59 protein-coding genes (1 of these 59 only partly in view) are annotated in these 57671 nt (G+C 37.8%); 49 read left to right on the forward strand and 10 right to left on the reverse strand.

Annotation, left to right across the window (positions count from 1 at the left end):
* Window positions 1-16 precede the first annotated feature (16 nt).
* Window positions 17-418, forward strand: a complete 402-nt coding sequence (locus tag V5290_RS08440) for a CBS domain-containing protein (protein ID WP_333384021.1) — start codon at window positions 17-19, stop codon at window positions 416-418.
* A gap of 200 nt (window positions 419-618) precedes the next feature.
* Complete coding sequence (gene cysG, locus V5290_RS08445; RefSeq protein WP_333384024.1) at window positions 619-2037, forward strand: siroheme synthase CysG; 1419 nt, start codon at window positions 619-621, stop codon at window positions 2035-2037.
* 143 nt (window positions 2038-2180) lie between these two features.
* Here the strand turns inward: cysG and glgA are convergent, their stop codons facing one another.
* The 4 genes from glgA to rsmC all read right to left on the reverse strand — a co-directional run bounded on the left by glgA (window position 2181) and on the right by rsmC (window position 7538).
* Window positions 2181-3656 (reverse strand): glycogen synthase GlgA, encoded by a 1476-nt coding sequence (gene glgA / locus V5290_RS08450; protein WP_333384027.1) that lies wholly within the window; start codon window positions 3654-3656, stop codon window positions 2181-2183.
* Window positions 3657-3697: 41 nt separating this feature from the next.
* Window positions 3698-4927, reverse strand: coding sequence for a glucose-1-phosphate adenylyltransferase (glgC, locus tag V5290_RS08455; protein WP_333384029.1), 1230 nt, complete (start codon window positions 4925-4927; stop codon window positions 3698-3700).
* A 55-nt stretch (window positions 4928-4982) separates the two neighbouring features.
* On the reverse strand, window positions 4983-6209 hold the full coding sequence (glgC, locus tag V5290_RS08460) for a glucose-1-phosphate adenylyltransferase (protein WP_333384032.1): 1227 nt from the start codon (window positions 6207-6209) through the stop codon (window positions 4983-4985).
* 279 nt (window positions 6210-6488) lie between these two features.
* Complete coding sequence (gene rsmC, locus V5290_RS08465; RefSeq protein ID WP_333384035.1) at window positions 6489-7538, reverse strand: 16S rRNA (guanine(1207)-N(2))-methyltransferase RsmC; 1050 nt, start codon at window positions 7536-7538, stop codon at window positions 6489-6491.
* Between the two features lie 150 nt (window positions 7539-7688).
* Here rsmC and V5290_RS08470 point away from each other — a divergent pair, with 150 nt between their 5' ends.
* Window positions 7689-9614 carry an EAL domain-containing protein gene (locus V5290_RS08470; RefSeq protein ID WP_333384038.1) on the forward strand — a complete coding sequence of 642 codons (1926 nt, stop codon included), beginning with the start codon at window positions 7689-7691 and terminating at the stop codon, window positions 9612-9614.
* Between the two features lie 28 nt (window positions 9615-9642).
* Here the strand turns inward: V5290_RS08470 and V5290_RS08475 are convergent, their stop codons facing one another.
* A complete protein-coding gene (locus V5290_RS08475) occupies window positions 9643-10584 on the reverse strand; it encodes a 1-aminocyclopropane-1-carboxylate deaminase/D-cysteine desulfhydrase (RefSeq protein ID WP_333384041.1) in 942 nt (313 codons plus the stop codon).
* 395 nt (window positions 10585-10979) lie between these two features.
* On the opposite strand from V5290_RS08475, the gene V5290_RS08480 reads away from it, so the two are divergent.
* The 4 genes from V5290_RS08480 to V5290_RS08495 all read left to right on the forward strand — a co-directional run bounded on the left by V5290_RS08480 (window position 10980) and on the right by V5290_RS08495 (window position 16117).
* The gene (locus tag V5290_RS08480) at window positions 10980-12050 is read left to right on the forward strand and encodes a TRAP transporter substrate-binding protein (RefSeq protein ID WP_333384043.1); all 1071 of its coding nucleotides are present in this window, start codon (window positions 10980-10982) and stop codon (window positions 12048-12050) included.
* An 87-nt stretch (window positions 12051-12137) separates the two neighbouring features.
* Window positions 12138-12641, forward strand: coding sequence for a TRAP transporter small permease subunit (locus V5290_RS08485; RefSeq protein ID WP_333384047.1), 504 nt, complete (start codon window positions 12138-12140; stop codon window positions 12639-12641).
* A 10-nt stretch (window positions 12642-12651) separates the two neighbouring features.
* Complete coding sequence (locus V5290_RS08490) at window positions 12652-13944, forward strand: TRAP transporter large permease subunit (RefSeq protein ID WP_333384050.1); 1293 nt, start codon at window positions 12652-12654, stop codon at window positions 13942-13944.
* Window positions 13945-14287: 343 nt separating this feature from the next.
* Entirely contained in the window at window positions 14288-16117 is a 1830-nt protein-coding gene (locus V5290_RS08495) for a monovalent cation:proton antiporter-2 (CPA2) family protein (RefSeq protein ID WP_333384053.1), read from the forward strand.
* A 181-nt stretch (window positions 16118-16298) separates the two neighbouring features.
* On the opposite strand, the gene lipA is transcribed toward V5290_RS08495, so the two are convergent.
* From lipA to V5290_RS08515, 4 genes are all read right to left on the reverse strand, one after another.
* Window positions 16299-17267 (reverse strand): lipoyl synthase, encoded by a 969-nt coding sequence (gene lipA / locus V5290_RS08500; RefSeq protein ID WP_333384056.1) that lies wholly within the window; start codon window positions 17265-17267, stop codon window positions 16299-16301.
* The gene (gene lipB, locus V5290_RS08505) at window positions 17257-17910 is read right to left on the reverse strand and encodes a lipoyl(octanoyl) transferase LipB (protein WP_333384059.1); all 654 of its coding nucleotides are present in this window, start codon (window positions 17908-17910) and stop codon (window positions 17257-17259) included. The genes lipA and lipB overlap by 11 nt, the downstream gene beginning before the upstream one ends.
* A gap of 9 nt (window positions 17911-17919) precedes the next feature.
* Complete coding sequence (ybeD, locus tag V5290_RS08510; protein ID WP_333384061.1) at window positions 17920-18189, reverse strand: DUF493 family protein YbeD; 270 nt, start codon at window positions 18187-18189, stop codon at window positions 17920-17922.
* A 106-nt stretch (window positions 18190-18295) separates the two neighbouring features.
* Window positions 18296-19453, reverse strand: a complete 1158-nt coding sequence (locus tag V5290_RS08515; protein WP_333384064.1) for a D-alanyl-D-alanine carboxypeptidase family protein — start codon at window positions 19451-19453, stop codon at window positions 18296-18298.
* A 435-nt stretch (window positions 19454-19888) separates the two neighbouring features.
* On the opposite strand from V5290_RS08515, the gene V5290_RS08520 reads away from it, so the two are divergent.
* The 18 genes from V5290_RS08520 to flhB all read left to right on the forward strand — a co-directional run bounded on the left by V5290_RS08520 (window position 19889) and on the right by flhB (window position 35836).
* Entirely contained in the window at window positions 19889-20227 is a 339-nt protein-coding gene (locus tag V5290_RS08520; RefSeq protein WP_290039113.1) for a P-II family nitrogen regulator, read from the forward strand.
* A gap of 33 nt (window positions 20228-20260) precedes the next feature.
* Window positions 20261-21478 carry an ammonium transporter gene (locus V5290_RS08525; RefSeq protein ID WP_333384068.1) on the forward strand — a complete coding sequence of 406 codons (1218 nt, stop codon included), beginning with the start codon at window positions 20261-20263 and terminating at the stop codon, window positions 21476-21478.
* A 184-nt stretch (window positions 21479-21662) separates the two neighbouring features.
* Window positions 21663-22241 (forward strand): hypothetical protein, encoded by a 579-nt coding sequence (locus V5290_RS08530; protein WP_333384070.1) that lies wholly within the window; start codon window positions 21663-21665, stop codon window positions 22239-22241.
* Window positions 22242-22433: 192 nt separating this feature from the next.
* Window positions 22434-22760 carry a flagellar hook-basal body complex protein FliE gene (gene fliE / locus V5290_RS08535; protein ID WP_333384073.1) on the forward strand — a complete coding sequence of 109 codons (327 nt, stop codon included), beginning with the start codon at window positions 22434-22436 and terminating at the stop codon, window positions 22758-22760.
* Between the two features lie 41 nt (window positions 22761-22801).
* Window positions 22802-24511 carry a flagellar basal-body MS-ring/collar protein FliF gene (gene fliF, locus V5290_RS08540; RefSeq protein ID WP_333384076.1) on the forward strand — a complete coding sequence of 570 codons (1710 nt, stop codon included), beginning with the start codon at window positions 22802-22804 and terminating at the stop codon, window positions 24509-24511.
* On the forward strand, window positions 24504-25553 hold the full coding sequence (fliG, locus tag V5290_RS08545) for a flagellar motor switch protein FliG (protein WP_333384080.1): 1050 nt from the start codon (window positions 24504-24506) through the stop codon (window positions 25551-25553). The genes fliF and fliG overlap by 8 nt, the downstream gene beginning before the upstream one ends.
* 47 nt (window positions 25554-25600) lie before the next feature.
* On the forward strand, window positions 25601-26605 hold the full coding sequence (gene fliH, locus V5290_RS08550) for a flagellar assembly protein FliH (RefSeq protein ID WP_333384083.1): 1005 nt from the start codon (window positions 25601-25603) through the stop codon (window positions 26603-26605).
* Complete coding sequence (gene fliI / locus V5290_RS08555) at window positions 26598-27929, forward strand: flagellar protein export ATPase FliI (protein ID WP_333384086.1); 1332 nt, start codon at window positions 26598-26600, stop codon at window positions 27927-27929. The genes fliH and fliI overlap by 8 nt, the downstream gene beginning before the upstream one ends.
* An 11-nt stretch (window positions 27930-27940) precedes the next feature.
* Entirely contained in the window at window positions 27941-28399 is a 459-nt protein-coding gene (gene fliJ / locus V5290_RS08560; RefSeq protein WP_333384088.1) for a flagellar export protein FliJ, read from the forward strand.
* 71 nt (window positions 28400-28470) lie between these two features.
* Window positions 28471-30372 (forward strand): flagellar hook-length control protein FliK, encoded by a 1902-nt coding sequence (locus V5290_RS08565; RefSeq protein ID WP_333384092.1) that lies wholly within the window; start codon window positions 28471-28473, stop codon window positions 30370-30372.
* Window positions 30373-30478: 106 nt separating this feature from the next.
* Window positions 30479-30982 carry a flagellar basal body-associated FliL family protein gene (locus tag V5290_RS08570; protein WP_333384094.1) on the forward strand — a complete coding sequence of 168 codons (504 nt, stop codon included), beginning with the start codon at window positions 30479-30481 and terminating at the stop codon, window positions 30980-30982.
* Window positions 30983-30998: 16 nt separating this feature from the next.
* Window positions 30999-32015 carry a flagellar motor switch protein FliM gene (gene fliM, locus V5290_RS08575; RefSeq protein WP_333384097.1) on the forward strand — a complete coding sequence of 339 codons (1017 nt, stop codon included), beginning with the start codon at window positions 30999-31001 and terminating at the stop codon, window positions 32013-32015.
* 36 nt (window positions 32016-32051) lie between these two features.
* Window positions 32052-32438: a flagellar motor switch protein FliN gene (fliN, locus tag V5290_RS08580; RefSeq protein ID WP_333384100.1), complete on the forward strand. Its 387-nt coding sequence runs from the start codon at window positions 32052-32054 to the stop codon at window positions 32436-32438.
* Window positions 32435-32860, forward strand: a complete 426-nt coding sequence (fliO, locus tag V5290_RS08585; RefSeq protein WP_333384102.1) for a flagellar biosynthetic protein FliO — start codon at window positions 32435-32437, stop codon at window positions 32858-32860. Before fliN ends, fliO begins: the two co-directional genes overlap by 4 nt.
* Complete coding sequence (gene fliP / locus V5290_RS08590; RefSeq protein ID WP_333384104.1) at window positions 32853-33596, forward strand: flagellar type III secretion system pore protein FliP; 744 nt, start codon at window positions 32853-32855, stop codon at window positions 33594-33596. Before fliO ends, fliP begins: the two co-directional genes overlap by 8 nt.
* Window positions 33597-33604: 8 nt before the next feature.
* Window positions 33605-33874, forward strand: a complete 270-nt coding sequence (gene fliQ / locus V5290_RS08595) for a flagellar biosynthesis protein FliQ (RefSeq protein ID WP_113817545.1) — start codon at window positions 33605-33607, stop codon at window positions 33872-33874.
* Window positions 33874-34665 (forward strand): flagellar biosynthetic protein FliR, encoded by a 792-nt coding sequence (fliR, locus tag V5290_RS08600; protein WP_333384109.1) that lies wholly within the window; start codon window positions 33874-33876, stop codon window positions 34663-34665. The genes fliQ and fliR overlap by 1 nt, the downstream gene beginning before the upstream one ends.
* Before the next feature lie 31 nt (window positions 34666-34696).
* Window positions 34697-35836 (forward strand): flagellar biosynthesis protein FlhB, encoded by a 1140-nt coding sequence (flhB, locus tag V5290_RS08605; protein ID WP_333384111.1) that lies wholly within the window; start codon window positions 34697-34699, stop codon window positions 35834-35836.
* Window positions 35837-36068: 232 nt separating this feature from the next.
* Here the strand turns inward: flhB and V5290_RS08610 are convergent, their stop codons facing one another.
* Window positions 36069-36206, reverse strand: coding sequence for a hypothetical protein (locus V5290_RS08610; RefSeq protein WP_333384114.1), 138 nt, complete (start codon window positions 36204-36206; stop codon window positions 36069-36071).
* Between V5290_RS08610 and flhA the strand changes: the two genes are divergently transcribed.
* The 24 genes from flhA to V5290_RS08730 all read left to right on the forward strand — a co-directional run.
* Entirely contained in the window at window positions 36142-38196 is a 2055-nt protein-coding gene (gene flhA, locus V5290_RS08615; protein ID WP_333384566.1) for a flagellar biosynthesis protein FlhA, read from the forward strand. The two genes, V5290_RS08610 and flhA, sit on opposite strands and share 65 nt — an antisense overlap.
* A 12-nt stretch (window positions 38197-38208) precedes the next feature.
* A complete protein-coding gene (flhF, locus tag V5290_RS08620; protein ID WP_333384117.1) occupies window positions 38209-39660 on the forward strand; it encodes a flagellar biosynthesis protein FlhF in 1452 nt (483 codons plus the stop codon).
* Window positions 39661-39719: 59 nt separating this feature from the next.
* Window positions 39720-40592 (forward strand): MinD/ParA family protein, encoded by an 873-nt coding sequence (locus V5290_RS08625; RefSeq protein ID WP_333384120.1) that lies wholly within the window; start codon window positions 39720-39722, stop codon window positions 40590-40592.
* Between the two features lie 41 nt (window positions 40593-40633).
* Window positions 40634-41344 carry an RNA polymerase sigma factor FliA gene (locus V5290_RS08630; RefSeq protein WP_333384122.1) on the forward strand — a complete coding sequence of 237 codons (711 nt, stop codon included), beginning with the start codon at window positions 40634-40636 and terminating at the stop codon, window positions 41342-41344.
* 142 nt (window positions 41345-41486) lie between these two features.
* Window positions 41487-41870 carry a chemotaxis response regulator CheY gene (gene cheY / locus V5290_RS08635; RefSeq protein WP_290038958.1) on the forward strand — a complete coding sequence of 128 codons (384 nt, stop codon included), beginning with the start codon at window positions 41487-41489 and terminating at the stop codon, window positions 41868-41870.
* 15 nt (window positions 41871-41885) lie between these two features.
* The gene (locus V5290_RS08640) at window positions 41886-42650 is read left to right on the forward strand and encodes a protein phosphatase CheZ (RefSeq protein WP_333384126.1); all 765 of its coding nucleotides are present in this window, start codon (window positions 41886-41888) and stop codon (window positions 42648-42650) included.
* A 12-nt stretch (window positions 42651-42662) separates the two neighbouring features.
* Entirely contained in the window at window positions 42663-44936 is a 2274-nt protein-coding gene (locus V5290_RS08645; protein ID WP_333384129.1) for a chemotaxis protein CheA, read from the forward strand.
* A gap of 11 nt (window positions 44937-44947) precedes the next feature.
* A complete protein-coding gene (locus tag V5290_RS08650) occupies window positions 44948-46087 on the forward strand; it encodes a chemotaxis response regulator protein-glutamate methylesterase (protein WP_333384132.1) in 1140 nt (379 codons plus the stop codon).
* Window positions 46080-46832 (forward strand): flagellar motor protein, encoded by a 753-nt coding sequence (locus V5290_RS08655; RefSeq protein ID WP_333384135.1) that lies wholly within the window; start codon window positions 46080-46082, stop codon window positions 46830-46832. The genes V5290_RS08650 and V5290_RS08655 overlap by 8 nt, the downstream gene beginning before the upstream one ends.
* Entirely contained in the window at window positions 46832-47788 is a 957-nt protein-coding gene (locus V5290_RS08660) for a flagellar motor protein MotB (protein WP_333384138.1), read from the forward strand. Before V5290_RS08655 ends, V5290_RS08660 begins: the two co-directional genes overlap by 1 nt.
* A gap of 2 nt (window positions 47789-47790) precedes the next feature.
* Window positions 47791-48564, forward strand: a complete 774-nt coding sequence (locus V5290_RS08665) for a ParA family protein (RefSeq protein ID WP_333384141.1) — start codon at window positions 47791-47793, stop codon at window positions 48562-48564.
* The gene (locus V5290_RS08670; RefSeq protein WP_333384144.1) at window positions 48565-49230 is read left to right on the forward strand and encodes a chemotaxis protein CheW; all 666 of its coding nucleotides are present in this window, start codon (window positions 48565-48567) and stop codon (window positions 49228-49230) included.
* Between the two features lie 43 nt (window positions 49231-49273).
* A complete protein-coding gene (locus V5290_RS08675; protein ID WP_290038966.1) occupies window positions 49274-49762 on the forward strand; it encodes a chemotaxis protein CheW in 489 nt (162 codons plus the stop codon).
* Window positions 49763-49788: 26 nt separating this feature from the next.
* Entirely contained in the window at window positions 49789-50181 is a 393-nt protein-coding gene (locus V5290_RS08680) for a DUF2802 domain-containing protein (protein ID WP_333384147.1), read from the forward strand.
* 462 nt (window positions 50182-50643) lie between these two features.
* Window positions 50644-51282 carry a cytochrome c biogenesis heme-transporting ATPase CcmA gene (gene ccmA, locus V5290_RS08685; protein ID WP_333384150.1) on the forward strand — a complete coding sequence of 213 codons (639 nt, stop codon included), beginning with the start codon at window positions 50644-50646 and terminating at the stop codon, window positions 51280-51282.
* Window positions 51275-51943, forward strand: coding sequence for a heme exporter protein CcmB (gene ccmB, locus V5290_RS08690; protein ID WP_333384152.1), 669 nt, complete (start codon window positions 51275-51277; stop codon window positions 51941-51943). Before ccmA ends, ccmB begins: the two co-directional genes overlap by 8 nt.
* Before the next feature lie 25 nt (window positions 51944-51968).
* Complete coding sequence (locus V5290_RS08695) at window positions 51969-52715, forward strand: heme ABC transporter permease (RefSeq protein WP_333384154.1); 747 nt, start codon at window positions 51969-51971, stop codon at window positions 52713-52715.
* 1 nt (window position 52716) lies between these two features.
* Window positions 52717-52923 carry a heme exporter protein CcmD gene (gene ccmD / locus V5290_RS08700; RefSeq protein ID WP_333384156.1) on the forward strand — a complete coding sequence of 69 codons (207 nt, stop codon included), beginning with the start codon at window positions 52717-52719 and terminating at the stop codon, window positions 52921-52923.
* On the forward strand, window positions 52920-53384 hold the full coding sequence (ccmE, locus tag V5290_RS08705) for a cytochrome c maturation protein CcmE (RefSeq protein WP_333384159.1): 465 nt from the start codon (window positions 52920-52922) through the stop codon (window positions 53382-53384). The genes ccmD and ccmE overlap by 4 nt, the downstream gene beginning before the upstream one ends.
* 12 nt (window positions 53385-53396) lie before the next feature.
* A complete protein-coding gene (locus V5290_RS08710; RefSeq protein WP_333384160.1) occupies window positions 53397-55364 on the forward strand; it encodes a heme lyase CcmF/NrfE family subunit in 1968 nt (655 codons plus the stop codon).
* A complete protein-coding gene (locus V5290_RS08715; protein WP_333384163.1) occupies window positions 55357-55899 on the forward strand; it encodes a DsbE family thiol:disulfide interchange protein in 543 nt (180 codons plus the stop codon). The genes V5290_RS08710 and V5290_RS08715 overlap by 8 nt, the downstream gene beginning before the upstream one ends.
* A complete protein-coding gene (locus tag V5290_RS08720) occupies window positions 55896-56387 on the forward strand; it encodes a cytochrome c-type biogenesis protein (protein WP_333384166.1) in 492 nt (163 codons plus the stop codon). Before V5290_RS08715 ends, V5290_RS08720 begins: the two co-directional genes overlap by 4 nt.
* Entirely contained in the window at window positions 56384-57628 is a 1245-nt protein-coding gene (gene ccmI, locus V5290_RS08725) for a c-type cytochrome biogenesis protein CcmI (protein WP_333384168.1), read from the forward strand. Before V5290_RS08720 ends, ccmI begins: the two co-directional genes overlap by 4 nt.
* A 19-nt stretch (window positions 57629-57647) precedes the next feature.
* A protein-coding gene (locus V5290_RS08730; protein ID WP_333384170.1) for a VacJ family lipoprotein crosses the window boundary here: on the forward strand, window positions 57648-57671 show its start. The gene runs 753 nt beyond the window's last position; only the first 24 of its 777 coding nucleotides appear in the window; it begins with the start codon at window positions 57648-57650; its stop codon lies beyond the right edge, outside the window.

The raw sequence follows: 57671 nt of genomic DNA on the forward strand, positions 1-57671 counted from the left end.
TTTATAGGGAGTGGATATGAAAGTTGTAGAAGCAATGACATCAAGAGTGGTCACCGTTACCATGGATGACCGTATTCCTGTTCTTCAAAACATCCTTTCACAGGCTGGCTTTCATCATTTATTAGTAGTGGAAGAAGGTAAGTTGCAAGGTGTGATAAGCGATAGAGATGTATTAAGAGTCTTAAGTCCTTTTTTAGATACCGAAGCAGAGCTAGTGCGTGACCTCAATACCGCTCAACGTCCTGCACATCAAGTAATGACCCGTTCACCAGTTACAGTGACACCAGATACATTAGTTAAAGAGGCATTAGACTTAATGTTGACACACGATATTAGCTGCTTACCTGTATTAGACCGAGATGAAATTTTAGGGATATTTACGATTCATGATGGAGTGAGAGCTTTAATGCGTGAGTAATGCGATTATTGAAGCAATAAATATTGACTGAAAGATCTGAATAAATAGTTATTACGTATTTTATTACAAAACAAACAGTTAAATAAGCAAGGAATGTTTATTTATATATGTAAATATCATAAATAATGTATTTTAAGTATTTTATATTACATCTGTTATTCTTTATAGTGTCGACCTCGACTTGTTAACCTGAGATATATATGGACTATCTTCCTATTTTTACCAAATTACAGAATCGTCATTGTCTTGTTGTTGGCGGTGGTGATATTGCTGCACGTAAAGTGCACCTCTTATTAAAAGCGAATGCAACAATTACTGTTTGTGCACCAGATATTTGTGATTCGTTGTTAGAAAAAGCTAAAAACAACCAATTATCAGTGATTCAGGCACCGTTCTCAGATGAACTAATGGATGGTAAATGGTTAGTAGTCGCTGCAACTAATCAACATAATATTAACGAACATGTCGCACAACTTGCAGAACAAAAACAAATTTTGGTTAACGTAGTCGATGAACCTCAATTGTGTAGCTTTATCATGCCATCTATTGTGGATCGTTCACCTATCGTTGTTGCCATCTCTAGTGGTGGTAAAGCACCAGTATTAGCTCGTTTAATACGTGAGCGTCTAGAAAGTTTGTTACCGATGCATTTGGGGCGATTAGCACAGATATCAGGTGAGTTTAGGCACCGAGTTAAGCAAGTCATTACTAAAGAGTCTCTACGTCGCCGCTACTGGGAAAAGTTGTTTGGTAATGGTGATTTGGCAAGTTTGCTGCAGAAAGGGCAAATTGAAAAAGCACAACAATTCATGGAAGATAACCTTACCGATGAAGTTGCTCAGGGTGATGTTGCATTAGTTGGAGCTGGCCCTGGTGACCCGTCTCTACTGACTCTTAAAGCATTACAATTAATGCAGCAGGCTGATATCGTTTTATATGATCGATTAGTCTCAAAAGAGATCTTAGATCTAGTGCGTCGTGATGCTGACTTGATCTCAGTCGGTAAAGCCGCTGGTAAGCATGAAGTTGAGCAATCACGTACTAATCAAATGCTAGTAGAATTTGCACAACAAGGTAAGAAAGTTGTACGCCTTAAAGGCGGAGATTCTTTCATTTTTGGTCGTGGTGGTGAAGAATTAGAAGAGTTAGTTGAAGCTGGTGTTGCCTTTCAAGTTGTTCCTGGGATCACCTCTGCTTCAGGTTGCAGTACCTATGCGGGTATTCCATTAACTCACCGAGATTATGCACAATCCGTTACCTTTGTAACAGGGCACAGAAAACAAGATGGTAAATCGTTGGATTGGAAGTCTTTAGCGACACCACATCAAACCTTAGTCGTATATATGGGCTTATTACGTGCTCAAGAGATACAGACTAATTTATTAATCAATGGACGCGATGAAAATACTCCCGTGGCTTTAATTAATAAGGGAACAACCAGCGAGCAACAAGTTATTACTGGTACGTTATCTGAATTATCTAGTCTTGGCGGTGGTTTAGAAGGCCCTACGATTATGATCATAGGTGAAGTCGTTAGCCTTTCAACTAAGCTTAATTGGTTCCAAGCTGATAGTAATAAAAAGTTATCTCGAGACCCATTCTTAGTTAACTTATCTTAATTTTCTTAAAGCTATAACCATATAAAAAAACCTGATTAAATCAGGTTTTTTTATATCTATTCTTCATCGAAAGTTTAAATTAAACCGTAAACTCAGCCTTTTTTCTACGCAAAATTTAGATCGTTTATTTAAGATAATTGGTATTACTCCCACTGCGGTCTAATGTGTAAGGCACTATGATATAAACGTTCATAATGTTTTGCAGAATCAGACCAATAAAAATGTGAACGCATTGCTTGCGTTTTTAAACGTAACATCTCTTCTGGGTGCTCAATATAAAGCAACAAAGCTCGTCTTAAAATGTTGAGTAGTTCATTCGCACTGGGTTCATAAAACATAAAGCCATTAGCGTTATCTGGGTCTTGATCATAATCGATTACCGTATCTTTTAAGCCACCTACGGCGCGGACAATAGGCAATGTACCGTACGCTAAGCTGTATAGTTGATTTAAACCACAAGGCTCGAAAATTGATGGCATTAAGAAGAAGTCTGAGCCTGCTTCAATAAGGTGTGATAACTCATTGCTGTAACCATTAATAAACTTAAAGTTGTCTGAATAATGTGCGGCTAGTGCGGTCAAATGCCCTGTAATTGCTGGGTCACCTGAGCCGACAATGACTAGCTGTACGTTATGTCTTAGAAAGCGTTCTAAAATTGGGATGATTAATGCAAACCCTTTCTGGTCGGTTAAGCGACATACCATTCCAAAAATAGGTGTATCATTAACCTGTAAACCCACCTCTTGTTGCAATGCTTTTTTGCATTTTTCTTTGCCAGATAAGTCATTACTATCAAAGTGGTAAGGTATTAGTTTATCTGTTTCTGGACTCCAATCGTTGTAGTCACAGCCATTTAAAATGCCTTCAAAATCGTGAATACGTTCAATGAAGTGGTCTGACATACCATGTGAGCCTAAAGTCGTTAATAACTCACTGGCGTAGTTTGGGCTGACCGTGTTGATTTTGTCAGCATAAATGACACCAACTTTTAAAAAATTTATATAGCTATAACTTTCTAAAACACGATCGTCCATACAAGAACTTACTTCTGGAATGAGGTTCAATTGAGATTTTTCGAATATACCCTGATAGGCAGAGTTATGGCTTGTAAGGACGGTTTTGGTATCGGTAAAATGAGTATTGCTATGAAACCGTGCTTTTAACAGGTAAGGAACCAAACCTGTATGCCAGTCATTACAATGAACAATATCCGGAGAAAAATCTTCTGCAATGGATGTTAATAAGGCAGCGATACCAAAAAAAGCAAAACGCTCTCCATTATCAGCATAAGCATTGTTTTCTTCGCCATATAAACCTGAACGATCAAAATAATGTGCATTATCAATAGCTAATACTTTTATGCCATCTAAAGAGAGTTCTTGCACTGCGAATGGAATATCTGGTCTTGCATTATCTGTTTTTAAATGCAGTTGGTGTATTTGTTGTGCGCTCTCTCGGTGCTCGATAGTACGATAAAATGGGGTGATGATAACAACTTCATGGCCCATATTACGAAGCTCTAATGGTAATGCTTTAGCTACATCTGCAAGGCCACCTGTTTTTGAGAATCCTTCCACTTCAGAAGAGATGAATAGGATTTTTAGTTTTTTAGAATCCATTGTAAACGCCTTTATTCGAGCATAAATATGCTGCTTATGGGTTAACTATTAAAGCCAATTCTAGCCCCTTTGGGGATAACGACTATTCCTTCATCTGAAACAGTGAAGCGCTTTCTATCATTGTCTAGGTCTATACCAATCTTAACACCGTCTGCAATTTCTACATCTTTATCAATAATAGTTTTGGTTATTTCACAGTTTTTGCCTATTTTAGTATCGCCTAATAACACCGATTGATAAACGTTTGTCCCCTCGTCAAGGAAGCAGTTAAATCCTAATACTGATTTTTCAACGGTGGCACCAATTATCAGCGCGCCATCAGAAATCAAAGATTTACGTATCGAGCAGGTGTTATCATCGTGATTTTGAAAGTTAGCGGCAGGCAGGGCAGGGTAATAAGTGTGCATTGGCCAAGCTCTATTATAAAAAGAGATGAGCGGCGTTGCTTTAATCAGATCCATATTCGCTTCCCAGTAAGACTCAATAGTACCTACATCGCGCCAATAAGATTCGCCATCTTCGTTGGGTATTTTATTGGTTGTAAAATCATAAACAAAAACCTCTTCTGTTTTTAATAGGTGAGGAATAATATCTTTACCAAAGTCATGGCTTGAGTGTTCATTTTCAGCATCTCTGATTAACTCTTTTTGTAGTGCGACTGAGTTAAAAATATAATTGCCCATCGAGGCGAGTACGTGATCAGGATCGCCCGGGATTGTTTTAGCATCTTCTACTGCAGGTTTCTCTGCAAAGCCGATCATCCTTCCGTTAACATCTACTTCGATAATACCGAAGTGATAGGCTTGTTCTTTGGGTAAGCGAATAGCGGATACTGTTAGGGTTGCCTTTTTCTTTTTATGAAATTCTATTTTTTGGCGGATATCCATTTTATAAATATGATCACTACCGAAAATGCAGACAATCTCGGCTTCATCTGCTTCAATAAATTGGATATTTTGATAGATAGCATCAGCGGTGCCCGTGTACCAATGTTTTCCTTTATTCATTTGAGCTGGAATCGCATCAATAAAGGTGTCGGTGAAGCTATTTAATTCCCATGCTTTACGTAAATGGTCATTCAGTGATTGAGATTTAAACTGTGTTAATACATAAATACGTAAGAGGTCAGAATTTACAAAATTATTTAATACACAATCAATAAGTCGATAACTACCGCCAAAAGGCACTGAAGGTTTAGTGCGTGATTGAGTGAGAGGGTAAAGACGAGAACCTTCACCGCCAGCTAAAATCATAGAGAGAACTTTTGCCATGAGTAAACCTTATATAAGTAATAAAAATAGCAAGATATATTATGTTAATTAATGCTTACGCAAAGCCTATACGACTGCCTTTACCAATTACTACAATGCCTTTTTCAGAAACAGTGAACTGTTTACGATCTTCTTCTAGATCTTCACCAATAACTGTATAAGGCGCGACTTCGACATTTTTATCTAAAATAACGTTAGTTAATCGAGCGCCTTTACCTATTTTTGCATTGCCTAAAAATACACATCCTTTGATTTTAACATCAGTACATAAATGACTTCTAAAACCAAGAATTGAGTTTTCTATTTCAGCACCATTAATATAAGACCCTGCGCCAATATGTGATTTAAATACGCTGCTTTCAGATGACCCTTGATCTCGAAAAGTGGCTGGAGGCAAGGGAGGGTGATAGGTATGTAATGGCCAGTTTTTGTTGTACAAAGAGATAGGCTGGTCATCATTTAATAGATCCATATGAGCTTCCCAGTAGGAGTCAATTGTACCTACATCACGCCAATAAGCATTTTCTGGCTCACCTGGAATTTGATTATCGTTAAAGTTATAAACAAACACTTTACCCTGTGGGAATAGTTTCGGGATAATGTCTTTACCAAAGTCATGGCTAGAAGTTTCATTGAATGCGTCTTTTTCTAATTCACTCAGCAAAGTATCGGTTTTAAAAATATAATTACCCATGGACGCTAATACATGGTCAGGATCACCAGGAATAGTTTTAGCCTCTTCATTGGAGGGCTTTTCTTCAAAGCCTATCATATGCCCAGCATTATCTATTTCAATAATGCCAAAGTGATGAGCTTGACTCTTTTGAACGCGAATAGCTGCAACAGTTAACTCTCCTCCCATTTTTTTGTGGTAGTCGACCATCTGTTGCACATCCATTTTATAAATATGATCACTGCCAAAAATACATACGTTGTCAGCTTTGCTTTTTTCAATGAATCGATAGTTTTGGTAAATGGCATCAGCGGTACCTGAATACCAGTTTTTATTAACGCGTTGCTGAGCTGGGATAGCTTCAATAAAACGATCTGATATACCTGATAAACGCCATGCTCGGCGGAGGTGGATGTTGAGAGATTGAGATTTAAATTGGGTAAGTACGTAGATTTTCATTAAGTCTGCATTAACGAAGTTATTTAATGCAAAATCAACTAACCTATAATTGCCGCCAAAAGGAACTGCTGGTTTACTTCGGTTTTGAGTTAATGGAAAAAGCCGAGAGCCTTCACCCCCAGCAAGTATCATAGCTAAAATATCAGCCATAGAACCTCCATGTATCTAAATTTTTAAAAAGTTATGCCTATTATCAAACTTATTAATAGCGTTCTCTTTAATGGTAGAGCAGCTGTCTGCTCTCAAACTTAGCGTTACTAATAAAGCACTGTTTACATTAATTTATGCCACCGCTAAATAACATATTTCTAACCATTAAGAGCATACCGTTAATATAATTAATACTGGAATGGCATAGCGCCTATTTCTTAATCTATTCAATTTTTGATACTAACAACATAACACTAAGGTAACAGAGTTACATGATAATTATTTGAGGCAACTCAATACTTTAAATTTATTATTTTGAGCATCTTCGCTAAATGTCTTATAAACCTGCATTAAAAGTGGTTCATATCGCAAAAATTTATTCGCTACTATAGTCAGCTTACCTTTTCTCTTTAAAAACTTAGCTGATTCATTGATAAACCCTTCTGCCGCATCATAGTTAGTCTTTTGACCTGAATGGAAAGGCGGGTTGGAAAGTAGTAAATCGTATTCTTTATTCACTTTTGAAAAGACATCTGATGCAAAAACATTAGCTTGTAAATTATTTTCAGCTAATGTTAACTTTGCACTCTCTAAAGCATAAACGTTTACATCAATTAAATCTAATGCTAATTGAGTATGCTTTTTTAGGAGGTAACAAGATAAGACGCCAGCACCACATCCAAAGTCTAAACCTTCACCGTGTAATCCATCTGGTAAATTATTGAGTAGTAATTCACTGCCTTTATCTAACTCACCAAAACTAAATACCCCTGGCAAAGAGCGTATGGTTAAGGTCACATCATTAATATTGAGTTGGTAATCTTTGATCCATTTTTGTTGATTAAATACGGCGACAGGCTTACTTAATTCTGCATAAATAATGCTACAATGTCGTGCAGAATCAATAGGATTACTATATTCTGAATAGGGTTTTAATAGGTTGGCGACACTCTTGATACCACATTTTTTTTCGCCAACAAGAACAATCCCAGCATTATGTTTTAAATGCGGCGTCAAGTTCGCCAATAAGTATTCAATTTCTGTTTTTGCTTTAGGGATATAGATTAATAGTAAGTCAAATTTTTGCTGAGCTTCATTACCTTGGTAATTGGCAGTAAAGTGAACATCTGAATTGCTTAGTTGATCTTTTAATTGTTCGTAATAACGGTAATCATTAAAACAAAATGTGCTTGATGATGCTATTGTTTGTAGGTGGATAGGATAATGATCATCGATATTGCCTGCGACTAATATTGATTTACCGGCAAATAAAGATTCGTTACGCTGTAAAACTTGGCTTGGATTTGAAAAAGTTGAGTGAAGTGCCATGAAAATTTCCTATTACAGCTTATTATTAGAAGCCTAAATGATGATGAAAATGCCATTATACCAATGGAAGTGGATAGTTGGCTCAGTATTATATTGTTATTTTAACTATTACTCACCTTTACCTTTAAAATAGTTTGTCACAAGGATGTTATGAAGTTCACTAATAAGTTTACGTTTATTACTAGTGCTATTGTGTTGACGTGTATTAGCTTGGTCTTAGTAGGAGGCTTGTTTAGTTTACGTTCACTTTCATTAAAGTATCATCAGCAAAGAATCGATAGCATTATCGAGGTGATTGAAAAGCAATTAGACAAGCAAACCACAGTGACCCAGTTCGATCACTGGTTGCCCGATCTACTCGATGCATCTGGTATTGTCCGTTTAGAAGTTAAACGTGATGACGTTACTGTTTATCAGAATTACTTTGAAAGTCGCGAATATTATCCAATGCGCTTACTACTTAGTTATTCTTACACGTTAGAAAAATACCCCAACGTACATCTTATTTTACATACCCGTCAGCCATTCTCAGAGTTGAAATTTACTTTTTGGCCTTTAGTTGGTATTGGTACCGCCATATTTTTGTCTTTGAGTTTATTATATTTTGCATTACGTTGGATTAAACGATCCTTCTATGGTGCTGAGCTATTAGAGCGACGCGCACGTTATTTATTGCAAAATAACCCAACGGCTCGTTTTGCGCAAAAAGGTGAGTGGCCTAAAGCTGCCAGCAAAGCGTTAGATGTGTTATCTGAACGGTTAGAAAATAGCCGTAAAGAACGAAGCGTATTTGATATTCATATTCGTGGAAAGGCTTTTTTAGATGAAGCAACGGGAATTGGAAACCGCCTGGCATTTGATAATCGACTCGATACCGTGGTAATGGACGAAAGCTTTGCTTCAAGTAGTTTGATATTAGTTAGTTTAACTGAATTAAGTACCCTTAAATATCGTTTTGGTAGTGCTGAAAGTGAAAAAATAATCGCACAAATGGTCGACCTGTTGAATCATTTTTGCCGCCGTTTTGATGATAGCTTTTACGGTAGAGCGAATAAATCTGAATTTGTTATCTTATTACCGCAGATGGATTACGATGAAACTAAAGTGGTCGCAAAACAACTCACTCGATCTCTGTTCCAATTACAATTACCCGACCCTGATATGATCGAAAACTTTTTCCACGTTGGAGTCGTTAACTTTCCCTATGGTAGTAAAACTGAGCTTATTATCGATGATGTTAACCGTGCTGTATTAGTTGCTGAACATCAGAAAATGAGTGGATGGCATATCTCTGAAGAAAACCTAAAACATACTGTTATTGCTAAAGGCACTGTTCGTTGGCGCACTTTATTATCAGATGTGTTAGAGAAAAAATCGCTGTTGTTATATCAGCAACATGTGATGGAGCGAGATGCTGTCGGGATTGTTTACTCTGAGTTATGGCCACGTATTCTAGGTGATGACCAAGAAGTTATTTCTGCAGGTACTTTTATGCCAATGGCAGAGAAGTGTGGACTACAGGCGCAGATAGACAGACAAATGTTAGAAAAGGTCCTGGCGCTGTTAGTGCAAAGAGGAGAGGCATCTACACCAATTTCTGTGAATGTGTGTTCTCATTTATTGATGAATAAAGAAAACTATAAGTGGTTCTTATTCGAACTTATGCAGAAGCCTAAAAAACTGCGTAATAATCTAGTGATTGAGATTTCGGAACATTTGATTGATAAACATTATTATCCTTTACGTACAGCGATTGTTCCATTACAAAAAATAGGTTGTCAGGTAGCGATTGATAATGTGGGTAAATACGTTATTAATACTCAATATATTTTAGATTTTAATATCGATTACTTAAAATTACACAGCAGTTTAGTAAGAGATATTCATCTTAGAAGTACTAATCAAGTAGCAGTGCAAAGTTTGCTGGCTAGCTGTTTAAATAGTGATGCAAAAGTGATTGCAGTTGGAGTTGAAAACCAACAGGAGTGGAAGTGCTTACTTCGCTTGGGGGTCTATGCAGGGCAAGGAAACTTATTTACTTCGCCTAAACGAATGCGAGTTATAGATATTCGTTAATGCTATATTTAAATACGCTGTTAATAAATTAAAATTTATCAAGTAACCTCAATCCTGCTAAGCCTTGTAAGCCTCCAGTATGCAAGGCTACTATATTGCTTCCTCTAGGAAAGTAATCTTGTTCGATTAACTGCCATAAAGCATAAAACATTTTTCCCGTATATATAGGCTCTACAGGAATTCTAGTGTCATTAGTAAATTGGTGACAAAAATCAGTCAATAGTTTAGTTACCTTTCCATACCCTCCTTGATGGTGCTGAGTATGTAAGTGCCAACTAACTTCATGCTCTTCACCAACCCATTGTTTGATATTATGTTTCAGATATAAAGCGTCTTTTAGGACTGCAATACCATGCACTTGCGTTGTTGGGCTGTACTTAAATGCACCATTAATTAAACCGGCTAATGTGCCGGCACTTCCCGTTGCCGTAAATACATGATCAATCGTCTTTGAATGTTGTTCGACCAATTCAATCATAATTTCTTCTACACCTGGAATCGCTAAGGCATTACTGCCACCTTCAGGGATCAGATAAGCTTCTGGATATTGTTCCTTTAATGTTGATAAATATTCTGTTTGGTCTTTTAAACGATATGTTTTTCGGTCGACAAATTGCAATGTCATTCCCCATTGCTGGGCCTGAGATAAAGTTGGGTTATTAGCATAATGAGCTTCACCTCTAATGATACCTGTCGATTTAAATTTAAAATGATGACAGGCAGCAGCTAATGCATGGATATGGTTAGAGAAAGCACCGCCAAAGCTGAGTATATGTTTTTTTTGTTGAGCTTCAGCATCTAATAAATTGTATTTTAACTTACGCCATTTATTTCCGGCTATTTCTGGATGTAATAAATCGTCACGCTTTACCGATAAATGGATCCCTTTTTCTGTCAACAATTGATGCGTAATTACTTGTAAAGGACTTGCATTTATTTGCTGATATATAGTGCTGCCATGAATACTCATTATTTTTCTACCTTCTAAAGCTGCTATATCAATTTAATCGTCTGCCATTAAGTTAATCAAAATGTTATTGCCTTAATGGCTATTCTTTTACAAAACTATAACGAGATGTCTATTTCGATAAAAAATAAGTAAATAACAGGACCTTAGATTAAAGAATGCATTTATAAATTGTCTTTTTATTGCGCAAGCACTGCTTTTTCTGAAAAAAAACAAGCCCCCTGTGATATATGCATCAAATTGGTGATTAAACAGATCCATATCTTTCAGAGTCATGTCAGTCTGTTAACAAGTTCATAACACTTAGAGTGAGATGGATAGGTGAAATATGTGTATTTTGAATTTCACCTTATTGTTTTAAAACAAGACGTTTAATCTAATTTTACATGGAGTTTAACATGCTGAAGTCTTTATATAAAAAAACCTTAGTCGCTGCAGTTGTGATGGTCACAAGTGTAAATGTGTTTGCAGCAGATAAAGTTTATCGTTTGAAACTTGCTGAATCATGGGGGCCTAATTTTCCCGTTTTTGGTGATTCAGTTAAAAATATGGTCAAGATGGCTGAAGAGATGTCAAATGGCCGTTTGAAAATTCGTGTTGATTCGGCAAATAAGCATAAGTCTGCCTTCGGTGTCTTTGATATGGTGAAAAGTGGCCAGTATGATATGGGGCATTCTGCAAGTTATTACTATAAAGGCAAAGTGCCAAACACTCTATATTTTACTACTATGCCTTTTGGAATGACAGCTATGGAGCAATACGCTTGGTTCCAATATGGAGGTGGTCAGGAGCTGATGGATGAAGTGTATGCCCCTCATAACTTAGTTGCCTTTCCAGGAGGGAATACTGGTGTACAAATGGGTGGTTGGTTCCGAAAAGAGATCAATAACCTCGATGACTTAAAAAATCTAAAAATGCGTATCCCAGGTTTTGCTGGTGAAGTACTAGCAAAATTAGGCGCAACGCCAGTAAATATCCCACCAGGTGAGTTATACACTGCTCTAGAACGTAATACTATTGATGCATTGGAGTGGGTTGGTCCTTCATTAGATCTTCGTATGGGGTTTCATAAAATAGCGCCTTTCTATTACATGGGCTGGCATGAACCTGCTACAGAGTTAATGTTTATTATTAACAAAAAGAAACTAGATTCATTACCTGCTGATCTACAAGCAATTTTAAAAGTTGCTATGCATAAAGCGTCTTACGATATGTATGTACAATCGTACGCTTCAAGTGCTGAAAACTGGGCTGAAATGACATCTGAATTCCCTGATATCAAGGTGAAAACCTTCCCCGCTGAAGTTTTAACTGCAATGAAGAAAGCTAACGATGAAATTCTTTCTGAAAAAGCTGCAAGTGATGAAATGGCCGCTAAAATCATCAAATCTCAACAAGACTATTTAAAACTAGTACGAGTATGGACGGATATTTCAGAGTTTGGTTATATTCAAAGCACTAAAGAATAGTTGTTTGATTATTAAAAGTGGCACTATTGATTGTGTCGCTTTTAGTTTTTTGCTTATCCACTCTTTATCTACAAGGAATATTATTAGATGGAAAGCCTGCAAAATGTATTTGATCGTTTCTCTGATATTGTTGGAAAGATTGCAGCCACATTAATGATTTTATTATTGATTAATGTTTTTTACGATGTGGTTGCACGTTATTTTTTTAAATCCAGTTCAATCGGACTACAAGAGTTAGAATGGCATTTATTTGCGTCGATGTTTTTATTGGGCATTGCCTATACCCTCAAGGAAGAAGGGCATGTACGAGTTGATATTATTTATGAAAGTTTAAGCAGCAAAGGAAAAGCATGGATTAATTTTCTTGGTTGTTTATTTTTCTTACTTCCATTTTGTGCATTGGTTATATGGTATGGCTACAGCTTCGCTTTAGAATCTTATAACTTGCAAGAAACCAGTGGTGATCCTGGTGGTTTATCTCATCGTTGGATCATTAAATCAATGATTCCTTTCTCTGCATTAGCGTTAGCATTAAGTGGTTTTGGTGTGCTTATAAAAAGCTTGCGCAGCATAGTCAATCACAACATTTAAAGGGAATTTTATGATTGGTATTATTATGTTTGGGGTGGCGTTATTGCTGCTATTAACAGGTTTTCCTGTGGCCTTTGTGTTTGCTGGCGTTGCCTTAATCTTTGGTATTTTTGCAGAGGGCGTAGAGTTATTTGCTTTTATGCCTTATCGCATCATGAGCATCATGGAAAACTCAATCATGATGGCTGTTCCGATGTTTATCTTTATGGGGAATATTCTACAAAAAACTAAATTAGCAGAGCAGTTGTTAGAAGCTATGGGGCAATTGTTTGGACGTGTGCGAGGTGGAGTTGCAGTTTCAACTATCTTAGTTGGATGTCTGTTAGCTGCTTCGACAGGCGTAGTTGGTGCTTCTGTTGTGGCGATGGGAGTTATCTCTTTACCTGTTATGTTGAAGTATAACTACGATAAGAAATTAGCTACTGGTGTTATTTGTGCTTCAGGAACATTAGGACAAATTATTCCTCCTTCTATTATTCTTATTATACTTGGGGATGTGATGGGAGTGCCGGTTGGGGACCTGTTTAGAGCAGCTGTCTTCCCTGGTGCAATATTAGTTGGTGCGTTTATTTTATATGTTTTAGTTTACGCTTACTTTAAACCTGAGTCTGCGCCAGCTTTACCTGAATCGGCTTTAGATGGTACAAGTGGAATAACTCCTTATTGGATAGCTTTTAAAGCAATAGCGCCGCCATTAACACTTATTTTTGCTGTGTTGGGATCTATTTTTTATGGAATTGCAACGCCGACAGAGTCTTCAGCTATTGGTGGGGTAGGCGCTATTATCTTAGCCATAATCTATAGACAATGTTCGTGGAAAGTTATTTGGGAATCTTCTATTGAAACTCTCAAAGTGACTTCAATGGTATTTGCAATCTTTATTGGTGCAACGGCATTTTCTATGGTGTTCTCTTACACTGGTGGTGAAGAGATTATTGAAGAGATCATGTTTAGTTTACCGGGTGAAAAATGGGGCTTCTTGATTATCTCTATGCTGGTTATTTTGGTATTAGGATTCTTCATCGACTTTGTTGAAATATCGTTTATTGTGGTGCCAATGTTATACCCTATTGCGGAAATGATGGGAATTGATTTAACTTGGTTTGCGATATTAATTGCGATGAATTTACAAACTTCCTTTTTAACACCCCCCTTTGGTTTCAGCCTCTTTTACTTAAAAGGTGTCGCTCCTCCACAGGTAAAAACAATGGATATCTATAAAGGAGTTATTCCTTTCATTGGATTGCAGTTATTAGTATTAGCTTCAATCGTGATATTCCCAGGTTTTTATGGGTTTGAATAATTAACCATTATTAGTTTATGCATGTCACTTAAAGCCTCTTCAATAGAGGCTTTTGTGTATTTGATAGAAAATTTAAGATTGCAGCAATATTGAAAATAAGGGATATTTATAAAGTCTTATCGATTAAACGAGTAATCATATCAATCATAATAAATAGCTTATCTATTTTACTTGTTAAAATTGTTTACTTCTTCGTTGTAAATTTAGTAAAGAGAACAGCCATTTACGTTAATTTACGTATTAAATTAAACTGTTTTTACTGCGTAAAATTTAGATGACATAGTCAATGTAATCGGTATCTTTTTATCTCAATCTTTTATTTTATTATTACTTAAGGACCCTAATGTTAGAAATTGTTGTCATTTATCTTGCTGCAGCACTTGCCGCTGTTCCTATTGCTAAACGCCTTGGGTTAGGCTCTGTTTTAGGTTATTTATTAGCTGGAATTCTAATAGGGCCGTTTGCACTTGGTTTAGTGGGAGACCAATCTGAAGTTTTGCATTTTGCAGAGTTTGGGGTGGTTATGATGCTTTTTTTAATTGGCTTAGAGCTTCAGCCTAGCCGTTTGTGGAAATTACGTCATTCAATCGTGTTGCAAGGTGGTTTGCAAGTTGGCTTAAGTACCTTATTAATTTGGGGGGCTTGTTACTTATTATTTGATATGCGCTGGCAAACTGCATTGGCGTTAGGGCTAATGCTCGCTTTATCATCAACAGCGATTGTCTTACAAACGTTGACAGAAAAAGGCTGGATTAAGCAACCAGCTGGACAAAACACTTTCTCAATTTTACTTTTCCAGGACATAGCCGTAATTCCTATTTTAGCATTACTGCCATTATTAGCTTTTAGTGATGTAAGTTCTGATATTGAGACTAATGGTAGTTTAATTGAAGATTTTCCTGCATGGGGACAGGTAGGAGTCTCTTTATTAGTTATTAGCGGTATCTACTTTGTTGGTAAGTACGTTTCTACTCCTTTGTTTCGCTATATTGCTGAGACACGTTTAAGGGAAATCTTCACTGTTTTTACACTCTTTTTAGTGGTCTCTATTGCCTTAATCATGCAAAAGATCGGCTTGTCTCCTGCATTAGGGACTTTCTTAGCTGGCGTTGTCTTAGCTGAAAGTGAGTTCAGACATGAGTTAGAAACAGACATAGAGCCTTTTAAGGGGCTCTTATTAGGCTTATTCTTTATTGCTGTAGGCGCATCCATTGATTTCCAACTGTTATCTGAACAGTTTGTACTAATTATGGGGTTAGTTATTGGTTTAATTGTACTTAAAGGTATTGTTTTATATGGGATTGCATTGCTGTTTAAACTCAAGTCCAAACAAAAGATCTTATTCACATTAGCTTTGGCACAGGGAGGTGAGTTTGCATTTGTACTCATTTCATTGACCGGTACATTGAATATACTTACTCCTGAAGAATCTAAAATAACAACTTTAGTCGTCGCTATTTCTATGTTGTTTGCGCCGGTTTTATTGATGATATACGAACATGTACTACTAAAAGATAAGTATACGAGTTCGTACGATGATCCTGAACAATTAGAATCAACTGATCATGTGATTATTGTCGGTTATGGACGTTTTGGACAAGTAGTAGGGCGTTTATTAACTGCCCAAGGTTATCACCTATCTATTTTAGACCACAGCCCAGCACAGATTGATTTAGTGCGTCGTTTTGGAATCAAGGTGTTTTATGGTGATGCAGCGCGTGGAGACCTGTTAAAGTCAGCTGGAGCAGATGAAGCTAAGCTATTAGTGGTTGCGGTAGATGAAGCTGAAAAGTCTTTACAGATAATTGATATCGCACAAAAATATTTCCCTAACTTAAAAATAGTTGTGCGTGCTATCGATAGAACACATGCTTATCGTATTCTTCAAAAAGGCGTGCATACCTTTAGGCGGGAAAGTTTTGATTCAGCGGTTAATCTAGGTGTTGATGCATTAAAATTATTAGGTGAATCTTCTGAATTTGCAGAGAAAGCTGGTGACTTGTTCAAGCAATATGACGAAAGTGCATTAGAAGAATTAGCTGATGTTTGGGGAGATGATAAACATTATGGAGCTGCAGTGCGCCAACACTTAGCAGATCTAAAACAAGTACTAGATAATGATAAGTTACAAAATCAACAACAGGCTGAACAACAAGATAAAAGTAACTTTTAATGCCAATTACATTTTGTACAGGGGAAGTGACTGAATTCAAGGCGTGCTTTACGCTTTTCGAGGATTAACTTGGTTATACCAATCCCAATAAATGAGTATGATGAGTCTTAGGGCTTTTATAATATACCCACAAAAAAGCCAGCTAATAGCTGGCTTTTTATTAAGAAGTTTCAAAGTAAGTTTATTTAACTTCTTTACCCGATGCTTGTAAATCAGCATGGTACGAAGAGCGAACTAATGGACCACAAGCCGCATGTTCAAAACCTACTGACTTAGCCATTTCACCTAATGCATCAAACTCTTCTGGTGGAACATAACGTTCTACTGCAAGATGTTGTAAACTAGGTTGTAGGTATTGTCCGAGTGTAAGCATTGTTACACCGTGATCTGCAAGGTCTCTAATAACGGTTTCGATTTGCTCGTTACTTTCACCTAAGCCCATCATTACACCTGATTTAGTAGGTACAGTAGGGTGTTGCTCTTTGAATTTTTTTAGCAGTTGTAATGACCATTTATAATCAGCACCTGGACGAACTTGCTTGTATAAATGTGGTGCTGTTTCGAGGTTATGGTTAAATACATCTGGTACATCTTTTTCAAAACACGCTAATGCTTTATCCATACGTCCTTTAAAGTCAGGTACTAAGATTTCAATCTTAATAGTTGGATTTAATAAGCGTATTTCTCGGATACAATCGGCAAAGTGTTGTGCGCCACCATCACGCAAATCATCACGGTCAACTGAAGTAATTACTACGTATTTTAACTTCATGTCTTTGATCGTTTCTGCTAGTTTCTTTGGTTCATCTTTATCGACAGCTAAAGGTTTGCCATGGCCAACATCACAGAATGGACAACGACGAGTACAGATATCACCTAGGATCATAAAGGTTGCAGTACCGTGGTTAAAACATTCGTTTAAGTTAGGACAAGAAGCTTCCTCACAAACAGAGTGTAATTTGTTTTTACGTAATGCCGCTTTGATTTCACTAACACGTGTATTATCCGCTGCTAATTTAATCTTCATCCACGATGGTTTTTTAAGTACCGTGTTTTTATCTGAAGGAATAACTTTAATAGGGATGTGAGACATTTTATCTGCATCGCGCAGTTTGTTGCCCGCAGTTAATTGGCTTGGCTTAGTGTTCATTAATAAAACTCTCTATCTGTGTATAGTGTAAATTTTGATTCAATTTCTCAATCAATAGCGGTGATAACTCAGCAACAGAGGCGTCAATACCTAAGTCACGACATTGAGTCATCTCTAACCCTGCATAACCACACGGGTTAATTTGTAAAAAAGGCTTGAGATCCATATCCACATTCAAGGCTAAACCATGAAATGAGCAACCTTTGCGGATCTTCAATCCTAATGAAGCAATTTTTTTACCGTCAACATAAACACCTGGCGCATCAGGCTTGGCAATAGCAGTTACATTGTAGTCAGCTAATAAGTCGATAATAGCTTGCTCTATGATGCTCACTAAGCTTCGTACGTTGAAGTCTTTACGACGAATGTTAATTAGCAAGTAGGCGATTAATTGCCCAGGCGCATGGTGAGTTATTTGTCCACCACGGTCACTTTTAACAACAGGTATATCTGAAGTTCTTAACAAATGCTCCGCTTTACCTGCAAGCCCTTGTGTGAATACCGGTGTATGCTCTACTAACCAAATTTCATCGGTCGTATCTTGATTGCGTTGCTCAGTAAAATCACTCATTGCTTGCCAAGTTTCTTGGTAAGGTTTGATACCTAAATAGCGAATGATTAGTTTGTCTTGAATTGCAGTCATGTTAATGGCTTATAAAATGTAACGTACAAGATCGAGTTTATTCAAAGCAGTATAAATTTCTTCAATTTGCTCTTTACTATTCACGATGACAGGAATCGACAATGAATGATAAGTGCCTTTAGAACTTGGTTTAACTGTTGGTGCATAATCACCCGGTGCAATTTTTTGAACAACAGATAATACATCTGGAATAAGTTGTGGGTCAGCAAGGCCCATTACTTTGAATGAAAAGTTACATGGAAATTCAAGTAATTCATCAAATTTAGTATTCAATGCCATGATTGGTTCCTGAGCAAGTTAGATATTGGAAAGTGAGGACATGCCTCACTTTTAATTATTTGGTTATTGTTATACCTGAGTATGAACGGTATATATGGGGACTATTTTAACCAAACCAACCAATAAACAATAATTTTATGTAATCAATAATACGGCTGAAAATACCACCTTCTTCAACAGTTTCTAAGGCGATTAAATCGTAACTTGCCACTGCTTCATCAGCTAATGTGTAATTAACCTGGCCTACTTTGTCACCTTTTTGAATTGGTGCGCGTAGTTCGTTATCGATAACGAAATCCGCTTTTAAGTTTTGAGATTGATTACGTGGTAGCGTTAATGGAGTATCAACAGGAACACCCAAACGAATGTTTGCTTGTGTACCCATCCAAATGCGCTCATTAGCTAGTTGATCATTCGCTTTATAAGGAGTGATTGTTTCAAAGAAACGGAAACCCCAGTTCAATAATTTTTTGCTTTCAACTTTACGCGCTTCATCTGAGCGAGTACCCATTACAACACTGATTAGACGCATACCGTCTTTGGTTGCTGAAGAGACTAAGCTGTAACCTGCTGCGCTAGTGTGGCCTGTTTTCATACCATCTACATTTAAGCTTTTATCCCATAACAAACCGTTACGGTTGTACTGCACGATGCCATTGTATTTGAATGATTTCTCGCTGTAGATTTTGTACTCATTTGGTACATCAGTAATAATAGCTTTAGCTAATATCGCCATGTCTTTAGCGGTTGTATGATGACCATCAGCATGTAAACCGTGGCTGTTTACAAAGTGTGTATCATTCATGCCTAACTGCGCGGCCCATGAGTTCATTAAATCAGCAAAAGCTGATTCACTACCAGCAATATGCTCTGCCATTGCTACACAAGCATCATTACCTGATTGAATGATGATGCCTCTGTTCAAATCTTCAACAGTCACTTCTTTACCCACTTCGATAAACATTTTTGAAGAGTCAGGGAAGTTTTTAGACCAAGCATTATTCGAAATAGTTACTTTATCTGACAACTTTAAGTTACCAGACTTTAACTCCTGTCCGATGATATAGCTGGTCATCATTTTAGTTAAAGAAGCAGGCTCTAATGTTTCTTCACTATTGTTTTCAGAAAGGACTTTTCCAGAATCAAAGTCTATTAATAGGTAGCCTTTGGCTGCTATTGATGGAGCTTTAGGAACAATCATTGGAGCGGCTAGCGCATTAATACTAAGTAAGAAAGTGATAAGCAGTAGGCTTATTTTTTTCATGTTACATACCTTCAAGGTTGTTAAGTCGAAAAATTGTTACGCACTATAGCAGATGAAGCTTTATTTGCTAAGGGCTAAGCAGGTTAGTTGGTTAATTATTTTTTATTTCATGGTCATTGATACCGGAGAGATAAAGGGTTAAATGCTTACAAAAGCGACTTTGCGATGGTTAAAAATCGGCTTTTATTGGCATGAAGAAACATGACAATCAAGCATTTACAAAGTTCATTAATTGTTTTCTTGATAAAGATTTTATCTGGTTCATATCGGTGCGTCGTTCGCTTTATTACTGCACCTTTATGGTGCGCTTGGGATATGTAATTAGGAGTGCTTGTTTGTTAAGTTATTGTTATTAATGAATTAATATTTTCTGGCACGTTAGTTGTTAATAGATGACTATGAACAAACGTTTAATACACTTTAAAGGAATATATGATGAAAATGTTAACCGCAATTATTAAACCATTTAAATTAGATGAAGTACGTGAAGCTGTAATGGGTATTGGTATAGCAGGTGTCACGGTTTCTGAAGTTAAAGGTTTTGGTCGTCAAAAGGGCCACACAGAGTTGTACCGTGGTGCAGAATACCAAGTTGATTTTTTACCTAAAGTGAAATTAGAGATTGCGGTTAAAGACGAAGATATCGAACGTTTAGTTGAGGCTATTATTAGCGCAGCTAATACAGGGAAAGTAGGTGATGGTAAGATTTTCATTCAGCCATTAGAGCAAGTCGTTCGTATTCGTACTGGCGAATTCGACGAAGAAGCACTTTAAACCACAAGTTTATATAAGTTAAGGATTACTATTATGGAAACAACAGTTACAGAACTACGATTTGCACTAGATACCTTTTATTTTTTAATATCAGGTGTACTAGTTATGTGGATGGCAGCGGGTTTTGCCATGTTAGAAGCAGGTTTAGTTCGCTCTAAAAATACAACTGAAATTTTAACTAAAAACATCGTTCTGTATGCAATTGCATGTACTATGTTCTTATTAGTTGGTTACAACATCATGTATGTTGATAACAGCGCTGGTGGTTGGTTACCTTCTTTTGGTTCTCTTATTGGTTCACCTTCTGAAGGTGCAGATCATTCTTTAGAATCTGATTTCTTCTTCCAAGTGGTATTCGTTGCAACAGCAATGTCTATCGTATCGGGTGCAGTAGCTGAGCGTATGAAGCTATGGGCATTTTTAATCTTCTCAGTATTCCTAACTGGTTTCATCTATCCTATGGAAGGTTACTGGACATGGGGCGGTGGTTTCTTAAGCGAAGCTGGTTTCAGTGACTTCGCTGGTTCAGGTATTGTTCATATGGCTGGTGCAGCTGCAGCATTAGCAGCGGTTATCTTACTAGGTGCTCGTCGTGGTAAATACGGTAAAGATGGAAGTGTTCATCCAATCCCAGGTTCAAACATGCCACTTGCTACATTAGGTACATTCATTTTATGGATGGGTTGGTTCGGCTTTAACGGTGGTTCTCAACTACTTGTTTCTGATGCAGAAAATGCAACAGCAGTAGGTCAAATCTTCTTAAACACTAATGCAGCAGCAGCAACAGGTGCTATCGCAGCTTTATTAGTAAGTAAATTTAAGTGGGGTAAAGCAGATTTAACAATGATTCTAAACGGCGCATTAGCAGGTTTAGTTGCAATCACTGCTGATCCACTATCACCATCTCCATTAGCATCTGCATTCATTGGTCTAGTTGCTGGTGTCATCGTTGTTTACAGCATCGTAGGTCTTGATAAATTAAAAATTGATGATCCAGTAGGTGCTATCTCTGTACACGGTGTATGTGGTTTATTTGGTCTGTTAATTGTACCAATGTCTAACGATGGTGCATCTGTGATGACTCAGCTTTACGGTGCAGCAGTTATCTTCGGATTTGTATTCATCGCATCATGGGTTGTTTGGTCAATCATCAAAGTAACTATGGGTATTCGTGTTACTGCAGAACAAGAAGATGCTGGTATGGATATGCACGATTGTGGTGTTGAAGCTTACCCAGAATTTAAAAACTAGTAATTAATAAGTCTTGCATCATTGATGGTGCGACTTAATTACTAAAATAATTTAAATCCCCATTTTAGTTAATAAAATGGGGATTTTTTTATGTAAATAATTAATAAATAACTTAGACTGTTATTAGGTTATACCGATGACATTCATTAGTGGTTGGTATTATTATTTTAATTAAGGAATGATAATGTTAAAAATAAAGTCTCTATTAAGCCTATCTACTCTCGTTTTATTAACTGCTTGCTCTACTAGTGATCCGGTGCAGGAAACGGCTGTAGGAGATATCCCTGGATGGATCTTAAACCCTCAGATTGATGATGGAATTGCCGTTTCTGAATGTGTTTTATGGTCTGGCAATATGTCTATTGATAAACAGCAAGCTGTTGCTAATGCGCGTACATCTTTAGCCCAACGTATTGAAACACGTGTTAGTGCGATGGATAAAACATACCGTGATAAAATTGAAGCATCTTCTGGTGTTGAATCAGGTACAACTTTCTCAAGTGTATCTAAACAAGTTACGCAGCAAACTTTGGTGGGCACCAATCCAATTCAAACAGATATTGTAGATATTGCTGATAAAACTAATTTATGTGTATTAGTTGGTATTGGCCAACAATCAACGCAAGCGATCTTTGATCAGTTGATTAGTGCATCTGAGCGTACAGTTAATGCACAACAAAAAGATATTTTATACCAAGAGTTTAAAGCAGAACGTGCTGATCTCGCGTTAGATAAAGAGATTGAGAAACTAAACGCTCAATAACTAGTTAAAAATTAATGGCATTAAATTAATTTAGTGCCATTGTTCTCAACTTTACCTACCCCTTAGTCTTTAATTTCTCCCCGCATTACAACTTACCTTCACTCTATTTCAATATAAATTAATACCTATTTTTAGTTAATGGCATAGTAATTGCTTTTTACAAGTATCAGTGTCAAAAATAGGCTAATCATTATGAATATTAACGCAGCATCAATGTTTAAAGAGTTACAAACACAAAGTGTGGAAGCAAAGGGATTAAGTCGTGAATTAAACACTTCTTCAGTCAATCCTGCTCCTGCTGATTTTTCTGCCATGCTAAAACAAGCAATTGAAAATGTGAATGGTTTACAGCAGAACACTTCTGATTTACGTAATGGTTTTGAAATGGGCGATGAAAATGTCAGTTTATCTGATGTGATGATTGCAGCTAACAAATCAAGTTTAGCTTTTGATGCAACCGTACAAGTGCGTAATAAAATGGTTGAAGCTTATAAAGAAGTTATGAGCATGCCTGTTTAATCAGCTTTTGTTAAAAGTAAATTCGTTAAAAAGGAAGTCCTGTGTCTGATTCAGCAAGCAACGCAAATCTATTGTTAGAAGGGAATGATAATGAAGTGGCAACTCCGCAAAAAAGCGCGGTGTCATCATTTTTCTCTAATGTAGATGTATTACGTCAAATTAGCATGATTATTGGTTTGTTAATCGTGTTAGCGATTGTTGTGATCATTTGGTCATGGGGGAAGGAAGCTGAATATCGTCCATTAGGGACTTATCAGACAGATGAGCTTATTTCCACATTAGACTTCTTAGATCAACAGAAAATCCCTTATAAGCTTGAAGGTAATAATGTATCTGTTATGTCGGATCAATATCAAAAAGTAAAGCTGCTGATGACACGAGCAGGTTTAGCCAATGATGATGCGGATAATGGCGATGATATTTTATTACAAGATATGGGGTTTGGTGTAAGTCAACGTGTTGAAAAAGAAAGATTAAAACTAAGTCGTGAACGCCAATTGGCACTTGCGATTAAAGAGATGAAAAATATTACGAATGCGCAAGTCTTATTAGCTATTCCAAAAGAGAGTGTGTTTGCTCGTAAAGAAAGACAAGCTAGTGCTACGGTTGTTGTTACTAGCGCACGTTCTTATGCGTTATCAGCGCAGGAAGTCGATTCAATTGTTGATCTAGTTGCATCTGCAGTGCAAGGGCTTTCACCAAATAATGTAACAGTAACAGATCAAAGAGGCCGTTTATTACATTCTGGTAGTAGCACGGGTAGCTCAGCGCAAACGAGTAAAGAATTTGCTATGCAGCGTGAAAGAGAGGATGAATATAAGTCAAAAATTGATGCTATTCTTATACCTGTATTAGGTATTGCAAATTACACCTCTGAAGTTGATTTAGTAATGGACTTCACTGTTGTCGAAGAAACTAAAAAAACCTTTAACCCCTCTAATCAAGCAGTTCGCAGTGAGATGCTGATCGAAGATAAATCATCGTTAGGTGCAGTTATTGGCTCTGTTCCAGGGGCGTTATCTAACCAACCACCTGCTAATGGGGCAATTCCTGAAGAGTTAGAGGAAGCAGCAGAAAATGCAAAAGCAGAGAACAATGGCGCTTCTCGTACAGAATCGACACGTAATTATGAAGTTGACACTACCATCACTCATACTAAACATAAAGTTGGTAAGGTAGATAGGTTAGCGGTTTCAGTGGCATTAGATTATACCAAGTCAACTAATGATGCCGGTGAAGTTGTTTATACGCCACGAAGTGCAGCAGAAGTAGAAAATATTAAACAACTGTTACTTGGCGGATTAGGAATTAATGTAGCACGCGGCGATATTTTGGCACTGGCATCAGTTAGTTTTAACCGTCCTGAGCTGCCTGTAGAGCCAGAGAAAGCATTATGGGAAACGGAAAGCTTCCAAGGTTATGTAAGATTTGGTGGTAGCTTATTTGTCATTATTTTGACTTTGTTATTAATTGTACGCCCAATTATGAAAAAACTCTTATACCCTGAGTCGCTTGAAAATGCAGAAGAATATGAATTAGGCGGTGCTATTGGCTCAGTAGAGAATGATAACTTACAGATGTTGTCGGATGATGATAATGAAAGTCTTGAGTTTGGAATGAGTAATGGTCAGTTTAAATTACCTGACCTACATAAAGATGAAGATCTATTAACAGCGGTAAGATCTTTAGTGGCCAATGAGCCTGGTTTATCAGCACAAGTAATTAAAGAGTGGTTAATACAAGATGAGTGAGAATGAAAACAATAAAGAGTCAACCAAGGTTGCTACTTTCGATGTTGCTGAGTTAACCGGTGTAGAAAAATCTGCGTTATTAATGTTGAGTTTAACACCTGCAGATGCTGCTCAAATATTCAGGAATTTAGAGCCAAAACAAGTACAAAAGTTAGGTATGAAAATGGCGGCTTTAGAAGATTCTTCTCAGGCAAAAGTAAGTAGTGTACACCGTGCTTTTATCGAAGACATTCAAAAGTACAGTAACATTGGTTTAGACAGTGAAAACTTTGTTCGTTCGTCATTAATTGAAGCGCTTGGTGAAGATAAAGCAGGAAACTTAGTCGATCAAATCATTTTAGGCAGCGGCTCTAAAGGCTTAGATTCTCTTAAGTGGATGGATGCCCGTCAGGTTGCAAGTATTATTTTAAATGAACATCCGCAAATTCAAACCATTGTTTTATCTTATTTAGACCCTGAACAATCAGCTGAAATTTTAACGCAATTTCCTGAAAAAGTGCGTCTAGACTTAATGATGCGTATTGCAGACTTAGAAGAGGTGCAACCAGCTGCACTACAAGAACTCAATGAGATTATGGAGAAACAGTTTGCTGGTCAAGCGGGTGCACAAGCAGCGAAAATGGGTGGTGCTAAAGCGGCTGCCAATATTATGAACTACTTAGATACAGCAATAGAGGGGCCGTTAATGGATTCCTTGCGTGAGTCTGATGAAGATATGAGCCAACAAATTCAAGATCTTATGTTTGTGTTTGATAATCTTATCGACGTAGATGACCGTGGTATTCAAACGCTATTACGAGATGTTCCGCCAGATCAATTGCAGCTAGCCTTGAAAGGTGCTGATGAACAACTTAAAAATAAAGTGTTGGCGAATATGTCAAAACGTGCAGCAGAAATGCTTGCGGATGATATCGAAGCAATGGGGCCTATTAGAATTAGTGAAGTTGAAGCTGCACAAAAAGAGATCCTTAATATTGCTCGACGATTATCCGATGCTGGTGAGTTAATGCTGGGTGGCGGCGGTGGAGATGAGTTCTTATAATTTTTAAGACAATAGCTCCTGCGAATACTGAATAATAGGGTAGATAGATGGCTTCTAATAATGATGACGACAATACATTTGAGAAATGGTCAATTCCAGATTTCGAACAAGATGTTTCAATTGATGGAAATAACACAGATCTTTTCGGTCGTCCTGCAAGTTGGTATCAAGATACTCCCGCTGAAGAAAATGAAACAAAAGAGGAAGGCCCAAAACCCTTAACTTTAGAAGATATTGAAGCGATTCGTGCATCGGCTTATGAGGATGGGTTCAATGAAGGTAAGGAAGCCGGATACAACAAAGGTCTAGAAGAAGGCAAGTTACAAGGCTTGGGAGAAGGTCACGAAGAAGGTCTTGCACAAGGGCTACAGGAAGGTTTAACAGAAGGGCAAGTCAAAGTAGATGTACAAACTCTACACTGGCAGCAATTGGTTTCACGTTTACATAGACCATTAGAAAAACTAGATGAACACGTCGAGTTTCAATTAATTACCTTAGCAACTAGTTTGGCAGAGCAGATGGTACGTTGTGAGGTCACGGTTAACCCTCAGGTTGTGTTACAAGCTTTGAAGCAAGGCATTGAAGCACTCCCCGTCAATGAACAACATATTATTATTAGCTTAAATCCTGAAGATTTAAGCTTTGTACAAGATGCCTTCTCTGAAAAAGAGTGTGAAAAACGTGGTTGGGATCTTAGATCTGAACCAACCCTATTACGTGGAGATTGCCAAATACAAACTCAAACATCGAGTATTGATTACGCTTTCTCAACACGTATTACCCAAGTTTTAAAACACTTCTTAAAAGAAAATTATCAGAACACACCTGAAGTTAGTAATGATGGTGAGCTGAGTAATGATCACCCTATAGATTATGAAATGCAAACGGAAGATATGCTAAATAAAGCTGCTGAAGCCTTTGAAGAAAATGAAAAAGATGAAAGCCATGTCGATAGTGAAGAGCCAAGTGTAGAAGTTAAACCAGAAGCTACGGAAGATCTTGCTGAAGATCCGCAACAAAACAATAAAACCACAATGGAAGCTGATGAATAGTTTAGCGCAGCGTATTAACCAGTACCAAGTAGGTGAGTCCATTATTCACCCCGTGGTAGCAGGAAAGCTAGTAAGAGTTGTTGGGTTAACTTTAGAGGCTGTAGGTTGTAGTGCTGCAGTTGGTAGCATGTGTAAAGTTGAAACCAATGATGGTTATATTGATGCTGAAGTGGTGGGTTTCTCTGGTGATCGTTTATTTTTAATGCCAAGTGAAAGGTTAACTGGAGTGTTGCCCGGTGCAAAAGTTATTCCCCAAACAAAAGAGATAGGGATTCCTGTTGGGATGGAGTTACTTGGCCGAGTGCTTGACGGTATGGGGAACCCTATTGATGGTAAAGGTGATGTTAAAACTAATAACATGAGTGGCTACCAAAATACTCGTATTAATCCTCTCTCCCGTAAAGCAATTAAGTCTCCACTAGATACTGGCATTAAAGCTATCAATGCACTATTAACCGTTGGTCAAGGCCAGCGAATGGGGCTGTTTGCAGGCTCTGGAGTTGGTAAGAGTGTGTTATTAGGTATGATGACTCGCGGCACAAATGCTGACGTGGTAGTCGTTGGGTTGATTGGTGAACGTGGTCGAGAAGTCAAAGAGTTTATTGAGGAAATATTAGGTGAAGAAGGCCGATCTAGGGCGGTGGTTATTGCCGCTCCCGCTGATGCGTCACCTTTAATGCGTTTAAAAGGCTGTGAAACGGCTTTAACCATTGCAGAATATTTTCGTGATCAAGGTCTAAATGTATTATTGCTGATGGATTCTTTAACACGTTTTGCACAAGCACAACGTGAGATCGCATTGGCTATTGGCGAGCCTCCAGCGACAAAGGGCTATCCGCCGTCTGTTTTTGCTAAGTTACCTGCCTTAGTTGAGCGTGCTGGTAACGGTAATGACAATCAGGGATCAATTAGTGCTTTTTTTACCGTATTAACTGAGGGTGATGACTTACAAGACCCTATTGCGGATGCATCTCGTGCTATTTTAGATGGGCACATTGTATTATCCAGAAACTTAGCCGATGCAGGGCATTTCCCTGCAATTGATGTGGCTAAATCGATCAGTCGAGTAATGCCGATGGTCACTTCAGATGAGCATCAAACCCTGGCACGAGTACTAAAACAAACATATTCGCTCTACGAAGAAAATAAAGAACTGATCACTATCGGAGCTTATGCGCGTGGAAGTGACCCTCGTATCGACAAAGCAATATTAATTAAACCTAGGTTGGATCATTTCTTGCAACAAGGTATGAAAGACAGCATTAGTTACAATGATTGTTTGACACAACTTGCCGTTTTGACGCAGGAGTTTGTAAATAGCTAAAGGATTACATTATGGCAGTGAATGCATTACAGCTTGTTTATGAGCAAAGAGAGAAGCAAGTTGATCAAGCATTAAAAGTTTATCAACAGGCTAAAAATGAACTTTTTGAGCAACGTAATCAATTGCAAAACCTACATCAATACCGTCGTCAATATATTGCTCAGTTAAGCGAGAAGGGATCACAAGGTTTAACGGTTTCTACTTTGAGTAAATACCAACAATTCATCGTTCAAATCGATCAAGGTTTAAGTAATCAACAATCTTCTCTTGTTAAATTTGAATATGCAGTACGTGAAGCAAAGCGAAAGTGGACTGATAGCCAGGTAGCTCATAAGGCAATGGGACTATTATTAGAGAAAAAAGCACTTGAAAAAATTAAGTTAGAAGACAAAAAAGAACAACAATTATTAGATGAATTTGCGACTTTTCAGTTTTTCAGAAATAAACAATCACAGCAAGAATATAACTAATCATTATTTAAATTAATGATTATAACCATCTACTTAACGGTAGATAATATTTAAATATAGAGAGAATTTTTATGGTTCAGCCTTTGATGTTACCTAGTACAACAACTAGTGATTTGAAAGCACATAAAGAGAGTGAAATTGTAAATCAGTCTATTTTATCTGGCGAGCAAAGCGGTTCTGAACAAAAGCAACAGGCTTTTTCTCAACTGTTAAATGATAATATTGAAGAACATAAAATACTTAATACAGCTGCTAGCTTTGAAAATTCGGTTGATGAGAATGAGTTTAAAGCATCTAAAGATCAGAGTGATCTTGAGACCAAAAAACAGGCGCTCCCTCAGTTATTAACTAATAAAGTTGAAGGTAATAAAATATCCGAAGTAGCAGTTTCAACTAACTCAGAGTTGAAGGTTCAGGAAGGTAAACTACAAATAGGTGTAGCTGAAAGTGATGAGGATAGACTTGACATTCAGAATACAAAAAATTTATCTGCTTCATCAGAAGAGCTTAATAAAACTAATGTACAGCCTCAAGCACCTCAAAGTAATAATGATGCACAACTTGCTGAACAAGAAACTGACCTAGCTACCTTTAATGAGGCGACCGATCAAACCCAACTTAATTCAAGTACCATTAATACTGATCAATTAGGTGATAAAAGCTCTCTTCAATTAACCAGTACTCTTGTTCCTGAACAAGCTGTAGAGGTTGCATCGCCTCAGCAGACGCCAATAATATTATCGACAGTCAACAGCCATAAAGTCAATGTTGAAAATGATCAGTCATCGAACAGTGAGCAACTCGACTTTCAAGGTATCGATGATATTGACGGCAATAACCTTGATGATGAAACAGATGAAACAGAAGAAATAGAAAAAGGCGCTGGTTTGGCATTTGAAAATGTATTTGAACAACCAAGTACATTAAACAAAAATGATATTGAAGATTTAGAAGTGAATAAAAGTGAAGCTTTTACATTTGATAATTTGAATGGTCAAGTTACTAAAGACAATTTTGGTATTCAAGAGGACTCAACTGAAGGTGTTGATTCAACAGTTTCGTTAAACAACGGAGATGCAATAAAATCGCAACAGGCTCAATTATTATCTAGTATTCAGGATGCACAACAAATTAATACGAATGTTAATAATCGCAGTGAAAGTAGCTCTACTAATAGTATCGAAAAAATGAGCCTATTAGGAGCAAAAGAAAGTGTTCAATCTTCTATGCTTAATGCATCGCAAGAGCAAGCAGCCGCATTAGAGGAAGGAAAACAAGAAGGTTTATCAACTTTAAGCAATAAAACAATAGAGCTTACTAAAGAGCAATCTAATCTAGTGTTGCCAGATTCAGTGCAAGAGAATGAGCCCTTAGATAGTAAAGACAGCACGCTGCCCACATTAAAAGTAGAGGGACAAGCTCTTACCCAAACAGTTATGGATGTGAATGGCGCTAAACCTATTCAAACCAGTATTATTCAGTCTGATAAGCTAGTATCAATGAATCAGCATATGCAAGCGACGAATAACCTTTTGCAAGAACCATTAGATATTCAATCTAAACAAGCTGCTCATATGATGGGAGAGCGCGTAATGATGATGTTGTCCGAAGGTAAGCAAGAAGTACAAATTAGATTAGACCCTGCGGAATTAGGGTCTATGTTTATTAAAGTGCAAGTTCAGCAGGATCAGGTTCAATTAAATATTCAAACTCAAGCTAGCTTAAGTAAAGATATTATTGATCAAAATATGCCACGGTTAAGAGAACAATTAGCACAGCAAGGTATTCAGTTAGGTGATGCAAATGTTGAGCAACAATCTCAACAGCAACAACAGTCTGAACAGCGCCAATCGATGCAAGCGATGAATAGCCGTAGTGCTAGTCATACTGATATAGTTGAAGATAATAGTACTGCCATTTGGATGCCTTCAAAAATCGCTTCTAATGAGCAAGGAATTGATTATTATGCATAATAATTTTTAAACTTCTTGGATTAACGGAAAAATGACAATTAAAATCAGTGTATTATTTACCTAGGTTTAAATCCTATAAACATTGGTTTTTTTAAGGAGAGTATTGATGGCCGAAGAAAATGAAGCAACTGGTGAAGCACCTGCAGGTAAAAAGAAATTAATCATTATTATAGTAGCAGCTGTATTAGTCCTAATTATCGCAGGAGCTGCTGTTTTCTTTCTATTTTTTAGTGGTGATTCAGAAAGCGAAGATATAGCAAAAGACGTTGCTGTAGAAGAAGTACAAAAATTAGAAGCTAATTATGTGCCGATGCCGAGACCGCTTGTATTTAATGTTACGGAAGGGAATCGGAATCGAACTGCACAAATTAAAGTACAGTTAATTGTTGATAATAAAGCGGACACTACGTTAGTACGTAAACATATTCCTTTATTAGAAAGCACGTTAGTAACGGTATTTGGCGAAGCTTCTGTAGATCAGTTACGCAGCCCACAAGGGAAGAATGAATTACGAATGACTGCGCTTGAAGAGCTGAATAAAGCCACTAATTTGGTTGAGCAACGTGCATTAATCCATACGGTATTATTTACCGGTTTTGTTTTACAGTAATAGATAAGGGTTAAGCATGGATTTATTATCTCAAGATGAAATCGACGCGCTATTACATGGTGTTGATGATGTCGATGAGGACAGCGGTGATAATAGTGAAACTGACTCGGGTGATACCCATGCTCATTTTGACTTTTCATCACAGGACAGAATTGTACGTGGACGGATGCCGACCTTGGAGTTGGTTAATGAACGTTTCGCTCGTCATTTGCGCATTAGTTTATTTAATATGTTACGTCATACCGCTGAAGTATCTATTAACGGCGTACAAATGCTTAAATTCGGTGAATATGTTCACACATTATTCGTTCCTACCAGTCTTAATATGGTGCGTTTTCGCCCGTTGAAAGGAACAGGGCTAATCACCATGGAAGCCCGCTTAGTTTTTATTTTGGTAGAAAACTTTTTTGGTGGAGATGGGCGTTACCACGCTAAAATTGAAGGCAGGGAGTTTACGCCAACTGAACGACGTATCATTCAGATGTTATTAAAAATAGTATTTGAAGACTACCATAATGCTTGGGCTCCAGTAATGGATGCAGAATTTGAATACCTTGATTCTGAAGTGAATCCGGCAATGGCTAATATTGTGAGTCCAACAGAAGTAATTGTAGTTAATTCATTTCATATTGAGCTTGATGGCGGCGGCGGTGATTTTCATATTGCTATGCCTTATTCTATGTTGGAACCAATTCGTGAATTATTAGATGCAGGTGTTCAAAGCGATAAAGAAGATACCGATCAACGTTGGTCTCAAGCGCTTGAAGATGAAATCATGGATGTAGATGTTGGGATTGATGCTACGGTTGTTGAAAAAGAGTTGTCATTACGAGAAATGATGCATTTGAAAGCCGGAGATATTATTCCGGTGGACTTACCTGAGAGTTTGTTAGTGTCAGTTGAAGGTTTGCCTAGTTTTCGTGCCACATTAGGTAAGGCAAATGATAATTATGCCTTAAAAATAACAGAAAAGATTAATCGACCTGAAATTCAAAAAACACAAATTCAGTTAGAAGATTTAAGAGAAGTTTAGTAATACTGTTGCAGATGTAATAATAGGAATTAAATAATGAGTACAGAACAAGATATGGCTGATGATTGGGCTGCTGCATTAGAAGAGTCTGAGAGTGCTGAAGCTAAAAGCATTGATTTAGATGAGCTCAAAGACACCAAAAAACCAATGAGTGATGAGGAGTTGGAACGTCTAGATAGTATTCTTGATATCCCAGTCACTATTTCAATGGAAGTAGGGCGTAGTAAAATTAACATTCGTAATTTGCTACAACTTAATCAAGGTTCAGTTGTGGAGCTAGAGCGTATTGCTGGTGAACCACTAGATGTATTAGTTAATGGTACTTTGATTGCTCATGGTGAAGTGGTTGTTGTAAATGATAAGTTTGGTATCCGTCTAACCGATGTGATCAGTCAAACTGAACGTATTAAAAAACTAAAATGAAGCTATTCAAATGGATGATTAGCGCTATAACAGTGGCATCAAGTTTACCTGCAATAGCGCTTGAGGAAACAAGTAAACGTCCGGAGTTAGCTATTGGTACTATGCTTGGTTCTTTGATTTTAGTACTTGCTTGTATCTTTTTATTTGCATTTTTAATGAAAAAGAGCAACTTGATCCGTCATGGTGGTCAACACAGTGCAATTAAAGTGATTTCAACGCAAGCTCTGACTAATAAAAGCCGTGTACAAATCATCGAAGTGCGTGGTAAGCAATACTTGTTAGGTGTCAGTGAGCATTCAGTTAATTTACTTGACCAGTTAGAGCCCGTTGATCAAGAAGTTATTGATACTCCTGAAAACCCCTCATTTAAAGATGCGTTTGCAACTGTCTTATCCAAAGTAGGAAAGAAAAATAATGAATAAACTACTCTGGCTATTAACCTCAAGTCTAATAATATTTGCGCCACAAGTGTTAGCCGACCCAACTGCTTTATCTGCAGTGACCGTAACAACTAGTCCAACAGGCGATCAGGAATACAGTGTTACGTTGCAAGTATTAGCTTTTATGACGGCATTGAGCTTCTTACCGGCAATGCTAATTTTAATGACTTCCTTTACTCGTATTGTAGTGGTCATGTCGATTCTTCGCCAAGCGCTAGGCCTACAAAGCTCACCATCTAATCAGGTGATTAATGGTATCGCTCTGTTTTTGACATTCTTTATCATGGCTCCTGTATTTGATCGCATTAATGAAACTGCTCTACAGCCTTATCTCAATGAAGAAATGACTATTGTGCAAGCATTGGAAGAGGGCAAAAAGCCGATGATGACGTTTATGTTGTCACAAACGCGTTTAAAAGATCTTGAAATGTTTATGGAAATTGCAGATGTACAAGTTGATACGCCTGAAGAAGTGCCTATTACCGTATTAATTCCCGCTTTTGTAACCAGTGAGTTAAAAACGGCTTTTCAAATCGGCTTTATGTTGTTTATTCCTTTTTTGATTATCGATCTAGTAGTGGCGAGTATCCTTATGGCTATGGGGATGATGATGTTATCGCCAATGATTATTTCTTTACCGTTTAAGTTAATGTTATTTGTATTAGTGGATGGCTGGAATTTAGTCATGGGCAGTTTAGCTAATAGTTTCGGGTTGTAAGGAGACTTATGGAACCGGAAGTTTTTGTTAACATTTTTAGACAAGCATTATGGTTGGTATTGATCCTAGTTTCTGCCGTGATCATACCCAGCTTATTAGTAGGTTTAGTAGTGGCTATCTTTCAAGCTGCAACGTCGATTAATGAGCAAACATTAAGCTTTTTACCTCGCCTTATTATGACCTTAGTAGCACTTGCGTTTGGTGCTCATTGGGGATTTGGCAAGTTAATGGAGTTCTTTGTGTCTATGATTGATCAGATTCCACAAGTGGTTGGCTAATGGTCTTCTCAGCGGATCTTATTTTAGATTTGATTGCCAGTTATCTATGGGCATTTAGTCGTATTGCCGCCATGATGATGGTGATGGTTGCTATTGGCTCTAAGACACTACCTACTCGTATTCGCTTATTTTATGCCTTAACTATTACATTAATCGCCTTGCCTGCTATCCCTGCAGGACCTGACAATATTGAGTTGTTTTCACTTAACAGTTTTATTGTTGTTATTCAGCAGGTTTTAATTGGAGTGGCAATAGGCACGATTTCTGTGTTTGTCATGCAAACCTTTGTCATTGCCGGTCAAATTATAGCGATGCAAACCAGTTTAGGGTTTGCTTCCATGGCTGACCCTTTAAGTGGTGAAAGTTCTCCCGTCGTCGGGCAATTTTATGTGCTACTGGTAACACTATTATTTTTAGGTGTGGATGGTCATTTATTGATGATTGAAATGATTATCAAAAGCTTTAGTACTTTGCCTGTATCTGAAAGTGGCTTATTAGCATTGGATTATTACCATGTCGCTGATTGGCTTTCTACAATGTTCCATGCTGCCTTAGCATTTTCTATTGCTTCCATGGTAGCGATGCTATTGGTTAATTTATCCTTTGGTATCATGACTAAAGCAGCACCACAGTTGAATATATTCAGTTTAGGGTTTTCTATTAGCATGGTCTTCGGATTATTTGTATTGTGGATTACATTATTAAATGTACCTATGCATTTTGAAAATCAATGGACTGAAGGGGTAACTAGTATGTGTGAAATGCTTAATAACCCTTGTGCAAAACCTTAATGGTGTATCTATGAGTAGCAAAGGATAAGTCATGGCTGAAAATGAAAACGGTACAGATAAGTCCGAACAAGCCACCCCCGAAAAAGTACGAAAGTCCAAAGAAAAGGGGCAGGTAGCTCGATCTAAAGAGTTAGCGACTGCATCGGTATTAATTGCAGCTGCGCTATCTATGTTTGTCTTTGGTGATAAACTTGCTTACGAATTGTCCGTAATGATGAAACGTGCTTTCACTTTTGAGCGCGCTGATATCTATTCACCTGAGCATATGTGGCATGTATTGGTCGATGGTTTCAGCGGTTTGGGTATGCCTGTTTTTCTTATTTTATTAATGCTATTTATTATCTCTATTTTAGGCAGCTCTTTGTTAGGTGGCATGTTATTTAGTACCAAAGCCATGATGCCGAAGTTTAGCCGAATGAGTCCTAAAGCTGGCTTTAAACGTATGTTTGGTATGCAAGCTTGGGTTGAGTTACTCAAATCTATTTTAAAAGTCGCTGTGGTAATGTGCGTTGCTTGGGCGATTTTAGCTGCTACTTTTGAACACATCTTACACCTATCTATTAGTCAACTACCTGGCAGTGCTTTTGAAGCATTAGATATGCTTAGCTGGATGTTTCTATTATTATGTTTGTCGCTATTGGTGATCGTCGCTGTTGATGTTCCATACCAAATATATAAACACAATGATGAACTGAAGATGACCAAGCAAGAGGTCAAAGATGAATTTCGTAACTCTGAGGGTAAACCCGAAGTCAAACAACGGATTCGTCAACTACAGTATGAGATGTCACAACGAACTATGATGGGAGATATCCCTGACGCAGATGTGATTGTTACCAATCCAACTCATTATTCAGTGGCACTTAAATACGATAAAGAAGGAGATCGTCCACCTTATGTAGTTGCCAAAGGTGTTGATTTTATGGCATTAAAAATTCGCGAAGTAGGGCGAGAGTATGAAGTCCCAGTAATGCAATCACCACAATTATGCCGTGCGGTTTACCACACTACTGAAATTGGTGAAGATGTACCTGAGGAATTATTTATCGCTATCGCTAAGATCTTAGCTTATATCTACCAGTTGGAGCAGTTCAGAAAAGGTAAGTCTGGCAGACCTAAAGCTCTACCCACAGAAATTCCTATACCGGATGATTTCATCTACCCTAATTAATTCGTCCCTATCTCTCCTCTAGTGAAGTTGTTTTTTGGCTTTTATAATTAATTGGTATTATATTTGCTTATTACTAAGGTGCAGAAAATAATTTGACACTTCAGCAATCGCTTTAATGTGTATTCATCTATTATTTTTTAAATTCGAATGATGCTTCTCCCATATACAGAGCATCCACCGCTTTTAATATTTAAATTAGTTGGTTAGAGTAACCACTATTAGATATTTAATATTAGTTAACATATTTATTTTTAGGTGACACTATTAACGCAATCTTCACATCATTTTGGTCTAAACGAGCAGCTATTTTCGGTGGGTTAGGTACGCCTATTTTGGTACTTGCTACTTTAGGTATGGTTATTCTACCCATGCCTGTGCTGCTTTTGGATATCTTGTTTACCTTTAATATCGCCTTGGCGTTAATAGTACTTTTAGTTTCTATCTACACTAAACGTCCTTTAGATTTTGCTGCTTTTCCAACAGTGCTATTAATTGCGACTTTATTACGCCTAGCCTTAAATGTTGCTTCAACACGTGTTGTTTTATTAGAAGGCCATGAAGGCGGTAATGCAGCTGGTAATGTTATTGAAGCCTTTGGCTCAGTGGTAATTGGCGGTAACCTTGCTGTTGGTTTAATTGTTTTTATCATTTTGATGATTATTAACTTTGTAGTGGTGACCAAGGGGGCGGGAAGAATCTCAGAAGTGAGTGCTCGTTTTACTTTGGATGCAATGCCAGGTAAACAGATGGCCATTGATGCAGATTTGAATGCGGGGTTGATTAATCAAGATCAAGCGCGTTTACGTCGTGAAGAAGTCACCATGGAAGCCGATTTTTATGGGTCAATGGATGGTGCGAGTAAATTTGTTAAAGGTGATGCCATTGCCGGGATCATGATTTTATTTATCAATATTATCGGCGGTTTTATTATTGGAATGGTGCAATATGACTTGCCTCTTTCTGAAGCCGCAGAGATATACACACTATTAACCATTGGTGATGGTTTAGTGGCGCAAATTCCTTCTTTATTATTATCGATAGCTGCTGCAATCACGGTAACACGTGAAAACACTGAGGCAGATATGGGTAACCGTATGCTTGGTCAGATGTTTGATGATCCTAAAGCATTGATGATAACCGCAGGTATTCTTCTAGTAATGGGTATCGTCCCAGGTATGCCGCACTTAGCTTTCTTAACATTGGGTGCTGTTGCTGCTGGTGGAGCTTATTGGCAACTAAAACGTTTGAAAACGAAACAGGAAACTGCATTAGCCTTACAGCAAAGTGGCGCTGCTGCAGATGCCGGTGCTGCTGAAGTTAAAGAGTTAGGTTGGGATGATGTTCGCAGTGTTGACACTATCGGTTTAGAGGTTGGTTATCGTTTAATTCCATTAGTGGATAAATCTCAAGGTGGCCAGTTATTAGATCGGATCAAAGGGGTACGTAAAAAATTATCTCAGCAGATGGGATTCTTAATTCCACCTGTGCATATTCGCGACAACCTTGATCTGTCTCCTAATCATTACAGCATTTCCTTGATGGGAGTCGGTTGTGGCCATGCTGATATCTACCATGACAAAGATATGGCGATTAATCCTGGTCAAGTTTTTGGTCCTATTGATGGTATTACTGGGATAGACCCTGCTTTTGGATTAGAGGCGGTTTGGATAGATGACTCACAAAGAGAGCAAGCACAGGCATTAGGCTATACTGTAGTAGATACAGCGACGGTTGTAGCAACACACTTAAGTCAAATACTCAGTAATCATGCGGCACAGTTGTTAGGCCATGAAGAAGCGCAAAACTTACTGGATATGCTAGCGAAGAAACATCCTAAGTTAGTTGAAGGGCTGGTTCCAGAGGTACTTTCATTAAGTACGGTAGTAAAAGTACTTCAAGGACTTTTGAATGAGAATGTAGCGATACGAGATATTCGTTCTATAGTACAAACTCTAGTGGATTATGGACCACGAAGCCAAGATGCCGAAGTTTTGACAGCTGCCTGTCGAATTTCATTAAAACGCATGATTGTACAAGAAATTATTGGCAGTGAACCTGAAATCCCTGTGATTACACTGTCTTCAGAGTTGGAACAAATACTGCATAAGTCCATACAAGCAGGTGGGGCTGATGGAGCGGGTATTGAACCTGGATTAGCAGAGCGCATTCAAAATTCACTGATCGAAGTGGCTCAACAACAAGAATTAGTAGGGCAGCCGGCAGTATTATTAACATCCGGTGTATTACGTGGCACATTAGCTCGATTTGTTAAAAATACAATTCCGAGCCTACATATATTGTCTTATCAGGAAATCCCAGATGATAAGCAAATTAAAATAATTAGCTCAGTTGGGCAATAATGGTTGTAATCAATGAAAATTAAACGATTTTTTGCAAAAGACATGCGGACCGCAATGGTCGAAGTAAAGGAAGTATTAGGTCCTGATGCGGTGATCATGTCTAATAAAAAAGTAGTCGGTGGTATTGAAATAGTCGCAGCGGTTGATTACCAGTCTCAGGCTGCTGAACCCAAGCCAGAAAAAACAGACGGCTTTTCGCAACTCAAAGAAGATAGTGTGCAACTATCTTCAAAAGGGGCTGAAAAAAGCACACCTAAAATTAAATTACCTAACAGTATTCGCAGCAATCGCAAAGAGAGCGGTGAGGATTTTGCTAAATCCCTCAACTCCTTTTTTGGTAAGGTCAATGCACAACAAAATAAAAAGCCTGCAGCTAAAAAACGCAGTGAACCACCCGCCTTCTCTTTTAATGAAGAGCTGGAGAGGCAAACAAAAAGGTCTGAGCCGTCACAGCCTCCGACTTTAGCTGAGCAACAGAATTGGCATCGCCAAGAGTCACGTAACTCTTCGATAAAACAAACTGCTTCTGCGAATCGTGCTCAAGATAATAAAGGCATGGCAAAAATAAGTGAAGAGGTTGCCTCGTTACGTAAATTATTAGAGCACCAAGTATCCGGTTTAATGTGGCAAGAAATGGAGCGAAAAGAGCCTGTTCGAGCAATGATCATTAAATGGCTAAATAGTGCTGGATTTTCTGATGAAATTGCCGATAACTTAGCGAGTTATGTGCCTGAAGATGCTTCATCCAGTGAAGTTCAACAATATATACAAGCATTATTACAAGATAAAATTTTTATTGGACAAAATGAAATCTTATTGAAAGGTGGTGCTATCGCCTTATTAGGCCCAACTGGAGTTGGTAAAACGACTACTATCGCTAAGCTGGCAGCACAATTCGCCATTAAATATGGGCCAGAACAAGTGGCTTTGATTACCACAGATACATACCGTATTGGCGCACATGAACAATTAGCGACCTACGGTAAAATCATGGGCTGTGCAGTAAGAGTTGCTAAAGATGCCGATGAATTATCACAAATTTTATATCAATTTAGAGAAAAGCGTCTAGTGTTAATCGATACTGCAGGGATGGGACAACGAGACGTTCGCCTTTCTGAGCAATTAGAGACATTAATGAGTAGTAGCGGAGTGAATATTAAGAGTTATTTAGTGGTTCCATCAACGGCTCAACGTCGAGTAGTTGAAGAAGCATTACAGCACTTCAAACGTATTCCGCTATCTGGCTGTATCTTAACTAAAATTGACGAAAGTCTAGGTTTAGGTGAAGTATTAAGTGTCACAATGAAACATGCATTGCCGATTAGTTATATTACCACTGGGCAACGTGTCCCTGAAGATATTGAAATAGCGAAAGTGGAAAGTTTAATTAGTGATACGTTAACAATGATGGAAAACCAGCAACAAGAAGAGTCACATCAATGGTATAGCAATACAGACGATTAATTTCGGTGTTATAGTGCATAGTATGTTGGTTTAATTAATTTAAATAATGAGTAAGTAAGATGATGGCAGATCAAGCAAGCGGATTAAGACGAATGGCAAATCACCAAGTGAAAGTTATTGCAGTCACTGGTGGTAAAGGTGGCGTAGGTAAAACTAATGTGACGCTTAATATGGCTGTATCACTTGCAAAAATGGGTAAGCGAGTAATGATACTTGATGCCGATTTAGGCCTAGCAAATGTCGATGTATTATTAGGTATTCGAGTAATTAAAAACCTATCCCATGTGTTATCTGGTGAGTGTACTTTAGATGAAGTAATTGTACATGGTCCTGAGGGAGTGATGATCATTCCGGCTACTTCGGGTACGCAATCAATGGTTGAATTAACTGATGTTGAACATGCAGGTTTAATTCAAGCGTTCAGTTCATTACAAACACCTATTGATATCCTATTAATTGATACTGCTGCCGGTATATCAAATATGGTTGTCAGTTTTGCACAAGCGGCCCAAGATGTATTGATGGTGGTGTGTGATGAGCCGACTTCTATTACTGATGCCTATGCTTTAATTAAGATATTAAGTAAGCAAAATGGCGTGTATCGTTTCAAAATTGTTGCCAACATGGTGCGCAGTCTTCGAGAAGGGCAAGATCTTTTTACTAAGCTTACTCGAGTCACAGATCGCTTCTTAGATGCTTCTTTAGAATTAGTTGCTTGTATCCCCTTTGATGGCAATGTTCGACAAGCAGTTAGAAAGCAAAAAACCGTGGTAGATGCCTTTCCTAAAACACCTGCATCTTTGGCATTTAAAGCATTGGCAAACCGTGCTAGTGATTGGCCTATTCCACACCAACCGGGTGGACATTTAGAGTTTTTCATTGAGAAATTATTATTAAACGACAACGATGAAAGTATTAAAGAGCTTTTATAGATAGCTGTTATAGATAATAACCAAAGCAGGAATGTTTATAAGTGATTAAAGCGCAGGGATATCAATCTGATACATCTGATTTGATTGGTCGTCATTCAGAGTTAGTACAAAAAATTGCATACCATTTAATGGCCCGTTTGCCTGCTAATGTACTCGTCGATGATCTTGTGCAGTCTGGGATGATTGGGTTATTAGAAGCTGCGAGAAATTTTGATGCTGCTAAAGGGGCAAGTTTTGAAACTTTTGCCGGTATTCGTATCCGAGGAGCAATGCTTGATGAGATGCGAAAAGGTGATTGGGTTCCTCGTTCAGTTCATAAAAATAGTCGTACTATTTCAGCTGCAATTGATGCAGTAGAAAAACAAACGGGCGAAAGCGCAACTGAAACAGAAATAGCTAATTATTTACAAGTAACATTGAGTGAATACCAAAAAATGTTACAAGACGTAAACTGCGCTAAATTAGTAGCTTATGAAGATTTACCTAATCCAAATGATATGTTTGCGCAAACGAGTGAAACATCAGACAGCACCTTCGACGATGTCGCTGAAAACCAATTTACAAAACAACTAGCAGAGATGATAGAAACACTCCCTCAAAGAGAAGCGCTAGTACTGTCTCTGTACTATGATGAAGAATTAAATTTAAAAGAAATAGGATTAATTTTAGAAGTGAGTGAATCTCGCGTCAGCCAAATTCTTAGCCAAGCGTTGCATAAACTGAAATCTAAAGTTAACTCTGCTAATATGTAACTATTAAGAGGTAATTCTTGGTAGTGGCTCACAATCTTGAAGTGAGTTGAAGATAATTTAAAAAAAGAATGTATTTTTTTGCAATTTATAACTATATATAACATATATAGATATAGGTAGATTTTTGTTCTAGGGGAATATTTTGAATAAAGAAATGAAAGTTTTAATTGTTGATGATTTTTCAACAATGAGAAGGATAATTAAAAACTTATTAAGGGACTTAGGTTTCACCAATACGTTTGAAGCAGATGATGGTCACACAGCGTTACCAATGCTAAAAAATGGTGACTTTGAATTTGTTGTGACGGATTGGAATATGCCTATTATGGAAGGGATCCAGCTGTTAAAAGAGATCCGAAAAGACCCTAATTTGAAACACCTCCCTGTACTAATGGTGACTGCTGAGGCAAAACGTGAGCAGATTATCGAAGCAGCGCAAGCCGGTGTAAATGGATATATTATCAAGCCTTTCACGGCTGGTACACTGAAAGAAAAACTAGACAAAATCTTTGAGCGTTTAGCTTAATTTAAGGAGTTAAGTATGGCAGGTGATGTAATGCCACACCTATCACTTTCAGAAGCTAAGGCCTTAGTTGCACATTTAGAAGCAGATCAAATTGAAGATGCTAATAAAATTGTAGAAAGTGTTAAATATTTTAGTACTAGTGAAAGTGTGCTATTCGGACAAGTCGGTGAGTTGACCCGTGAATTACACGAAGCATTATTGAGTTTTAATAATGACACGCGCTTATTAGATTTAGCTGGTCATGATCTACCTGATGCAAAAAATCGCTTGAATTACGTGATTGAAATGACGGATAAAGCTGCCAACACAACAATGGACGCAATCGATCATTGTTTGCCTGTAACTGATAAGTTAATTAATAGCTTGGATGAAGTTATGCCAAGTTGGAATAATTTAATGACTCGAGATTTAGCCTTAGGTGAGTTTAAATCAATGTGTCATTCAGTAGATGATTTTTTAAATTATTCGAAACAGAGCGCAAATCAGTTACGTGATAAATTAACTGAGATTTTAATGGCTCAAGAATTTCAAGATTTAACAGGTCAAATTATTAACCGCGTGATTGAATTAGTTCAAGAGATCGAATCGAAATTAGTGGTTATTTTAAAAGTATGCAGTAAACAAAGTGAATTAGATTCTTCTGTTGAAAAACAAAGTTCAATTAAAGAAACGAAGAATACAATTAAAACGGAAGGGCCAATTATTGACGCTGAATCCCGTACTGACGTTGTCAACGGACAAGACGACGTAGATGACTTGCTTTCAAGCTTAGGATTTTAAAGGAACTAGGAAATGACATTTGAAGTAGATGATGAAATCCTGCAGGATTTTTTAGTTGAAGCAGGAGAGATTCTAGAGTTACTCTCAGAACAGCTTGTTGAATTAGAAAATAATCCGAATGATGTTGAGTTATTAAATGCAATCTTCCGCGGCTTTCATACCGTTAAGGGGGGAGCAGGTTTTCTATCATTAACTGAGTTGGTTGAAACATGCCATGGTGCTGAAAATGTATTTGATGGTCTACGTCAAGGTGCGCGCTTAGTTAATTCTGATCTGATGGATACCATTTTAGCTGCGCTAGATATTATCAATGAGCAGTTTTCAGCAGTACAAAATGGTGAAACTGCTGAAAAAGCCCCTTCAGATATTTTAGAGTCATTACACCGATTAAGTAAACCTGAAGCGGAAACCGCTGAATCTGTTGCAGAACAAACACCTGAACCGATTGTTGAGCCTGTTGCAGAAAAAATACAAGCAACAAATAGTATTGACGACATTGGTGAGGCTGAATTCGATGCTCTATTAGATGAATTACACGCTAAACCCGGTGCTGATTCCCCTGCACAGGAAGTTAGTGATGAAATTACAGAAGATGAGTTTGAAAGCCTATTAGATGATTTACATGGTGTTGGACAACATTCACCTACACCTATAGCAGTAAAACCAGCAACAGCTCAAACGGCTAGTGATGAAATAACAGAAGATGAATTTGAATCATTATTAGATGAGCTTCATGGTGCTGGTAAACATGGCGCGCCTTCGGCAACAGCTGCTAAAGCTACTGAAAATTCTGCTGGAGATGAAATTAGTGAAGATGAGTTTGAAAATTTATTAGATGAATTACACGGTAAAGGAGCCCATGGTGGCGAACCTAAGGTTGAAAAACCAGAGGCTGCCTCTGATGAAATAACAGAAGATGAATTCGAATCTCTTTTAGATGAGTTACATGGTGCAGGCAAAATGAATACCGCTGCGCCTGTTATTCAGGCTGCAACAAAGGAAGCACCTAAAGCTGCTGTCGCTAAACCTGAACCCGTTAAGGCTCCCCCAAGTCCTGCTGCCGTTAAACCTCAACCTACTACAGAGAAAAAAGTAGCTGCGAAAGCACCGGTTAAACCTCAGGCTGAACAAACTGTTCGTGTTGATACAAGTACACTCGATGAAATCATGAATATGGTTGGGGAACTGGTATTGGTTCGTAATCGATTGGTGAGTTTAGAGTCTAGTTCTGAAAATGAAGAAATATCTCGTGCAGTGGCTAATTTAGCGATTGTAACTAGTGATCTGCAAGGTTCTGTGATGAAAACCCGGATGCAGCCCATTAAAAAGGTATTTGGTAAGTTCCCACGTGTAGTCAGGGATTTAGCTCGCCAACTTGGGAAAAACATTCGTTTGGATCTAGTGGGAGAAGAGACTGATTTAGATAAAAACTTGGTAGAAGCCTTAGCCGATCCACTGGTACATTTGGTGCGAAACTCAGTGGACCATGGTATTGAAATGCCAGAGATCAGAATGCAATCAGGCAAAGAAACGCAAGGCCGAGTTTTGTTATCAGCTGCGCAGGAAGGTGATCATATCTTGCTAGTTATTCAAGATGATGGTGCCGGTATGGATGCAGAGAAGTTAAAACAAATTGCCATTGGTAAAGGCATCTTAGATCAAGATGCGGCTGAACGAATGACTGATAAAGATGCTTATTCACTTATCTTTGCACCAGGCTTTTCTACTAAAGTTGAAATATCTGATATTTCTGGTCGTGGTGTTGGTATGGACGTTGTTAAAACGAGTATTACCAAGCTAAACGGTACTATTTCTATTGACTCTGAAATTGGTAAAGGCACACGTTTAGAGATTAAAGTTCCGCTTACTTTAGCTATTTTACCAACCTTAATGGTTTTAGTTGCGAATCAAACATTCGCTTTGCCTTTAACTAATGTAAATGAAATCTTCCATTTTGATTTAGCAAAAACCAATGTAGTTAATGGGCAGCCAACGGTAGTTATACGAGACCATGCTGTACCGCTGTTTTATTTGAGAGATTGGCTTGCACCGCAAGCTCCTCGTACTGAACAAGCAGATGGATTAGGGCACGTTGTTATTGTGCAGCTGGGTATTCAGCAAGTTGCATTTGTAGTAGACGGATTATTAGGACAAGAAGAAGTCGTTATTAAAGCCTTAGATAAATTGCTATCAGGTACACCTGGGATGGCTGGTGCAACCATTACCAGTGATGGTGGTATTGCTTTGATTTTAGATCTCCCTAGCTTATTAAAGCATTACGCATAAAGGAATTGTAAATGGCAATCAAAGTATTAGTAGTCGATGATTCTAATTTTTTTCGACGCCGTGTGAGTGAGATTATCAATGCATCCCCACACCTAGAAGTTATCGCTACCGCTAATAACGGTAAAGAATCCATTGATATGGTGATTAAACATAAACCTGATGTAATCACCATGGATGTCGAAATGCCGGTAATGGATGGTATAACAGCAGTACAAAAGATAATGGATGTTGCGCCGACGCCAATTTTAATGTTTTCATCATTGACTCACCAAGGTGCAACTGCAACTTTAGATGCATTAGAAGCTGGTGCTTGTGACTTTTTGCCTAAAAAGTTTGAAGATATTGCGCGTGATAAAGAAGAAGCAACAACATTACTTCAGCAACGTATTCAACAAATTGCTAAGCGTCGTGTTATGCGAGTCCCTGAGAAAAAAACAGGTACTACAGCTAAAGTAACTCCAACGCTCAAAAGTAATGTAGATTCGATTGCGAAGCCTACTATGAATCGTTTATCAACAGTTAATGAGCGAAATGAATTAAGTGCTAAACCATCAGTCATTAAACGCCATAAAGCATCTGGTAAAAATTATAATGTGTTAGCTATTGGTACTTCAACCGGTGGACCTGTTGCTTTACAAAAAATACTTACGGCTTTCCCTGCACATTTCAAATTACCTATCGTACTGGTTCAACATATGCCAGGTACTTTTACTAAAGCATTTGCAGATAGACTTAATAGCAATTGTAAAATTTCAGTTAAAGAAGCGGCTACGGGTGATATTTTAAAGCCTGGTTGTGCCTATTTAGCACCAGGTGGTAAGCAGATGTTAATTGGGCCGAATGGGCAAATTAAAATACACCCTGGTAACGAAGCATTAAATTATAAACCTAGTGTCGATATTACTTTTGCTTCTTTATCTAAATCTTACGGCAGCAAAGTATTAGCCGTTATTTTGACTGGGATGGGCGCCGATGGCCGAGATGGTTCGCGTTTATTAAAAGATAAAGGTGCAGAAATCTGGGCGCAAGACGAAGCAAGTTGTGTCGTTTATGGAATGCCTCAAGCAGTTGCCAAAGCAGGTATTGCCACTGAGTCAATTGCATTAGATCAAGTTGCACAACGGATATTAGTGGAATTGAAGCATGAGTAAAATAGGGCTACTTGGTTTTATTGTTATTGCTTTGAGCATTATATTTGCTCAGCTTTATCATGATGCCCCTTTGAGTAGCCTGTTTGATTTTTCTGCATTTCTGATTGTTTTTGGTGGTACCTTGGGTGCGATTTTAATTCAATCTTCCATTAAGCAATTAAGGCATGCTTTGAAGCAATTGTTAAGCCTATTTGCAAAGCCATCAGTATTGTTAGACGCACAAATAACAACGATTAAACGTTGGTCAGTTATATCTAGGCAAGAAGGGTTATTAAGTTTAGAAAAACAAAATACTGAAGGGACAGATAGTTTTTCAGAAATGGCTTTAGCCATGTTAGTTGATGGATGTGACCCTGTTGACTTGCAGCAGATCTTGGAACAAGAAATTGAGTTAGAGATGGATCAGCATGAACGAAGTGCACAAGTATTCGATGCAATGGGAGGCTATAGCCCAACCATAGGTATTATCGGTGCAGTTTTAGGTCTGATTCAAGCAATGGCATTCCTTGATCAGCCTGAGTTGTTAGGTCAAGGTATTGCTGTTGCATTTGTAGCAACAATATATGGCGTGGCATTTGCGAACTTTTTATTTTTGCCAATAGCCAACAAGATACGTTTAAATTATCAACATAAAGCATTATTTAATGAAATGACCATGGTCGGTGTTATTGCGATTGCACATGGGGAAAATAGTTTATTGTTAGAGAGACGATTACACGGGTATTTAGCTAGAGCGGTTTATTAATGCCCATATATCACAGACGCAATGCCCATAAAGCTCATAGTAATCACGTTCATCGTTGGACGGTTTCCTATGCCGATTACATGACATTAATGTTTGCGTTATTTGTTGTTTTGTATGCAGTCTCTTTAAATAATGAAGAAAAGTATCAAGAGGTCATTGAAATTATTCAACAAGCTAGCAAATTTGTCGAGGCGCCGCATAGTGGGTCAAATGCAAATGGCATTTTAACTAAACGTAGTAATGATATTAAAGATAATACAGGACCTGCTTTACTTAGTGATGGCGAGGAGTTTGCATTAGGGCATGTTAGTGAGCTTGAAAGTGAGCAATTATCAAGTCCGGCACAAACTTATACCGGAAAGTCATTACAAGAGTTACAGCTGTCTTTAGAGTCAGCGTTAAAAACTGAATTAGAAAGTGGTGCATTTAGTGTCGATTTAAACGGTGACTGGTTAACGATAGAAATGGGTGGACCGTTATTATTCGCTAATGCTAGCCATACTTTATTCAATGGCGCAAAAAAGAATATTGAGCAAATAGCTAAGGTGCTATCACCCGTTAATAATATGCTTAGGATTCGTGGATATACTGATCCAGATAATATTTCTAATGAAATATATGCCTCAAATTGGGAGTTGTCAGCAATGCGGGCAATTAGTGTATTGAAAGCATTAAGTGAGCAAGGTGTTAGCCAAGAAAGAATGGTAATTGAAGGTTACGGTAAATTTCACCCAGTTATTAATAATAATGGCGTTGAGGATAAATTAAAAAGTCGACGTGTTGTCATTGCTATTTCTAAATTTGCAGTTTTTAAAAAACAAGTGATGGAAGACACGAATAGAAATAATGAGCTAATAAAGCCAGAAGCTATACAAACAGGGGCACCTGATAGCGATCAAATACGTGAAATATATCATCCAGATGGGCGACTCATCATTACAACAAGGCAGGAATGAAGGTGAAAATTTGGACTATTTCAAACCAAAAAGGTGGCGTAGGTAAAACCACTACGGTAATTTCACTGGCCGGTCTATTGGTTGATAGAGGTTATCGAGTGTTGTTGATTGATACAGATCCTCATGCATCTTTAACTAGTTACTTACAGTATGACTCGGACCAATTACCGGTTAGTTTATATGACTTATTTCAAGATCCAGCGACAACTCGAGCTGGGCTGTTACAACTAATTTTGCCAACGGAAATCGATAACTTATCTTTGATTCCGGCTTCTATGTCATTAGCAACCTTAGATAGAGTATTAGGTAATCAGGAAGGGATGGGGTTGTTTTTAAAGAAACAACTAAAATTAGTAGAAGATGATTATGATTTTGTACTAATAGATTGTCCTCCTGTATTGGGAGTGATGATGGTAAATGCTTTAGCGGCTTGTGAACGTATCTTGATTCCAGTACAGACGGAGTTTTTAGCATCAAAAGGTTTACAGAGAATGGTGCAAACACTTGGAATCATGCAATATTCTAAGGGCAATGATTTTAATTATTGTATTATTCCTACTATGTTTGATAAGCGAACTAGAGCATCAATCAATACGTTAAATGATTTACAAAAAACGTATCAGGGTAAAGTCTGGAAAGGCGTGATTCCGATTGATACAAAATTTAGAGATGCAAGTTTAGCGCATTTGCCTATCTCACAGTACACAAAGAACTGTAGAGGGGCATTTGCTTATGAAACCTTGTTAAATTACTTGTTACAAACTGAGCAGAATTAGATGAAGAATAACAATAACGAAGCAATGAAAAACTATTTCCATTCGATGCTTCGAGATGAGCAAACTGTGGAGCAATCTGAGGCGAAACAAAAAGAATTTGCTGAGCCGACTCCTGTAGACGTCTCAACATTACCAAAAAACTTAGTTTTTTCCGAGTCTATTGTAGCAGCTGAGAAAAACATTGAAGAAGAACTAAAAACGCCTGAAGAAAAATGGCAAAACCTTCAAGTCGAAGATAATTTTCAAGTTTTATTTTTTGAATTAAACCAAGTAACTTTTGCTATTCCATTAACTGATTTAGGTGGAATTTATCAGTTAAGTGATTCACTTAACTTTTTAATGGGCAAGCCAGCTTGGTTTCGTGGCGTGATGAGCCATAATGAAAGACTATACAACATCGTAGATACCGCATCTTGGCTACAGTTAGGCAAAAATGCCGAAGAGCTTGAATATAGCCATTTTATTTTATTAGGAAGTACCGCTTGGGGCTTATCTTGTGAAAAGTTACTTGGTACTGAAACATTAAATAAAGACCAAATTAGGTGGCGTGAAGAAAAAGGATCACGTCCTTGGCTAGCTGGGATGGTAAAGCAAAAAATGTGTGCTTTAATTCATGCCGAAGAGCTGGTGAAACTATTAGATCAGGGAATGGACATCCGCAGCTAAATTAAGCTGAATTTTATTAACCAATAATTTAAGTAGAGATAAAATGAATAGAGAATCTAGCTTGTCAGATAAAACGTCTAACGATGAAATTTTACAACGTGTAACGTTTCTTTTAGATAACGAGACTTATGGTATTAACGTAATGCAGGTACAAGAAATATTACGTTACACTGAAATTGCCGCTGTGCCAGGGGCTCCTCAGTACGTTTTAGGGATTATTAACTTGCGTGGTAACGTTGTGACTGTTATCGATACTCGTACTCGTTTTGGTTTAATGCCTGCTGATATTACTGACAGTACGCGCATTGTGATTATTGAAGCAGAGAAACAAGTTATTGGTATTCTAGTCGATAGCGTTGCAGAGGTAGTTTATCTGAAAAAATCAGAGATCGAAGCTGCACCGCATGTGGGCACTGAAGAAAGCTCTCAATTTATTCAAGGTGTATGTAATCGTGATAGCGGTTTATTAATTTTAGTTGATCTTAATAAATTACTTACTGATGACGAATGGGATGAGTTACATTTACTGTAAGTAATTATTACCTAAATTAGGTGCATATGTTTATACAATATATTCCTTGGCTAGCGATTTTTTTAGTCATTGTGAGTTTTGCTACGACACTTTTTTTATTAAGAAAAGTAAATAAGAAAAATCGTAGCCTTGAGATATTAATTAAGTCTCTGATAGCGCAGCAAGAAAGTAATAAAAAGCAATTCTCAGAGGTGCACTCTGGTGCAATAGGCTTAGGTAAAAAGCTGCAGCAGATCGATAATACGGTAAATAAAATACAAGAACATCAAGTAGATCTAGTCGCTTCAGCTCCAGAAAATAGGCTCTACACGCGAGCAACTAAAATGGTTGAGTTGGGTGCCAGTATCGAAGAGTTAATGTTAGAGTGCGAATTACCACGTGCTGAAGCTGAGCTATTATTGAATTTACACCGTAAATAATAAAAATTTGCTATCTCAACAATATTTAAATAAAACGTTGAAGTTTTTAAACTAGATAATCAATGTAGTATGATTAACCATAATCCATGGCTAATCATACTCACTTTCACTTTATTTTCTGCTATACGCTCATCATCCTTTCTGATACCAATTACATTAAATAAGTGCTCTAAATTCTACGCAGGAAAAATGACTGAGTTCAAGGCGTAATTTAAGCCTTTCGTTGATTAACTTAGTTAATAGTCTCTCGGAGAATTAACGGTAAGATCCTAATTCTTTTAATAGTTATTCTATTTGCGAAAATTACAACGAAGAAATAAGTTATTTTAACAAGTAAAATAGATCAGTTAATTAGAGTGATTGGTATTATAACTCCTAACTTTTGTCGATAGTTACTCATGTGTGTTTTCTATGTTAGGATCCGCCGCTACTTTGACTGTCTTTTGATAAGGGTAAGCATTAATGCTGGAGTGCAGAAACTTAACTTGTGTTCGAGAACAACGTGTTTTGTTTAAGCAGTTAAACTTTGTGCTTTGTGCGGGTGAAATATTATATCTAGAAGGCCCTAATGGTGTTGGAAAAACGAGTTTACTACGTTTGCTAACAGGATTATCTTCGGCCTATTCCGGTGATGTTTATTGGCAACAAGAAAAGATAGTTGAACAACGAGAAAGTTATTATCAAACACTCCTTTATCTCGGTCATAAATCAGGGGTAAAACCTGAGTTAACCGCTTTAGAAAATCTACAATATTTTCAACGTTTATATTCCACACAAGCTAATGCAGATCTATTTGAAGCTTTGTTAATGGTGGGATTGGTAGGTTATGAGTATGTACCTGCAGCACAGTTGTCAGCAGGGCAACAGCGTCGTATTGCATTAGCTAGAATGTATATCACTGATTGTAAACTGTGGATACTTGATGAACCCTTTACTTCTCTTGATAGACAAGCGGTTAAAGCTCTTGAGAAGCGTCTTGTCGAGCACGCAGAAAAAGGTGGGCTAGTGGTATTAACTACGCACCATGAATTATCTATGCCGGAATCTGCTTATAAAAGATTAATATTAAGTGCACCGACAGAAGAAGAATTGTATGTTTGATGCTTTTTTGCAGGTTATTCGACAAGACTTATTGGCCGCATCTCGCCACAAAAGTGCGGTTTTAAATCCGATCTGGTTTTTTGTTATTGTAGTCACCTTGTTTCCATTAGGGTTAGGTACAGAGCCTGCACTATTATCTCGTATTGCGCCCGGTATTATATGGGTAGCCGCATTGTTAGCTGCATTACTCTCTTTTGAGCGCCTATTTAAAGATGATTTTATTGATGGCTCATTGGAGCAAATGATGCTTTCTCCTTATCCATTAGCTTGGCTAGTTTGCGCTAAAATATTTGGGCATTGGTTATTAACTGGCTTACCTGTCTTATTAGTTTCACCTTTATTGGCGGTCTTCTTATCGTTAAAAATGGATGCTTTTTATGCACTTTTTCTAACATTACTCATTGGAACACCAATATTAAGTCTTTTAGGCGCTATTGGAGTTGCATTGACTGTGGGTTTACGTAAAGGTGGAATATTGTTGAGTTTGATCATGTTGCCCTTTAGTATTCCTATTTTAATTTTCTCCACTATGGCTATTGAGGCTGCCTCTTTTGGGCAATCTTACTTAGGGTTTATTGCCTTGTTGTTAGCCATGTTAGTAGGGGCAATCACCTTAGCTCCTTTTGCTATCGCCGCCGCATTGCGGGTTAGCGTCAGTTAATTATACTTAAATTAGAGATTTAATTATGTGGAAGTGGTTACATCCTTACGCTAAAGCAGAAGACAGTTATGCCTTAGCAGGTAAGTTAATGCCGTGGTTTTTGATACTAACGATACCGAGTTTTATTATTGGACTTGTTTGGGGGCTACTGTTTGCTCCAGCCGATTATCAGCAAGGCGATAGCTTTCGTATTATCTATATTCATGTTCCTGCTGCAATGATGGCGATGGGAGCCTATTCAGCAATGGCTATTGCGGCTTTTATTGGTCTTGTTTGGCAACTACGTTTAGCTGAAATGGCAGTTGCAGCTACTGCACCTGTTGGGGCTGTTTATACTTTTATCGCATTATTTACAGGTGCTGCATGGGGAAAACCGATGTGGGGGGCCTGGTGGGTTTGGGATGCAAGGTTAACCTCAGAGCTCATTTTGTTATTTGTTTATATGGGGATCATCGCTCTATATAACGCATTTTCCGATAAGGTGTTAGCAGGAAGAGCCGCCTCTATTTTAACTCTAGTAGGCGTTATTAACTTACCTATTATTCATTTTTCAGTGGTGTGGTGGAACACCTTGCATCAAGGGGCTACTATCACCAAATTTGAACAGCCTTCTATTGCTACTGAAATGCTCATTCCTTTGTTAGTTATGATTTTTAGTTTTGCCACTTTTTTAGGATTTATGATCTTGTACCGTTTTCGTAATGAGTTGTTAAAGAGAGAGCAACATCGAGCTTGGGTCATTAAGCTAGTACATGCTAAAGAGCGAGGTTAGTATGGCATTCACATCATTTTCAGATTTTATTGCGATGGGTGGGTATAGTTTTTATGTCTGGTTAGCCTACGGAGCTTCTTTGATCAGTGTGATCGTCTTAATTGCACATAGCGTATTGACCCGTAAAAAAATATTGAAGCAAATAAGGCAGCGCATACTCCGAGATAAACGTATAAAAGCAGCCAATGATAGAGAACAAATATTATGAATCCTAGGCGTAAAAAACGTTTATTAATTACTTCCTCTTTGATCCTTGGATTATCCTTGGCAATGGGATTAACCCTATTTGCTTTGCAACAGAATATTGACTTGTTTTATACACCCAATGAAATCCTTGAAGGTAAAAATGAAACGGGTGTTAAGCCTGAAGTAGGGCAGCGTTTACGCATTGGTGGTATGGTTTTAACCGGTTCAGTGAAACGCGATCCAAATAGCCTAAAAGTTAGTTTTGATTTGATAGATAACAAAGCGGGACGCGTAACTGTGTATTTTGATGGGATTTTGCCAGATCTATTTCGAGAGGGGCAAGGCATTGTTGCTCAAGGTACTTTAAAAAATAAAAGTAGTATTGATGCTTTTGAAGTATTGGCAAAGCATGACGAAGATTACATGCCACCTGAAGTAGCAGATGCTGTTAAAGGTATGTCCAACTTAAAAACTAAACAATAAAAGGCGATATTGATGCTTCCTGAAATAGGCCAATTTTCTTTAATATTGGCATGTGTATTATCGTTTTTACAGATGGTTTATCCATTATATGGTGTACGAACTGGCCATCAAGGTGCTATCAGAAGTGCGAAAATGTTTACTGTTTTACAGTTTGTTGCAGTAGCTATTTCTTTCGTGACTCTAGCTTACCTGTTTTTTATTAATGATTTTAGCGTGAGTTATATTGCGACTAATTCTAATTCTGCTTTGCCTTGGTATTATCGGTTATCTGCTGTGTGGGGAGCTCATGAAGGTTCGTTATTACTTTGGGTCTTCCTGTTAGCAACTTGGAGTATTGCCGTTGCATTAATGAGTAAAAACTTACCTGTTGAATCGATGGCTCGTGTACTCGCAGTGTTGGGGCTTTTGGCTTTTGGTTTTTATCTTTTTGTTATTCTCACTTCTAATCCCTTTGAGCGAACGTTACCGTATTTCCCGATTGATGGTCGCGATTTAAATCCTTTATTGCAGGATTTTGGCTTAGTGATTCATCCGCCTATGTTGTATATGGGCTATGTGGGGTTCTCAGTTGCTTTTGCTTTTGCTGTTGCTGCTTTACTAGAAGGGCGTTTGGATAGTGCATGGGCAAAATGGTCTCGACCGTGGACCATGGCGGCTTGGATGTTCTTAACCATTGGTATTGCTTTAGGGAGTTGGTGGGCATATTACGAATTGGGTTGGGGTGGCTGGTGGTTTTGGGACCCCGTTGAAAATGCATCTTTTATGCCTTGGTTAGCAGGCACTGCATTAATTCACTCTTTAGCCGTTAGTGAAAAGCGAGGTGTGTTTAAGTCATGGACCGTATTATTGGCATTGAGTGCATTCTCATTAAGCCTACTAGGGACTTTCCTGGTGCGTTCAGGTGTTCTCGTATCTGTACATGCATTTGCCAGCGATCCAACTCGTGGTTTATTTATTCTTAGTTTTCTGATTTTAGTGATTGGCGGCGCATTACTTCTATATGCAGTACAAGCTGCTAAGGTGAAAAGCCGTGGCCGATATGAGTTGGCATCACGTGAAAGTTTACTTTTGCTAAATAATATCTTTCTAATCGCAGCCTTAATAGTTGTGTTATTAGGGACGTTATTACCTTTAGTACATAAAGAAATTGGTTTAGGTAGTATTTCTATTGGTGAACCTTTCTTTAATCGCATGTTTACCATTCTTGTTGTACCGTTTGCATTATTTCTTGGCATTGGGTCGTTGTTTCGTTGGAAGCGTCAAAAACTAGGTGAATTAGTCAAACCAGTATTAATCATTCTTGTATTAAGCCTGTTTGTCAGTCTTGCTTTTCTGTTTATTTTTGCGCCTGCGTTAACTTGGTTAGCGGTGTTAGGCTCATTTTTAGGGTTCTGGATAATAGTGAGTGTGGTCTATGAGATCTATTTACGATCAACTCACCGGCATTCCTTTATTAACGGTATCACTAAGCTAGGTAATAGCCACTGGGCAATGAGTTTAGGACATTTAGGGTTAGCAGTGATGATCGTTGGTATCACCATGACGCAAAATTACTCTATTGAAAAAGATGTTAAACTAGCCGTTGGGGAGGATATTACTTTTGAACGCTATGATTTTCATTTTGATCAAATTAATGCACTCAATGGGCAAAATTATGTAGGTACTGTTGGGACTTTTTCAGTGTTCCATGATCAACAAAAAATAGCTGTGATGAACGCAGAAAAACGCATTTACACAGTACAACGTATGCCTATGACAGAAGCTGCCATTGATGCTGGTTTTACTCGGGATCTTTATATTGCGATGGGGGAGCAATTACCAGACGGTGCTTGGGCTGTGCGTATTTATTATAAACCTTTTATTCGTTGGATTTGGTTAGGTCCGTTAATTATGGCTTTTGCTGGCTTTATTATGATCTGTGATAAACGCTACCGCACTAAAAAAAATCCTGTCGATAAACTTGGAGAGAAAGATGTTTAAAAAACGCCGAATATTGATGTTGTTAGTACCTTTCATTGCTTTCATTATCGGTGCTATTTTTTTGGCGACTCCGCTATTGAAAGGTAGTGATCCTAGTAAACTAGAGTCAGCGTTAATTGGCCAAGAGGTGCCTAAATTTACATTGCAGGATATCTTCGATGAAACTAAACAATATAACGCTGATATTTTCAAAGGCCAGAAAATGCTACTTAATGTCTGGGCTACATGGTGTCCAACTTGTTATGCCGAGCATACCTATTTAAATAAATTAGCAAATCAAGATATATATATTGTTGGCATGAACTACAAAGACAACCGTAAAAAAGCGATTCGTTGGTTGAGTGAGTTACATAATCCCTATCAAATCAGTTTGTTTGATGAAAGTGGTTTATTAGGATTAGATCTAGGTGTGTATGGTGCTCCTGAAACTTTCTTAATTGATAGTCAGGGAGTTATTCGCTACCGCCATGTTGGAGACCTTAATGAACAAGTCTGGAATGATAAGTTATTTGCTATTTACGAGGGAATGCAATGATTGTTGCTCGTCGTATGGCCTCTTATCTTGGGCTATTAATATCCTTAGCTGTTTTAATAAACCAACCAGTGCAAGCGGCTATCGATACTTTTGAGTTTGATAACGCACAGCAAGAGCAGACATTTCATGAGTTGACTAAATTATTGCGCTGTCCTAAATGTCAAAATCAAAATATTGCGGACTCTAATGCAGAATTAGCAAAAGATCTTCGTAATAAAGCTTATCAATTAGTGAAGCAAGGACAAAGCAAAGAGCAGATTGTCGATTATATGGTGGCACGTTTTGGGAATTTTGTTCGCTATGATCCTCCGTTGACACCAGCAACCATTTTTTTATGGTTAGGACCTTTGTTATTTGTTATTGGTGGCTTAATAGTTTTAGTTAAACAAGTAAAGAGTCAGAGGGTTAAAAGTGCTTCGTTAGCTCCAGATGAAAAGCAGAAGCTTGCCTCTTTATTAAAACAACACAATAAGGAGCGGGAACAATGATTTCATCTCTCGTCATTACTATTATTTTATTACTGTTGTTTTTTTCTACGTTGGTTTTAGTCCCTTTTATTCGTCATCGAAAAACAGAGGAAGCTAGCCAACAGCGCCGTAACCAATTAAATCATGAGTTGTACGATATCCGTCTGCAAGAAGTTGAAGAGGATCTCGAACAAGGTGTGGTAACCGATAAACAAAGTATAGTTGCTGAATTACAGTACAATTTACTCGATGATATTGATGATAATCATCAATTGAAAACGAACACTAATAAGTTAATTTGGTTGCCAGGTATTGTGTTTCTAATCATTACCAGTGTTAGTTTGTATTGGTCTGTTGGGGCATTCAAACAAGTCAGTGAATGGCAAAGTACTTTAGAACGTTATCCAGCGGTTTATCAGAAACTATTCAGAGATAGTGTTGTGGAACCCGATCAGCAAGATCTACAGGATCTTATGGTTGGCTTGCGTTCTCATCTAGTCGAACAACCTGATGATGCAAAAGGGTGGGCTTTATATAGTCGTTTAGGCAGTATATTTAATGACCCGACACTAGCAATTGAGGCAATTGACAAAGCGGTAGCTGCACAGCCTGAAAATATTGAAATTGCATTTGAATCGATTGAATTAAAAATGAAAATAGGTGACGAATATGAAAAGGCAACTGCTGAATTACAACTTAAAAATCTTTTAAAGCAGTATCCTGAAAACTATCAAGCTTGGTCTATGTATGGCCTGTTAGCCTTACAGCAAGAAAATTATGAAGCAGCGATTAAACGCTGGCAAACAGTTTTGCCTTTGCTGAGCGACAGTAATGGCGAACAAGTGCGTGTTTTAAATAATAGTATCGCTTATGCGCAACAGCAATTGGCCGAGCAAAAAGAAAAAGATAATACGACTGTTAATTTAAAACAATATGAGATCAGTATTACGCTAGCAAAACAGGTATCATACGAGCCTGGTAGCAGTATTTTTGTTTACGCACAGGCTGTTGATGGCTCACCTATGCCTATTGCTGCTGTTAAATTAACTATTGATACTTTTCCAATGCAAGTTTTTTTGTCTGATGCCAATGCAATGGTGGAAGGCAGTAAACTAAGCAACTATGAACAATTTATCATTAAAGCTCGTATCTCAGCTGATGGCACTGCAAATACGCAGAATGGTCAGTGGTTTGGGCAAAGTCATATTATAAAATCAGGTGATACGACACCTGTGAATATTATTATCAATCAACAATCTTAATTTATATGGATATATCTATATGTTTATACGAAATTTATTGCCA

The sequence above is a fragment of the Psychromonas arctica genome, assembly GCF_036697365.1.
GTDB classification, from domain to species: domain Bacteria; phylum Pseudomonadota; class Gammaproteobacteria; order Enterobacterales; family Psychromonadaceae; genus Psychromonas; species Psychromonas arctica_A.

Coding starts and splice junctions, on each gene's coding strand:
- glgA (WP_333384027.1), bottom strand. CDS start 3,656: ATGGATTCTAAAAAACTAAAAATCCTATTCATCTCTTCTGAAGTGGAA.
- V5290_RS08485 (WP_333384047.1), top strand. CDS start 12,138: ATGGAAAGCCTGCAAAATGTATTTGATCGTTTCTCTGATATTGTTGGA.
- fliR (WP_333384109.1), top strand. CDS start 33,874: ATGGTCTTCTCAGCGGATCTTATTTTAGATTTGATTGCCAGTTATCTA.
- fliG (WP_333384080.1), top strand. CDS start 24,504: ATGAGTGAGAATGAAAACAATAAAGAGTCAACCAAGGTTGCTACTTTC.
- V5290_RS08515 (WP_333384064.1), bottom strand. CDS start 19,453: ATGAAAAAAATAAGCCTACTGCTTATCACTTTCTTACTTAGTATTAAT.
- V5290_RS08660 (WP_333384138.1), top strand. CDS start 46,832: ATGCCCATATATCACAGACGCAATGCCCATAAAGCTCATAGTAATCAC.
- ccmB (WP_333384152.1), top strand. CDS start 51,275: ATGTTTGATGCTTTTTTGCAGGTTATTCGACAAGACTTATTGGCCGCA.
- V5290_RS08670 (WP_333384144.1), top strand. CDS start 48,565: ATGAAGAATAACAATAACGAAGCAATGAAAAACTATTTCCATTCGATG.
- ccmA (WP_333384150.1), top strand. CDS start 50,644: ATGCTGGAGTGCAGAAACTTAACTTGTGTTCGAGAACAACGTGTTTTG.
- V5290_RS08490 (WP_333384050.1), top strand. CDS start 12,652: ATGATTGGTATTATTATGTTTGGGGTGGCGTTATTGCTGCTATTAACA.
- V5290_RS08650 (WP_333384132.1), top strand. CDS start 44,948: ATGGCAATCAAAGTATTAGTAGTCGATGATTCTAATTTTTTTCGACGC.
- ccmD (WP_333384156.1), top strand. CDS start 52,717: ATGGCATTCACATCATTTTCAGATTTTATTGCGATGGGTGGGTATAGT.
- lipB (WP_333384059.1), bottom strand. CDS start 17,910: ATGACTGCAATTCAAGACAAACTAATCATTCGCTATTTAGGTATCAAA.
- V5290_RS08715 (WP_333384163.1), top strand. CDS start 55,357: ATGTTTAAAAAACGCCGAATATTGATGTTGTTAGTACCTTTCATTGCT.
- fliM (WP_333384097.1), top strand. CDS start 30,999: ATGGATTTATTATCTCAAGATGAAATCGACGCGCTATTACATGGTGTT.
- V5290_RS08570 (WP_333384094.1), top strand. CDS start 30,479: ATGGCCGAAGAAAATGAAGCAACTGGTGAAGCACCTGCAGGTAAAAAG.
- V5290_RS08680 (WP_333384147.1), top strand. CDS start 49,789: ATGTTTATACAATATATTCCTTGGCTAGCGATTTTTTTAGTCATTGTG.
- ccmE (WP_333384159.1), top strand. CDS start 52,920: ATGAATCCTAGGCGTAAAAAACGTTTATTAATTACTTCCTCTTTGATC.
- fliP (WP_333384104.1), top strand. CDS start 32,853: ATGAATAAACTACTCTGGCTATTAACCTCAAGTCTAATAATATTTGCG.
- fliE (WP_333384073.1), top strand. CDS start 22,434: ATGAATATTAACGCAGCATCAATGTTTAAAGAGTTACAAACACAAAGT.
- V5290_RS08640 (WP_333384126.1), top strand. CDS start 41,886: ATGGCAGGTGATGTAATGCCACACCTATCACTTTCAGAAGCTAAGGCC.
- ccmI (WP_333384168.1), top strand. CDS start 56,384: ATGATTTCATCTCTCGTCATTACTATTATTTTATTACTGTTGTTTTTT.
- V5290_RS08695 (WP_333384154.1), top strand. CDS start 51,969: ATGTGGAAGTGGTTACATCCTTACGCTAAAGCAGAAGACAGTTATGCC.
- V5290_RS08525 (WP_333384068.1), top strand. CDS start 20,261: ATGGAAACAACAGTTACAGAACTACGATTTGCACTAGATACCTTTTAT.
- V5290_RS08565 (WP_333384092.1), top strand. CDS start 28,471: ATGGTTCAGCCTTTGATGTTACCTAGTACAACAACTAGTGATTTGAAA.
- V5290_RS08655 (WP_333384135.1), top strand. CDS start 46,080: ATGAGTAAAATAGGGCTACTTGGTTTTATTGTTATTGCTTTGAGCATT.
- V5290_RS08470 (WP_333384038.1), top strand. CDS start 7,689: ATGAAGTTCACTAATAAGTTTACGTTTATTACTAGTGCTATTGTGTTG.
- fliI (WP_333384086.1), top strand. CDS start 26,598: ATGAATAGTTTAGCGCAGCGTATTAACCAGTACCAAGTAGGTGAGTCC.
- glgC (WP_333384029.1), bottom strand. CDS start 4,927: ATGGCAAAAGTTCTCTCTATGATTTTAGCTGGCGGTGAAGGTTCTCGT.
- fliO (WP_333384102.1), top strand. CDS start 32,435: ATGAAGCTATTCAAATGGATGATTAGCGCTATAACAGTGGCATCAAGT.
- V5290_RS08475 (WP_333384041.1), bottom strand. CDS start 10,584: ATGAGTATTCATGGCAGCACTATATATCAGCAAATAAATGCAAGTCCT.
- flhB (WP_333384111.1), top strand. CDS start 34,697: ATGGCTGAAAATGAAAACGGTACAGATAAGTCCGAACAAGCCACCCCC.
- rsmC (WP_333384035.1), bottom strand. CDS start 7,538: ATGGCACTTCACTCAACTTTTTCAAATCCAAGCCAAGTTTTACAGCGT.
- cysG (WP_333384024.1), top strand. CDS start 619: ATGGACTATCTTCCTATTTTTACCAAATTACAGAATCGTCATTGTCTT.
- fliJ (WP_333384088.1), top strand. CDS start 27,941: ATGGCAGTGAATGCATTACAGCTTGTTTATGAGCAAAGAGAGAAGCAA.
- V5290_RS08720 (WP_333384166.1), top strand. CDS start 55,896: ATGATTGTTGCTCGTCGTATGGCCTCTTATCTTGGGCTATTAATATCC.
- V5290_RS08495 (WP_333384053.1), top strand. CDS start 14,288: ATGTTAGAAATTGTTGTCATTTATCTTGCTGCAGCACTTGCCGCTGTT.
- ybeD (WP_333384061.1), bottom strand. CDS start 18,189: ATGGCATTGAATACTAAATTTGATGAATTACTTGAATTTCCATGTAAC.
- V5290_RS08440 (WP_333384021.1), top strand. CDS start 17: ATGAAAGTTGTAGAAGCAATGACATCAAGAGTGGTCACCGTTACCATG.
- fliN (WP_333384100.1), top strand. CDS start 32,052: ATGAGTACAGAACAAGATATGGCTGATGATTGGGCTGCTGCATTAGAA.
- glgC (WP_333384032.1), bottom strand. CDS start 6,209: ATGGCTGATATTTTAGCTATGATACTTGCTGGGGGTGAAGGCTCTCGG.
- V5290_RS08645 (WP_333384129.1), top strand. CDS start 42,663: ATGACATTTGAAGTAGATGATGAAATCCTGCAGGATTTTTTAGTTGAA.
- V5290_RS08625 (WP_333384120.1), top strand. CDS start 39,720: ATGATGGCAGATCAAGCAAGCGGATTAAGACGAATGGCAAATCACCAA.
- V5290_RS08610 (WP_333384114.1), bottom strand. CDS start 36,206: ATGGGTAGAATAACCATACCTAAAGTAGCAAGTACCAAAATAGGCGTA.
- V5290_RS08520 (WP_290039113.1), top strand. CDS start 19,889: ATGAAAATGTTAACCGCAATTATTAAACCATTTAAATTAGATGAAGTA.
- lipA (WP_333384056.1), bottom strand. CDS start 17,267: ATGAACACTAAGCCAAGCCAATTAACTGCGGGCAACAAACTGCGCGAT.
- flhF (WP_333384117.1), top strand. CDS start 38,209: ATGAAAATTAAACGATTTTTTGCAAAAGACATGCGGACCGCAATGGTC.
- V5290_RS08480 (WP_333384043.1), top strand. CDS start 10,980: ATGCTGAAGTCTTTATATAAAAAAACCTTAGTCGCTGCAGTTGTGATG.
- fliH (WP_333384083.1), top strand. CDS start 25,601: ATGGCTTCTAATAATGATGACGACAATACATTTGAGAAATGGTCAATT.
- fliQ (WP_113817545.1), top strand. CDS start 33,605: ATGGAACCGGAAGTTTTTGTTAACATTTTTAGACAAGCATTATGGTTG.
- V5290_RS08710 (WP_333384160.1), top strand. CDS start 53,397: ATGCTTCCTGAAATAGGCCAATTTTCTTTAATATTGGCATGTGTATTA.
- V5290_RS08530 (WP_333384070.1), top strand. CDS start 21,663: ATGTTAAAAATAAAGTCTCTATTAAGCCTATCTACTCTCGTTTTATTA.
- V5290_RS08675 (WP_290038966.1), top strand. CDS start 49,274: ATGAATAGAGAATCTAGCTTGTCAGATAAAACGTCTAACGATGAAATT.